At 54.0% G+C, this 57297-nt stretch carries 59 protein-coding genes, 2 tRNA genes and 2 riboswitches (2 of these 63 running past the window's edge); of the genes, 55 read left to right on the top strand and 6 right to left on the bottom strand.

Annotation, left to right across the window (positions count from 1 at the left end; translation table 11 throughout):
• From guaB to AC6ROY_RS15205, 8 genes are all read left to right on the top strand, one after another.
• Positions 1-1262 carry the 3' portion of an IMP dehydrogenase gene (guaB, locus tag AC6ROY_RS15240; RefSeq protein ID WP_500101426.1) on the top strand. Its footprint begins 196 nt before the window's first position, so the window shows 1262 of its 1458 coding nt (coding positions 197-1458); its start codon lies beyond the left edge, outside the window; it ends in the stop codon at positions 1260-1262.
• Positions 1263-1495: 233 nt separating this feature from the next.
• A complete protein-coding gene (locus AC6ROY_RS15235) occupies positions 1496-2836 on the top strand; it encodes a D-alanyl-D-alanine carboxypeptidase family protein (RefSeq protein ID WP_500101425.1) in 1341 nt (446 codons plus the stop codon).
• 127 nt (positions 2837-2963) lie between these two features.
• Entirely contained in the window at positions 2964-3845 is an 882-nt protein-coding gene (gene pdxS / locus AC6ROY_RS15230) for a pyridoxal 5'-phosphate synthase lyase subunit PdxS (protein ID WP_500101424.1), read from the top strand.
• Between the two features lie 39 nt (positions 3846-3884).
• Positions 3885-4457: a pyridoxal 5'-phosphate synthase glutaminase subunit PdxT gene (pdxT, locus tag AC6ROY_RS15225; RefSeq protein ID WP_500101423.1), complete on the top strand. Its 573-nt coding sequence runs from the start codon at positions 3885-3887 to the stop codon at positions 4455-4457.
• Positions 4458-4469: 12 nt separating this feature from the next.
• Entirely contained in the window at positions 4470-5750 is a 1281-nt protein-coding gene (serS, locus tag AC6ROY_RS15220; protein ID WP_500101422.1) for a serine--tRNA ligase, read from the top strand.
• Between the two features lie 47 nt (positions 5751-5797).
• Positions 5798-5887, top strand: a tRNA-Ser gene (locus AC6ROY_RS15215).
• A 163-nt stretch (positions 5888-6050) separates the two neighbouring features.
• Entirely contained in the window at positions 6051-6401 is a 351-nt protein-coding gene (locus AC6ROY_RS15210; protein WP_500101421.1) for a hypothetical protein, read from the top strand.
• A 16-nt stretch (positions 6402-6417) separates the two neighbouring features.
• Positions 6418-6564: a hypothetical protein gene (locus tag AC6ROY_RS15205; RefSeq protein ID WP_500101420.1), complete on the top strand. Its 147-nt coding sequence runs from the start codon at positions 6418-6420 to the stop codon at positions 6562-6564.
• Positions 6565-6876: 312 nt separating this feature from the next.
• On the opposite strand, the gene AC6ROY_RS15200 is transcribed toward AC6ROY_RS15205, so the two are convergent.
• Positions 6877-7065 carry a hypothetical protein gene (locus AC6ROY_RS15200; RefSeq protein WP_500101419.1) on the bottom strand — a complete coding sequence of 63 codons (189 nt, stop codon included), beginning with the start codon at positions 7063-7065 and terminating at the stop codon, positions 6877-6879.
• 217 nt (positions 7066-7282) lie between these two features.
• On the opposite strand from AC6ROY_RS15200, the gene map reads away from it, so the two are divergent.
• Both map and AC6ROY_RS15190 read left to right on the top strand, forming a co-directional pair.
• A complete protein-coding gene (gene map / locus AC6ROY_RS15195) occupies positions 7283-8032 on the top strand; it encodes a type I methionyl aminopeptidase (RefSeq protein ID WP_500101418.1) in 750 nt (249 codons plus the stop codon).
• Positions 8033-8061: 29 nt separating this feature from the next.
• The gene (locus tag AC6ROY_RS15190; RefSeq protein ID WP_500101417.1) at positions 8062-8214 is read left to right on the top strand and encodes a hypothetical protein; all 153 of its coding nucleotides are present in this window, start codon (positions 8062-8064) and stop codon (positions 8212-8214) included.
• 14 nt (positions 8215-8228) lie between these two features.
• Here AC6ROY_RS15190 and AC6ROY_RS15185 read toward each other — a convergent pair.
• A tRNA-Arg gene (locus tag AC6ROY_RS15185) sits at positions 8229-8301 on the bottom strand.
• A 153-nt stretch (positions 8302-8454) separates the two neighbouring features.
• On the opposite strand from AC6ROY_RS15185, the gene AC6ROY_RS15180 reads away from it, so the two are divergent.
• From AC6ROY_RS15180 to AC6ROY_RS15170, 3 genes are read left to right on the top strand one after another with little or no spacing between them, the layout of a single operon-like run.
• Positions 8455-8979, top strand: a complete 525-nt coding sequence (locus tag AC6ROY_RS15180) for an RNA polymerase sigma factor (protein ID WP_500101416.1) — start codon at positions 8455-8457, stop codon at positions 8977-8979.
• Positions 8976-9497 (top strand): hypothetical protein, encoded by a 522-nt coding sequence (locus tag AC6ROY_RS15175; RefSeq protein ID WP_500101415.1) that lies wholly within the window; start codon positions 8976-8978, stop codon positions 9495-9497. The genes AC6ROY_RS15180 and AC6ROY_RS15175 overlap by 4 nt, the downstream gene beginning before the upstream one ends.
• Complete coding sequence (locus AC6ROY_RS15170; RefSeq protein ID WP_500101414.1) at positions 9490-10620, top strand: hypothetical protein; 1131 nt, start codon at positions 9490-9492, stop codon at positions 10618-10620. The genes AC6ROY_RS15175 and AC6ROY_RS15170 overlap by 8 nt, the downstream gene beginning before the upstream one ends.
• Positions 10621-10777: 157 nt before the next feature.
• Here the strand turns inward: AC6ROY_RS15170 and tadA are convergent, their stop codons facing one another.
• Positions 10778-11245, bottom strand: a complete 468-nt coding sequence (tadA, locus tag AC6ROY_RS15165; protein ID WP_500101413.1) for a tRNA adenosine(34) deaminase TadA — start codon at positions 11243-11245, stop codon at positions 10778-10780.
• A gap of 309 nt (positions 11246-11554) precedes the next feature.
• Positions 11555-11648: riboswitch (cyclic di-GMP riboswitch) on the top strand.
• A 102-nt stretch (positions 11649-11750) separates the two neighbouring features.
• On the opposite strand from tadA, the gene AC6ROY_RS15160 reads away from it, so the two are divergent.
• The 23 genes from AC6ROY_RS15160 to AC6ROY_RS15050 all read left to right on the top strand — a co-directional run bounded on the left by AC6ROY_RS15160 (position 11751) and on the right by AC6ROY_RS15050 (position 32465).
• The gene (locus tag AC6ROY_RS15160) at positions 11751-12461 is read left to right on the top strand and encodes a PilZ domain-containing protein (protein ID WP_500101412.1); all 711 of its coding nucleotides are present in this window, start codon (positions 11751-11753) and stop codon (positions 12459-12461) included.
• Positions 12462-12711: 250 nt separating this feature from the next.
• Positions 12712-13812: a redox-regulated ATPase YchF gene (gene ychF, locus AC6ROY_RS15155; protein ID WP_500101411.1), complete on the top strand. Its 1101-nt coding sequence runs from the start codon at positions 12712-12714 to the stop codon at positions 13810-13812.
• 102 nt (positions 13813-13914) lie between these two features.
• A complete protein-coding gene (gene prfA, locus AC6ROY_RS15150) occupies positions 13915-14994 on the top strand; it encodes a peptide chain release factor 1 (protein WP_500101410.1) in 1080 nt (359 codons plus the stop codon).
• Entirely contained in the window at positions 14987-15985 is a 999-nt protein-coding gene (locus AC6ROY_RS15145; RefSeq protein WP_500101409.1) for a N5-glutamine methyltransferase family protein, read from the top strand. Before prfA ends, AC6ROY_RS15145 begins: the two co-directional genes overlap by 8 nt.
• 207 nt (positions 15986-16192) lie before the next feature.
• Positions 16193-17086, top strand: coding sequence for a stage II sporulation protein R (gene spoIIR / locus AC6ROY_RS15140; protein ID WP_500101408.1), 894 nt, complete (start codon positions 16193-16195; stop codon positions 17084-17086).
• Between the two features lie 30 nt (positions 17087-17116).
• A complete protein-coding gene (locus AC6ROY_RS15135) occupies positions 17117-18220 on the top strand; it encodes an L-threonylcarbamoyladenylate synthase (RefSeq protein ID WP_500101407.1) in 1104 nt (367 codons plus the stop codon).
• Positions 18221-18432: 212 nt separating this feature from the next.
• Positions 18433-19005, top strand: a complete 573-nt coding sequence (locus AC6ROY_RS15130) for a manganese efflux pump (protein ID WP_500101406.1) — start codon at positions 18433-18435, stop codon at positions 19003-19005.
• A 250-nt stretch (positions 19006-19255) separates the two neighbouring features.
• Entirely contained in the window at positions 19256-19840 is a 585-nt protein-coding gene (locus tag AC6ROY_RS15125) for a low molecular weight protein arginine phosphatase (RefSeq protein ID WP_500101405.1), read from the top strand.
• Positions 19841-20051: 211 nt separating this feature from the next.
• Positions 20052-20132, top strand: a riboswitch (ZMP/ZTP riboswitch).
• Between the two features lie 107 nt (positions 20133-20239).
• Positions 20240-20698 (top strand): ribose 5-phosphate isomerase B, encoded by a 459-nt coding sequence (gene rpiB / locus AC6ROY_RS15120; protein WP_500101404.1) that lies wholly within the window; start codon positions 20240-20242, stop codon positions 20696-20698.
• Positions 20699-20737: 39 nt separating this feature from the next.
• Positions 20738-21358, top strand: a complete 621-nt coding sequence (locus AC6ROY_RS15115; RefSeq protein WP_500101403.1) for a TIGR01440 family protein — start codon at positions 20738-20740, stop codon at positions 21356-21358.
• A 71-nt stretch (positions 21359-21429) separates the two neighbouring features.
• A complete protein-coding gene (glyA, locus tag AC6ROY_RS15110) occupies positions 21430-22677 on the top strand; it encodes a serine hydroxymethyltransferase (RefSeq protein WP_500101402.1) in 1248 nt (415 codons plus the stop codon).
• A gap of 359 nt (positions 22678-23036) precedes the next feature.
• A complete protein-coding gene (gene upp, locus AC6ROY_RS15105) occupies positions 23037-23666 on the top strand; it encodes a uracil phosphoribosyltransferase (protein WP_500101401.1) in 630 nt (209 codons plus the stop codon).
• A 31-nt stretch (positions 23667-23697) separates the two neighbouring features.
• Positions 23698-24840, top strand: coding sequence for a non-hydrolyzing UDP-N-acetylglucosamine 2-epimerase (gene wecB, locus AC6ROY_RS15100; RefSeq protein ID WP_500101400.1), 1143 nt, complete (start codon positions 23698-23700; stop codon positions 24838-24840).
• Positions 24841-25150: 310 nt separating this feature from the next.
• Positions 25151-25393 (top strand): AtpZ/AtpI family protein, encoded by a 243-nt coding sequence (locus AC6ROY_RS15095; protein WP_500101399.1) that lies wholly within the window; start codon positions 25151-25153, stop codon positions 25391-25393.
• A complete protein-coding gene (locus tag AC6ROY_RS15090) occupies positions 25386-25745 on the top strand; it encodes an ATP synthase subunit I (protein WP_500101398.1) in 360 nt (119 codons plus the stop codon). The genes AC6ROY_RS15095 and AC6ROY_RS15090 overlap by 8 nt, the downstream gene beginning before the upstream one ends.
• A gap of 34 nt (positions 25746-25779) precedes the next feature.
• Positions 25780-26556, top strand: a complete 777-nt coding sequence (atpB, locus tag AC6ROY_RS15085; protein WP_500101397.1) for a F0F1 ATP synthase subunit A — start codon at positions 25780-25782, stop codon at positions 26554-26556.
• A gap of 48 nt (positions 26557-26604) precedes the next feature.
• Positions 26605-26820, top strand: a complete 216-nt coding sequence (gene atpE / locus AC6ROY_RS15080; protein ID WP_025850351.1) for a F0F1 ATP synthase subunit C — start codon at positions 26605-26607, stop codon at positions 26818-26820.
• A gap of 83 nt (positions 26821-26903) precedes the next feature.
• The gene (gene atpF / locus AC6ROY_RS15075; RefSeq protein WP_500101396.1) at positions 26904-27389 is read left to right on the top strand and encodes a F0F1 ATP synthase subunit B; all 486 of its coding nucleotides are present in this window, start codon (positions 26904-26906) and stop codon (positions 27387-27389) included.
• Positions 27386-27937: a F0F1 ATP synthase subunit delta gene (locus AC6ROY_RS15070; protein WP_500101395.1), complete on the top strand. Its 552-nt coding sequence runs from the start codon at positions 27386-27388 to the stop codon at positions 27935-27937. Before atpF ends, AC6ROY_RS15070 begins: the two co-directional genes overlap by 4 nt.
• Before the next feature lie 15 nt (positions 27938-27952).
• Entirely contained in the window at positions 27953-29467 is a 1515-nt protein-coding gene (gene atpA, locus AC6ROY_RS15065; RefSeq protein WP_500101394.1) for a F0F1 ATP synthase subunit alpha, read from the top strand.
• A gap of 160 nt (positions 29468-29627) precedes the next feature.
• Complete coding sequence (atpG, locus tag AC6ROY_RS15060) at positions 29628-30485, top strand: ATP synthase F1 subunit gamma (RefSeq protein ID WP_500101393.1); 858 nt, start codon at positions 29628-29630, stop codon at positions 30483-30485.
• Positions 30486-30575: 90 nt separating this feature from the next.
• Entirely contained in the window at positions 30576-31979 is a 1404-nt protein-coding gene (atpD, locus tag AC6ROY_RS15055; protein ID WP_500101392.1) for a F0F1 ATP synthase subunit beta, read from the top strand.
• Positions 31980-32057: 78 nt separating this feature from the next.
• Entirely contained in the window at positions 32058-32465 is a 408-nt protein-coding gene (locus AC6ROY_RS15050; protein WP_500101391.1) for a F0F1 ATP synthase subunit epsilon, read from the top strand.
• A gap of 51 nt (positions 32466-32516) precedes the next feature.
• Here the strand turns inward: AC6ROY_RS15050 and AC6ROY_RS15045 are convergent, their stop codons facing one another.
• From AC6ROY_RS15045 to AC6ROY_RS15035, 3 genes are read right to left on the bottom strand one after another with little or no spacing between them, the layout of a single operon-like run.
• On the bottom strand, positions 32517-33656 hold the full coding sequence (locus AC6ROY_RS15045) for a toxic anion resistance protein (RefSeq protein ID WP_500101390.1): 1140 nt from the start codon (positions 33654-33656) through the stop codon (positions 32517-32519).
• Between the two features lie 26 nt (positions 33657-33682).
• The gene (locus AC6ROY_RS15040) at positions 33683-35371 is read right to left on the bottom strand and encodes a vWA domain-containing protein (RefSeq protein ID WP_500101389.1); all 1689 of its coding nucleotides are present in this window, start codon (positions 35369-35371) and stop codon (positions 33683-33685) included.
• Positions 35372-35384: 13 nt separating this feature from the next.
• Positions 35385-36128, bottom strand: a complete 744-nt coding sequence (locus tag AC6ROY_RS15035) for a hypothetical protein (RefSeq protein WP_500101388.1) — start codon at positions 36126-36128, stop codon at positions 35385-35387.
• A gap of 414 nt (positions 36129-36542) precedes the next feature.
• On the opposite strand from AC6ROY_RS15035, the gene AC6ROY_RS15030 reads away from it, so the two are divergent.
• From AC6ROY_RS15030 to AC6ROY_RS14940, 19 genes are all read left to right on the top strand, one after another.
• Positions 36543-36908 carry an NADH-quinone oxidoreductase subunit A gene (locus AC6ROY_RS15030; RefSeq protein WP_500101387.1) on the top strand — a complete coding sequence of 122 codons (366 nt, stop codon included), beginning with the start codon at positions 36543-36545 and terminating at the stop codon, positions 36906-36908.
• Positions 36893-37411 (top strand): NuoB/complex I 20 kDa subunit family protein, encoded by a 519-nt coding sequence (locus AC6ROY_RS15025; RefSeq protein WP_500101386.1) that lies wholly within the window; start codon positions 36893-36895, stop codon positions 37409-37411. Before AC6ROY_RS15030 ends, AC6ROY_RS15025 begins: the two co-directional genes overlap by 16 nt.
• Positions 37408-38181: an NADH-quinone oxidoreductase subunit C gene (locus tag AC6ROY_RS15020; protein ID WP_500101385.1), complete on the top strand. Its 774-nt coding sequence runs from the start codon at positions 37408-37410 to the stop codon at positions 38179-38181. Before AC6ROY_RS15025 ends, AC6ROY_RS15020 begins: the two co-directional genes overlap by 4 nt.
• A 3-nt stretch (positions 38182-38184) precedes the next feature.
• On the top strand, positions 38185-39288 hold the full coding sequence (locus AC6ROY_RS15015) for an NADH-quinone oxidoreductase subunit D (RefSeq protein WP_500101384.1): 1104 nt from the start codon (positions 38185-38187) through the stop codon (positions 39286-39288).
• A complete protein-coding gene (gene nuoH / locus AC6ROY_RS15010) occupies positions 39288-40295 on the top strand; it encodes an NADH-quinone oxidoreductase subunit NuoH (protein ID WP_500101383.1) in 1008 nt (335 codons plus the stop codon). The genes AC6ROY_RS15015 and nuoH overlap by 1 nt, the downstream gene beginning before the upstream one ends.
• Before the next feature lie 44 nt (positions 40296-40339).
• The gene (gene nuoI / locus AC6ROY_RS15005; RefSeq protein WP_500101382.1) at positions 40340-40783 is read left to right on the top strand and encodes an NADH-quinone oxidoreductase subunit NuoI; all 444 of its coding nucleotides are present in this window, start codon (positions 40340-40342) and stop codon (positions 40781-40783) included.
• Entirely contained in the window at positions 40783-41310 is a 528-nt protein-coding gene (locus tag AC6ROY_RS15000) for an NADH-quinone oxidoreductase subunit J (protein WP_500101381.1), read from the top strand. The genes nuoI and AC6ROY_RS15000 overlap by 1 nt, the downstream gene beginning before the upstream one ends.
• A 2-nt stretch (positions 41311-41312) precedes the next feature.
• Positions 41313-41633 carry an NADH-quinone oxidoreductase subunit NuoK gene (gene nuoK / locus AC6ROY_RS14995; protein ID WP_500101380.1) on the top strand — a complete coding sequence of 107 codons (321 nt, stop codon included), beginning with the start codon at positions 41313-41315 and terminating at the stop codon, positions 41631-41633.
• Between the two features lie 124 nt (positions 41634-41757).
• Positions 41758-43647, top strand: a complete 1890-nt coding sequence (gene nuoL, locus AC6ROY_RS14990; protein ID WP_500101379.1) for an NADH-quinone oxidoreductase subunit L — start codon at positions 41758-41760, stop codon at positions 43645-43647.
• Positions 43640-45265, top strand: a complete 1626-nt coding sequence (locus AC6ROY_RS14985) for a complex I subunit 4 family protein (protein WP_500101378.1) — start codon at positions 43640-43642, stop codon at positions 45263-45265. The genes nuoL and AC6ROY_RS14985 overlap by 8 nt, the downstream gene beginning before the upstream one ends.
• Positions 45266-45269: 4 nt before the next feature.
• On the top strand, positions 45270-46787 hold the full coding sequence (locus AC6ROY_RS14980; RefSeq protein ID WP_500101377.1) for an NADH-quinone oxidoreductase subunit N: 1518 nt from the start codon (positions 45270-45272) through the stop codon (positions 46785-46787).
• Positions 46788-47152: 365 nt separating this feature from the next.
• Positions 47153-48613: a spore germination protein gene (locus tag AC6ROY_RS14975; RefSeq protein WP_500101376.1), complete on the top strand. Its 1461-nt coding sequence runs from the start codon at positions 47153-47155 to the stop codon at positions 48611-48613.
• A 26-nt stretch (positions 48614-48639) separates the two neighbouring features.
• Positions 48640-49812 (top strand): Ger(x)C family spore germination protein, encoded by a 1173-nt coding sequence (locus AC6ROY_RS14970; RefSeq protein ID WP_500101375.1) that lies wholly within the window; start codon positions 48640-48642, stop codon positions 49810-49812.
• Positions 49805-50899: a GerAB/ArcD/ProY family transporter gene (locus AC6ROY_RS14965; RefSeq protein ID WP_500101374.1), complete on the top strand. Its 1095-nt coding sequence runs from the start codon at positions 49805-49807 to the stop codon at positions 50897-50899. The genes AC6ROY_RS14970 and AC6ROY_RS14965 overlap by 8 nt, the downstream gene beginning before the upstream one ends.
• 216 nt (positions 50900-51115) lie before the next feature.
• Complete coding sequence (locus tag AC6ROY_RS14960; RefSeq protein ID WP_500101373.1) at positions 51116-53638, top strand: S8 family peptidase; 2523 nt, start codon at positions 51116-51118, stop codon at positions 53636-53638.
• A gap of 142 nt (positions 53639-53780) precedes the next feature.
• A complete protein-coding gene (locus AC6ROY_RS14955; RefSeq protein ID WP_500101372.1) occupies positions 53781-54032 on the top strand; it encodes a DUF1146 family protein in 252 nt (83 codons plus the stop codon).
• Between the two features lie 175 nt (positions 54033-54207).
• Entirely contained in the window at positions 54208-55530 is a 1323-nt protein-coding gene (murA, locus tag AC6ROY_RS14950) for a UDP-N-acetylglucosamine 1-carboxyvinyltransferase (RefSeq protein ID WP_500101371.1), read from the top strand.
• A 217-nt stretch (positions 55531-55747) separates the two neighbouring features.
• Positions 55748-56809, top strand: coding sequence for a stage II sporulation protein D (gene spoIID, locus AC6ROY_RS14945; RefSeq protein ID WP_500101370.1), 1062 nt, complete (start codon positions 55748-55750; stop codon positions 56807-56809).
• A gap of 64 nt (positions 56810-56873) precedes the next feature.
• Positions 56874-57297, top strand: partial view of a peptidoglycan DD-metalloendopeptidase family protein gene (locus AC6ROY_RS14940; protein WP_500101369.1) — the 5' portion only. It continues 311 nt past the right edge of the window; 424 of the gene's 735 nt are visible here — the first part of the coding sequence; the start codon lies at positions 56874-56876; the stop codon falls past the right edge of the window.

The raw sequence follows: 57297 nt of genomic DNA, 5'->3' as shown, positions 1-57297 counted from the left end.
AAGGCGGCGTAGGCGTTATTCATAAGAATATGCCGATCGTCCAACAAGCGGAGGAAGTAGACCGTGTGAAGCGATCAGAGAGCGGCGTTATTACCAATCCTTTTTCACTGACTCCAGAACATCATGTGTATGATGCAGAGGAGCTGATGGCCAAGTACCGGATTTCCGGCGTTCCTGTTGTCGATGAAAACAAAAAGCTGGTCGGTATTTTGACTAACCGTGACTTGCGTTTTGTTCATGATTATTCGATTAAAATTAAGGAAGTAATGACGCGGGAGCAGCTGGTTACAGCTCCGGTCGGAACGACTTTACAGCAGGCTGAAGGTATTCTGCAGAAGCATAAAATCGAAAAGCTGCCTTTGGTGGATGAGCACAATATTCTCAGAGGTCTTATTACGATCAAGGACATCGAGAAGGCAATCCAGTTCCCGAATGCTGCTAAGGATGAGCATGGGCGTCTGCTCGTCGGCGCGGCGGTTGGTGTATCCAAAGACGTCATGGAACGTACGGCTGCTTTGGTGGAGGCCGGCGTTGATGTCATCGTGGTTGATTCGGCTCACGGACATCATATCAATATTTTGAATACGGTTAAGCAAATTCGCCAGCAGTACCCGGAGCTTCCGATTATCGCGGGTAACGTAGCAACTGGAGACGGTACGCGTGACTTGATTGAGGCGGGGGCAAGCATCGTTAAAGTCGGAATTGGCCCAGGCTCAATCTGTACGACACGTGTCATTGCCGGGATCGGTGTTCCGCAAATTACGGCGATTTACGACTGTGCTTCGGTTGCCCGTGAATATAATGTACCGATTATTGCAGACGGCGGTATTAAGTACTCCGGAGATATAACAAAAGCGATCGCGGCAGGTGCAAATCTCGTCATGATTGGCAGCTTGTTTGCCGGTACGGAAGAAAGTCCGGGAGAATCTGAAATTTATCAGGGACGCCGTTTCAAGGTATACCGGGGAATGGGCTCGCTTGGCGCGATGAAGGAAGGGAGCAAGGATCGTTACTTCCAGGAAAACGAAAGCAAGCTGGTTCCGGAAGGGATAGAAGGCCGAGTTGCTTACAAAGGACCGCTGGCGGATACGCTGTACCAATTGGTAGGCGGACTTCGTTCCGGTATGGGCTATTGTGGCGCGGCGACGATTGATTCTCTGATCAACGAAACAAGCTTTGTCCGGATTACGGGAGCTGGTTTGCGTGAGAGCCATCCGCATGACGTTCAGATTACAAAAGAAGCACCTAACTACTCTTTATAGTTCAAGGCCTGGCCAATAAGGTCTGACCTCATGTAAAACGGAAGCAGAAGCTTCCGTTTTATTTTTTTAACCATCGGTTGTCAGAATTCTCGGACCTGGACAAAGTGGCGAGAGCTTCTTTCGTGATAAGAAGGCGGACTTCCTCGTATGGAATTCCAGAGCATGGTTCACCCTGACCTATCGGATCTTGAGCATTTTTTTACGGGGCAAGGCAGGTTGTGGTACAATAACAAATGGTTTCTGTTCAATACCCAGGAATAGGAGTGAGATGTTTGTTTGTACATGTAAAACGTGTTTGTGCTCTCTTGGCTGTTGTTTTGTTGTTAAATACATCCCTTGCTGTCGTCCAACCTCCACTTGCGAGCGCTGCCGAGTCTTCTGAGCTTGAGCTGCAAGCATCCTCTGCCATCTTAATGGAAGCGTCTACCGGACAAATCCTCTACGAATACAATGCTGATAAAGCTCTTCCTCCCGCAAGTATGGCAAAGATGATGACGGAATATTTAGTTATGGAAGCGGTCAACAGCGGGAAGCTGCAAATGAACCAGTCGATTAATACGTCGCAAGCCGCGGCGGATGCGATTGGATCGGGGCAATTGCTCGCTTTGAATGAGCAGGCGACTGTCGATAATATGTTTGCGGCCATGTCGATTTATTCGGCTAATGATGCCACGATTGCGCTGGCGGAGGCTGTCGGCGGAACAGAAGAAAATTTCGCGAAAATGATGAATGAGAAAGCCAAGGAATTCGGGCTGTCGCCGGATGCGCATTTTATTAACGCTACGGGTCTCGGCCGGGCTGATATGGGCAAGCATGCGCCGACCGAGCTGCAAGGCGAGACACTGCTGACGGCGAAGGATGCCGCAATCATCGCTTATCATCTGATTAATGACCATAAGAGCGTACTGGATTATACGAAAATTCCTTCCCGAAAATTCCGTGAGAGGGACAAAGACCCGATGATCAATTGGAACTGGATGCTGGCGGCCAATAAAGGTACGCGCAACTTTGCCAAATATGCCTTCGATGGTCTGGACGGGCTAAAGACGGGGCATACCGCTGAAGCGGGCTATTGCTTCACGGGGACGGCTGAGCGCAATGGAATGCGGCTGATCAGCGTCGTGATGGGAACCGGCATGGGGCCGAAGGGCAAGGAAGAAGCACGGTTCATTGAGACGGCGAAGCTGCTTAATTACGGATTTAATAATTTTGAATCGAAAACAGTCTTAACGGCGAAAAGCGAAATAGATTCATTGAAAACGGTCAATATTAAAAAGGGCGTTGAGCTGGAAGTTCCTGTCGTTACGGAAACAGGCCTGACGCTGATTGCCAAAAAGGGTACGGCTGCTGATCAATTTCAGGTAACGGCCACAGCTGCCGAGGAAAGCAAGCGTATCGCTCCGATTGAGAAGGGACAAGTTGTAGGAACGGCCAAAGTGACCTTTCAGAACAAGGAATATACCGTAAACCTGATTACATCGGATGCCGTTGAAAAAGCCGGCTGGTTCCGCTTATTTTTCCGGGCCATCAAGGAATTTTTCGTCGATACGTTTACAGGAGCTAAGAAGTCCTAAGATCAGCTAAAATCCGAGCAAATGGGTTGTTTATTTAGATCGGTTCATGTAAAATATTGCTTTAGTTAGTTTGTCCGGCGCCAAGCGGCTATAAGGACATTACGCACAGTTTCGGGAGGAATCGAACATGGAAACAGGTACATCGCGCGTTAAAAAAGGTATGGCCGAAATGCAAAAAGGCGGCGTCATTATGGACGTCATGAATGCGGAGCAGGCAAAGATTGCCGAAGCGGCTGGAGCGGTTGCCGTTATGGCGCTTGAGCGTGTACCTTCCGACATTCGAGCTGCCGGCGGAGTGGCCCGGATGGCTGATCCTACAGTCGTTGAAGAGGTCGTGAATGTCGTTTCGATTCCCGTTATGGCGAAAGCACGGATTGGTCATTATGTAGAAGCTAAAATTTTGGAATCTATGGGCGTTGATTATATTGATGAAAGTGAAGTACTGACGCCTGCTGATGAAGTGTTTCATATCAACAAGCATGAGTTTACCGTACCGTTTGTTTGCGGAGCACGTGATTTGGGCGAGGCGCTGCGTCGGATTGGAGAAGGCGCTTCGATGCTGCGGACCAAGGGTGAGCCGGGAACCGGCAACATTGTTGAAGCGGTACGCCATATGCGGATGATCACGGGACAAATCCGTAAAGTACAAAGCTTGTCCAAGGATGAGCTGATGGCGGAAGCGAAAAACCTGGGTGCTCCATACGAGCTGCTGCTGCAAGTGCATGAGTCGGGACGTCTCCCGGTCGTTAACTTCGCTGCAGGCGGTGTTGCGACACCGGCTGATGCGGCACTGATGATGCATTTGGGTTCCGATGGTGTGTTCGTGGGCTCCGGTATTTTCAAGTCGGACAACCCTGAGAAGTTTGCCAAAGCGATCGTGGAAGCAACAACGCATTTCACCGATTATGAGCTGATTGCCCGTATTTCGAAAAACCTGGGTACGCCGATGAAAGGGATCGAAATTTCCAAGCTTCACAGTTCGGAGCGGATGCAGGAGCGCGGCTGGTAATCACCGGCGGCGTTTCTTCGAATGAAAGAGGATGAGGGCATGAAAATAGGGGTATTGGCGCTGCAGGGAGCTGTAGCGGAGCATATCTTGTTAATTCAGAAGGCTGGCGCGGAGGGCGTAGCGATCAAGCGCACCGAGCAGCTGGATGAGATTGATGGCATCATCATCCCAGGTGGAGAAAGTACGACGATCGGAAAGCTGATGAGAACGTATCAGTTTATCGACGCCCTGCGTGAATTTTCACGGCAGGGCAAGCCGATTTTCGGGACTTGTGCCGGTATGATCATTTTAGCTAAAGAAATTAATGGGCAAGACGAAGCGCATCTGGCCTTGATGGATATTCAGGTGGCGCGCAATGCGTTTGGCCGTCAGCGGGAAAGCTTCGAAACCGATCTGGATATCAAGGGGATCGACAAGGATGTTCGGGCCGTGTTTATCCGGGCTCCGCTTATCGAGCAGGTTGGCGAGGGCGTCGAAGTGCTCGCTACTTATCGCGATACGATCGTGGCGGCGAGACAGGGACATTTGCTCGCAGCCTCGTTTCACCCTGAACTAACGGATGACGAGCGGATGCATGCCTATTTTCTTAATATGGTACGTGAGACGAGGTAGGAGGGGTCTGGCTTGCTGGATGTGAAATTGCTGCGAAGCGATCTGGACATGGTGAAGCAGGCGCTGGCGAAGCGGGGGAAAACCTTAGATGAGCTGGATCGCTTCATGCTGCTGGATACAAAACGAAGAGAGCTGCTGCAGGAGACGGAGCAGTTGAAAAACCGCCGAAACGTCGTTTCGCAAGAGGTTGCACAGCTCAAGCGGGCGAAGGAAAACGCCGATCACCTTATTGAAGAAATGAAGGTTGTCGGCGACCGGATCAAGGAGCTGGATGACGAGATTCGCGAGCTGGAAGCACAGCTGGATGCGATTCTGCTGTCGCTGCCCAATCTGCCTCAAGCTGATGTGCCGGTGGGCAAAAGCGAAGACGACAATGTGGAAATTCGCCGGATCGGCGATGTTCTGGCATTCGACTATGAGCCTAAGCCGCATTGGGAGATAGCCCAGCAGCTTGGCATTCTTGACTTCGAAGCTGCAGCCAAGGTGACAGGATCGCGTTTCGTATTTTATAAAGGCCTGGGGGCACGTCTGGAGCGCGCGCTGTATAACTTCATGATGGATCTGCACGCCGATCAGCATGGATATGAAGAAATGCTGCCGCCGCTGATCGTGAACCGCGACAGCCTGACGGGAACCGGACAGCTTCCCAAGTTTGAGGAAGATGTGTTTAAGCTGACGGGAACGGATTATTTCCTCATCCCGACTGCTGAGGTACCGGTTACGAACTATTACCGAGACGATATTTTAACGGTGGAAGATTTGCCGAAAAATTTCGTAGCGCTGAGCGCTTGCTTCCGTTCTGAAGCAGGGTCGGCCGGGCGCGATACGCGCGGCTTGATTCGTCAGCATCAGTTCAACAAGGTTGAGCTCGTCAAGCTGACGGCGCCTGAAAGCTCGGATGAAGAGCTGGAGAAGCTGACGGCGAACGCGGAGAAGGTGTTGCAGCTGCTGCAGCTGCCGTATCGCGTGTTGTCGCTTTGCACGGGCGATCTGGGCTTCTCCTCGTCCAAGACGTACGACCTGGAGGTATGGCTGCCAAATAGCAGCACGTACCGCGAAATTTCGTCCTGCAGCAATTTTCAGGACTTCCAGGCGCGGCGGGCAAATATTCGTTTCCGTCGCGATGCGAAGGCCAAGCCTGAATTTGTGCATACCTTAAATGGTTCCGGGCTGGCCATTGGTCGTACTGTCGCCGCTATTCTGGAAAATTACCAGGAGGCGGACGGCAGCGTTCGGATTCCGGATGTATTGCAGCCTTATATGGGCGGGCTGGAACGAATCAGCAAAAATTAGCGCTTGAATATGAATCACCAACTATGATACAATGCATGTTGTCACCCGGAGAGGTGGTCGAGTGGTTTAAGGCAGCGGTCTTGAAAACCGCCGAGGTCGTGAGGTCTCCGTGGGTTCGAATCCCACCCTCTCCGCCAATTTCTACATTGAAATTGGACAAAACAGAATTTATCCTATAAACAGCCAAGAAGCGGACGTTGCTCCGCTTCTTTTTTGCATTCTCTTTTTGCGAAAATGTAAACAAGCCAGTATATGATGCAGCTCACGGATGCATGTTATAGACAGGGAGGTGGGATGAAGATGAGTAAATCCGATCAACTCCAGGTGGATCAGCAGGAGCTGGTTCATGCCTGGTCGCAAACATTGCCTCAAGTGCTGGATGCCTCCGATCAGGCGAGGATATGGGCTGATGAAGCCCAATCCAATGCGCTGCGCGTTCACATTACGACAGCCGGTCGCAGCAAGTACAGCTTTGACTTTAAGTGTACGTACGTCGATTCGCGTGAGGTGAAGGTCGATCTGGTCGACGTAGAGCGGGATGGTCATCATGTGGATGAACGGACAGACATCATTCAGACGCTGGTCGATGACCATGTCCGTCACTTGCATGAATGCGTGCAGCAGCTGCATACGTTGACGACGACGCACTAGAGAGGAGTGAAGGCGAATGACACGTAACAAGAGCAACGCAGATAAAAATGTGCAAAATGTCGCCAAGGATCTGAAGGCAGCCGACACAGATGGTCACCAGGCGCAGCAGCTGCAGCAGCAGACAAACGACCGGCGCCATCAGGATGCATTAAATCACCAATAAAGGAATAAAGCTATTCCAATCTCAGACAAAGGCAGGGAGCGAATCATGCCAAAGGATATTCCCCAACCGGTTAATCCTCCGAACGGCCAGCAAAATCAGGAGGAGTCTCGTCAGCGGACAGGTCCAAAGCCCGGCTCCAAGCGGGTTAAAAATGAGAATCATAGCCGCCACAACAACGGGGAAGGCTAGAGAGAACAGTTCAGCCTTTCTTGGAGGTTTTAGGGCTCCACGGACCTCACCAACGAACAAAAACAGCCTCTTACCTCAGGTAAGGGGCTGTTACCATTTTCCGACAGGCGCTCATCGGGTTTATTAGGGTTCAATCGAGTTTTTCTCTACAAGCTGAAAGCATTCCTTCATCATCAGGTAAGCCATGCCTTCGTTGTCCGCATATCCATACAAGCAAGCTCCGAGCGAAATTGCCTCACAAACATCATCAAGCGACGTGCAGATGGAGATTGAAAACTCATCATAGACGATGTAATAAGTGGTAGCTTGCATTCCTGATCCACCTCAGATTTGTATTTTGCGAATAACCCTTATTCTACCATGTACAATGAAAAATGAGAACGGATGTAGACATTTCTAATCATTTTTTTAGCAAACGCCCAACGTCTTAAAGCAAGCTTGATCCAGTGGGCATTTTCTTCAGAAACGCGTACAATAGGAGCAGGAACCCGATCAGAACCAGGAAATGGGGTTAAGGAGGAACAGACAGATGGTCATACTGAAAACCAAAGAAGAGATGCATAAAATGAAGGATGCCGGATTGATTTTAGCGAAGTGCCACAAGGAAATTGCCAAGATGATTCGGCCTGGCTTGACGACGATGCAAATTAATGATTTCGCCGAGGCATTTATTACGAGTCATGGCGCGGAGCAGGTCACGAAGGGCTTTCACGGATTTCCTGCCGCTACATGTGCGTCCGTCAATGATGTCATTGCACATGGCTTTCCTGACCACAAGCCGCTGCAGGAGGGCGATATCGTCAAAATAGATATTGTATGCCGTTATAAAGGCTGGTGTGCGGATACGTGCCAGACGTACCTGGTAGGTAAGGTGTCGCCAGAGGCCGAGCGGCTCGTACGTATTGCGCGCGAATGTTTGGAGCTGGCGATTCCGCAGGCGATTGTGGGCAATCGCATCGGCGATGTGGTTAGTGTAATCCAGCGGCATGCTGAGCAAGCGGGCTATTCGGTCGTTCGCGATTTGAATGCCCATGGAATCGGCCAGTCGATGCATGAGGAGCCCTCGTACATGCATGCAGGCAAAGCGGGCCGCGGCTTTCGGCTTCAGGAAGGCATGGTATTTACGATCGAGCCCATGATCAATGCGGGGAAGCTCGACATGTTTATTGACTTCGACGGTTGGACAGCACGTACGGTTGATGGCAGCCTGTCCGCTCAGTTTGAGCATACCGTTGCGGTTACGAAGGATGGACCCTGGGTGTTAACTGAGGACGTATGACCGGAAGAAGAGCGAAAGAGCCGTAAGGCATGAGCCAGACGGCGGAGAATAAACTTGAAGGCGTGAACGGAACGGCGAGTCAGGATGAGCCTATGGAAAATGGAGGGCCGTTTCAACCGGTGACATTCAAAAAGAGCCTGCCGCAAGAGCGATTCTCTTGTCGACGGGCTCTTCAAATTTAACCGGGCGTATAAAACGTCCCCGAGAGGACTCGAACCTCTATCTGTCCTTTAGGAGAGGACTGCTCTATCCTGTTGAGCTACGGAAACTTAAACCATCGTCATTATATCATAGGAGCCCGATGGAATAAAGCGGAAGCCGCAATTTCAAACGATAGCGCAGGGATTGGCAAGACCCCGTACGTCTATTCATGCAGAGAGGAGGGGGAGATCATTACGACGGAAGAAGCTTGGATTGCGCGCATGATTGCGGGTGACCGGGAAGCGTTCCAGGAGCTGGTTCAACGATACGGGCGCTACCTGTACCAAGCGGTATATGGCGTGCTTCATTCGGCCAAGGATGCGGAAGACGTTACGCAAGAAGCGCTGATCAGCATCTTCTCGTCTCTCCCCCACTACCGGCATCAGGGGTTTAAGTCGTGGATTACAAGAATCGCAATCAACAAAGCCATTGACCACAAGCGGTCGAGAGACCGCAAAAAAGAGCAGCTGACGGCGGAGTGGGGAGAGCTGGAGCTGGTTGCCGCTACCCGAGGTCAGCCTGTGGAGGACACGGTGCTTGCTCGCGAAAAGCGGAAGCTTGTACACGGTTATATGGACCAGCTGCCGGAGCATTACAGACAAGTTGTCTATGCCTTTTACATGGAAGAAAAGTCTTACCAGCAAATTGCGCAGGAGCAGAATATTGCGGTAAAGACCGTGGAATCCAAATTATATCGTGCCAAGCAATATTTACGGAAAATTTGGGAGGAGGATGATCGCGAATGAAGCATATTGCAGAGGAGGTATGGCAGTTATATACGGAAGACCGGCTTTCCCCGGAGGAAAGAATGGAATGTGACGATCACCTGCTCAGCTGCGACGTTTGTCTGGCTGTGTATCTCCAATGTGTGGAACAACAGGCTGATTCGTTGCCGGAGCCGGATCTGGAGCGGATAACGCAGGAATCGCTGAAGCGCTGGGTGGAGGTCGCTATTCCTGCGTCCGCATCCCCGGATTCGGCAGCAGCGAAACGCGGCGTGAGGCGTGAGGTTTGTCGCGGCTGGCTGCGTCATCCGGCGGTTCACTACACCTTGGCTGCCGCAGTTACGATGCTGCTGATGGGCTCGGGTGTATTCCAGGTATTCACTCAGCAAGCCAGAGCCTGGGATGCCGCACAGGGAAGCCCTAAGGCTGTTCGTCCGCCGTCCTTGTCGGAGCAAATGATGGATCGGACAGTTGAATGGATTGCGACGCTCCAACCGAAACCTAGACAAGATGAAAGAAGAGGGAAGCACGATGAATAGACCTAAAAACCCGGCGGTTGCCTTGATCCTGTCGATGATTCCCGGATTTGGCCAGCTGTATATGGGCCGCATTTTGAAGGGCTTGTTTTTCGGAGGTATGTTTGCAGGGCCGTCTCTGATTGCGTTGTTTCTGCTTATGATATCCCGGCATGAAGATGTTGCATTGGCCATGCTGCTCATGGCCGCCTTCGTCTGGCTGTTGAATCTGATAGATATGGTGAGGATTGTCAATCGGGCTTATGCTGCGCAAGCGGGATATGGCGGACCCAGCGTCGGAGGCGGGGAATATGGACCGGCCTACGCCCAGGGGAGCGAGTTTTCGTCCAGCTATGGGGATCAGGCGGGGAGAGACCGTTATTTTACGATGCTGCTGTCGCTGCTGCCGGGTTTGGGGCATTTCAATCTGGGGTTGATGCAGCGCGGGCTGGCGTTTCTCGGCTTGTTTTTTGGATTGGCGATGATCACGGTGTTTATTTCGGTCATGTCCGGACAAAGGAATTTTCTGGTGCTGCTTGGAGCACTGCCGATTATTTGGCTGTACGCGATGTTCGATTGCGTGCAGCAGCTGAATAAGCGTGACCGGGGAGAAGCGCTTGTAGACCGTACATTCTTCGAGGATTTTCAGGAGGGACGCGAGGCCGGCAAAAAAAATAAAACCTTGGCTGTTCTGCTTTCGATTTTTCCGGGCGCAGGCCATATGTATATCGGGCTGCAAAAGCGCGGCTTGCAGTTTATGGCCGCCTTTCTGTTCGGGATGTATTTTCTGGACGCGCTGCGGCTGTCGCTGTTCCTGTTTGTCATCCCGATTTTATGGTTCTACAGCTTTTTCGATTCGCTCCAGCACATCTCCAAATTGGGGCGTGAGCCGCTCGTGGATACGCCGCTGCTTGAATGGCTGGCCGAACGGCAGCGCTTGCTTGGCTTCGCATTGCTCGGCTTAGGCGTCTATTACTTGATTGACCAAGTTTTAGTGAACACGCTGGGGTTGTGGGTGCCTGATTATGTGCAGTCCAGAGTGATGCATTTTTACTACAGTTATTTTCAGACCTTTATCGTGTGCTTGCTGTTGATCGGCGGCGGGTTTCGCTTGCTTCGAGGCCGCGGCAAGCCGCCGCGCCCGTAGACAGCCTGCACAGGCGCAGAGCGGCGTGTATGGAGTGAGATCAGGCAGAATGGAGGCGGGAGCTGGACAGGCGGAAGGGGCAGCAGCAGCTGGCTGGCTACAGAGCAGAACTGACGATATGGGTCGGGGTCCATGGCAGGCGCTGCTGTCTGATTGGCTATGCCCTGCCGCGCAGACGGCGGAAAAATTGGGTGAGCAGGCTGGCGCATTCGACCTGCAGCACGTTAGGAATAAGCTCGACCCGATGATTAAAGCGTTCTTCCTGCAATAAATTCATCAACGTACCGGCACAGCCTGCTTTAGGGTCCGTTGTGCCGAACACCACGAGCGGAATCCGCGCTTGGACGATCGCCCCGGCACACATCGGGCATGGCTCCAGCGTGACGTATAACGTACAGCCGAGCAGCCGCCAGGCGTCCAGATGCTCGCTCGCTTGCTTGATGGCAATCAGCTCTGCATGGCCGAGCGGGTCTTTGGCTGTTTCGCGGACATTGTAGCCCCGTCCGATAATTTCCCCATCCTTGACGATGACTGCGCCAATCGGAACTTCATTCAGCCGTTCGGCCTTCCGGGCTTCCTCTATAGCTGCCTGCATAAATGACTGATGGATGTGTAGGTCATCCAATCGGCCCACCTCTTTTACAATAAATTCATGAAATCGAACAAGCATTCGTTACGCACAAGCTGTGGATAACGTTGTGGATAGCCAGTGAATTTCCCGTATCCATTGTAGATAAATCAAGCGGTACAAGCAAGCCTTCAGCTATAGGGAAAACTTATCCACAGACATGCGGCAATTGTGAATGATTTTTTTTCAAATTTTCGCCCAAATTAAAGTTGCCAGTTTGCAGGGAACCTCCTATAATAAGAATTATTAATAGGTATTTATACCCAATTTCTGGGGGATACCATAGTTATAACGTCTGGTTCGTTCGTTTGTTTCTGGCAAACCTGTTGAAAGGCAGGGACGCAAAGCTTAGGGTCTAAGGTCCTCTGGTGATAGAGGCTATGGCAGCCTGGCCGCCGAATGTACGCAACGTACCGGTGAGCAGGCTGAGTCTCGGCATTTGAGAATCGGCTTTTTTGTTGTCTGCAAACAGGGAACAGGGAGAAGGAGAGGGCGGTCAGCCATGTCCAAAGCGGCCAAAAACGGCAAGATTTCCTACGAGTACACGCAAGAAGCCTACAGAGCCACTAGCGGCATCCTGCTGAACAGCCGTACCGTTGTCGAGAAGAAAGAGTTTGTCTCGACAGGAGTTCTCACGTATGCCGAAGGGGATATCCTCGAAATTGAAATGTCGGAGTACAAAGCGTTTGATCTGGGCGATGCGGTGAAAATTACGGTGTATTCGCCAGGCGGAATTTACACGTTTCAATCGACGGTCGTAGCGAAGGACCATGAGGCGCTTATGCTGATCAATCCTCCTGCGAATCAGAAGCGTTTCGCCGAAAAACGCGAAAATCCGCGGATTGATGTGGAGCAGAGCGGTCATCTGCTGGCTGTCCGTCACGAGAATGGCGGCGGGCCGGAGCTTCAAGAGGAGCTGCCATTGGAGATTCGCAATGTAAGTGTCAGCGGAATCGGCTTTTTTTTGCAGGCCGATCTGAAGCTGGACGCCACGATGCGCGCCGAGGTCAAGCTGAACCTGGGGTTCGAAATTGCGTGCTTGCTGGAAATCGTCAGGTCGGAGCCTGGTGAATCCGGCGTCTATTACGGAGCGCGTTACGTCGATATTCCGACAGATAAGGTAAATGCATTGCGGGCCTTCGTACTGAAGAAGCAGGTAGAGCAGCATTTTACTTCCAAGGAATCGGCCAGAGTCAGACGTATTTTCAAGTAATTTGCAATTCGTAGCGGTCGTAGGTCACTTGTGACTGGAGCTTGCAAGCCGCAGGCGCAACGGATACCTTCTTTCCGGGGAAAGGGGGTATTTGTGTTTTCGGATGATACGGGATGACACAGACCGCAATTATAGGATATAATAGAATGTCAGGATTAGATTTTCGCTTTCGTTCATGGATAGGTTCAGATGAAGTGATTAAACTGAGGGCTTGTTGAACAAGCTCTATCTGTTAAGGAGTTGTCTATATATGGGTTTGTCTTGTGGAATCGTCGGGCTGCCGAATGTCGGCAAGTCAACGCTGTTTAATGCGATTACGCAGGCTGGTGCGGAATCAGCCAACTATCCGTTCTGTACGATTGATCCGAATGTCGGTGTCGTTGAGGTGCCGGATGAGCGTCTGGCCAAGCTGGCCGACATTGTGCAGCCGAAAAATATTGTGCCGACAGCCTTTGAATTTGTTGATATCGCCGGTCTCGTAAAAGGCGCGAGCCAAGGCGAAGGACTCGGCAACAAGTTTCTGGCGCATATCCGCGAGGTCGATGCCATTGTGCATGTCGTTCGCTGCTTCCAGGATGAGAACATTACGCATGTATCCGGCGGAGTTGATCCGATCAGCGATATCGAGACGATCAATCTGGAGCTGATTCTCGCCGACGTGGATTCCGTCGATAAGCGGATCGACCGCTCCCGTAAAAACATGAAGGGCGGCGACAAAAAGTACGCCCAGGAAGTCGAGTGCCTGGAGCGGATCAAGGAGGCTCTCTACAATGACAAGCCTGCGCGCAGCGTAGAGCTGAACGATGAGGAGAGGCTGCTGATTCGCGACCTGCATCTGCTGACGATGAAGCCGGTGCTGTATGCGGCCAATGTCAGCGAGGCGGAAGTTGCTGATACGGAAGGCAATCCGTTCGTACAGAAGGTGCGCGAGTACGCAGCGCTTGAAGGTGCGGAGGTCGTGCCGATCAGCGCCAAGGTTGAATCGGAAATTGCTGAGCTGGAAGGCGAGGACAAGCAAATGTTCCTTGACGAGCTTGGCTTGACGGAATCGGGACTGAACCGGCTGATTCGCGGGGCTTACAAGCTGCTCGGCTTGTATACGTATTTTACCGCGGGTGTGCAGGAGGTTCGTGCCTGGACGATTCGTAAAGGAATGAAGGCGCCGCAGGCGGCCGGCGTCATCCATACGGACTTCGAGCGCGGCTTTATCCGCGCTGAGGTCGTCGGCTACGAGGACTTGACGGGCTCCGGCTCGATGAATGCAGCCAAGGAAAAAGGCCTGATGCGGCTCGAAGGCAAGGAATATGTCGTTCAGGACGGCGACGTCATGCATTTCCGTTTCAACGTTTAGCGAGGCAAGCAGCCGCTTGTACAGCGCTGGGTAGCGGAGACGAAAAAGGCGGTCGCTTGGTTTCGAATAAACGTGAACTGAGAAATGAGAGGATGATGACAGATGCTGGACCGGTTACAGGCATTGGCCGATCGGTATGAGAAGCTGAGTGAGCTGCTGTGCGACCCGGATGTTGCGGGCGACTCCAAGAAGCTGCGGGAATATTCCAAGGAACAGTCTGATTTGCAGGAAACGTATGATACGTTTATGGAATACAAGAGCGTGGTGGAGCAGCACGATGCGGCGCGCGCGATGCAAAACGAGAAGCTCGACGATGAGATGAAGGAGCTCGTGAAGCTGGAGCTTGATGAGCTGTCGGAGCGCAAGACGGCACTGGAAGAGCAAATCAAGGTACTGATGATGCCCAAGGACCCGAATGACGATAAAAACGTCATCGTTGAAATTCGCGGTGCAGCCGGGGGCGACGAAGCGGCGTTATTTGCGGCTGACCTGTACCGGATGTACACGAAATTCGCCGATACGCAAGGCTGGCGGACCGAAGTGCTCGATGCGAGCATGAATGACCTCGGCGGCTTCAAGGAAATTATTTTCATGGTCAACGGCAAAGGCGCATACAGCAAGCTCAAATTCGAGAGCGGCGCGCACCGCGTACAGCGGATTCCGGCGACGGAGTCGGGAGGCCGGATTCATACCTCCACCTCCACAGTCGGGGTCATGCCGGAGATGGAAGAGTTCGATATTGAAATTCATGATAACGATATTCGCGTCGATACGTTCTGCTCCAGCGGCGCGGGCGGACAATCGGTTAATACGACAAAATCAGCCGTGCGCGTCACGCATGTGCCGACCGGCATCGTAGCGACCTGCCAGGACGGCAAATCCCAAAACTCCAACAAGGAAAAGGCGCTGCAGGTGCTGCGCGCCCGCATCTTCGACAAGATGCAGCAGGAGGAGATGGAGAAATACGGCGCTGAGCGGAAAAGCAAGGTAGGAACGGGCGACCGCTCTGAACGGATTCGTACGTACAACTATCCGCAAAGCCGGGTTACCGATCATCGGATCGGCCTGACGCTGCACCGGCTTGATGCGGTGCTGAACGGCGATATGAGCGAGATTGTATCGGCGCTCACGATTGCGGCGCAGACGGATCAGATGGAAAAGGGAGAATACGCAGGTGCTTGAGCGTGATGGACGGCGCTTGACGATAAGAGAAGCCTACGCAGAGGCTTCTTCTTTTTTGCGGCAGAGCGGTATCCTGGAGCCGGAGTCGAATGCGGAGCGGCTGCTGGAGTATGTGCTCGGGGAGACGCGGAGCAGGATGCTGCTGCGCTGGGCGGAGCCGTTCCCGGCGGAGCTGGACGCGGTGTGGGAGCAGCTGCTCGCGCGCAAGGCGGCAGGAGAGCCGGTGCAGTATATCATCGGCGAGCAGGAATTTTACGGACTGACGTTCCAGGTTGGTCCGGCTGTGCTGATTCCGCGCCCGGAGACGGAGCTGCTGGTCGAGGAGGTCGTCCGGCTGGGTAAGCGTTTATGGCCGGAGGCGGCCGGGGACAGCTTCCGGCCAGGTGAGCGAGAGCAAGCCGAGAGCCGGACCTTGAAGCTGAACGACGCGGCCCAGCGCGACGCCGGGCTTGGCGAAGCAGACGCGGGCCGCAGGCCGTCTGTCTGCGATATCGGCACCGGCAGCGGCGCGATTGCCGTAACGATTGCTGTTCAATGTCCGCATTGGCAGGTGCTGGCGTCGGACTTGTCGGCGGAGGCGCTGGAGGTAGCCCGCTCGAATGCGGAGCGGCTTGGGGCAGCGGACCGCATTACCTGGGCGCAGGGCGACCTGCTTCGTCCCTGGATCGTCAGCGGCCGATCTCTGGACATCCTTGTGTCTAACCCGCCGTACATTCCCGAGCAGGATGAGGCCGGGCTGCAGCCGGAGGTCAGGTTATTCGAGCCGCGAACGGCGTTGTATGGCGGCGCGGATGGATTGACGTTATACCGGAACATGACGGAGCAGCTGGCCGAGCTGCCGGAGCTGCCGCGGATCGTGGCCTTCGAGGTTGGCCTGGGACAGGCGGAGGAGGTTCGTCGACTGCTGGGACAGGCCGGGACATGGACGGATATTCGACTGATTCAGGACCTTGCGGGCATTGACCGCCATGTGGTCGCTTATCGGCTGTAGCGCGGCGGAGGTGGTCCACGGAAAAATGCCTTGGTCCAAAGCCTGATGTGAACCGGAGCCGAGAGCGGGAAGCAGAAGCGGATCATGCTGCAGCCGGTTGGCATGTATAAACTCTCTTAGCCTGGGACACACTGACAACTAGAGCCGCTAGATTGCGAGATTCGCGGGCGGCAATCGTGTTCGAGAGCGAGAGGGGCTGCGGTAACGATGGTGAAACGGTTCGGTTGGAAACGGTATGCGTATCTGGGGTTTGCTTTGCTCATGCTGCTGGTCTCCTGGGAGTCCAGCCGGGCTAATGCGATGCTGTTTACGGGAGCTTCCGGCACTTCGGAGCTGGCTTCCGCGACTGCGATCCCGGCAGAATCCATTCGGCTGCGCATCCTTGCCAATTCCGACACCGCCGCAGATCAATGGATCAAACGTGAAATTCGTGATGCGATCATCGCGCAAATGAACGGCTGGGTCGCTGAGCCTGACGGCATCGAGGCTGCGCGAGCGGTTGTACGCAGCCATCTCGGTGAGCTGGAAGCGACGGTGGGCGACACGCTGCGCCGTCACGGATTCGATTATACGTATACGGTTGAGCTGGGCAAGGTGCCGTTCCCTACGAAAATGTACGGCAATCAAGTGTACCCGGCAGGCGACTATGAGGCGCTGCGTGTTTCCATCGGCGCAGCCGAAGGGCAGAACTGGTGGTGTGTGTTATTTCCGCCGCTGTGCTTCGTGGATTCCGAGATGGTCGTGAAAAAAAATAACAAAGCACATGCTGCCTCGCTGGAGGCAGATACCGCTGACTCCGAGCAGAGCGGTCAGGTAAAGGGCGGGGCAGCTGTTGGCAAGCAAGCGGCTCAAGCCGCTGAAGCTGTCCAAAAACCTCAAGCTCCCGAAGGTAAAAAAACGGATAGTTCGAAAACGGCAAATGCGAAATCAGTGAATGAGAAATCGGAATCGAAAGCAGTCGTCCATGCGGGGAACGACAAAAGTCAGGCCGCAGTCAGCGAGCCGGTTGGCGCCGAGCCAGTGAAGGGCAGGGCAGAACAGCCGGAGGTACGATTTTTCCTCTTCGACCTGTTGAAGAAGGTCATATCCTGGTTCGCATGACCGATCGGCCGGACAGGAAGGAAGGCTACGATGAAGGAAATAAGCACCAAGTTATGGCAGACGGACGCCGAGCATCCGCAGCTGGCGGAATTGCAGGAAGCGGCGGCTGCGCTGCGTGAGGGCGGCACGGTCGCTTTCCCTACCGAGACGGTGTACGGCCTGGGCGCAGATGCGCGAAACAGCGAGGCGGTTGCTGCTGTATTTGCAGCGAAGGGCCGTCCGTCCGACAACCCGCTGATCGTCCATATCGCGGAGCGGTCTCAACTGACGGAGCTGACGGCTCCGCCGGAGGAGGCTGTTTTGCGTTTGATGGACGCGTTCTGGCCGGGACCGTTGACGGTCGTGCTGCCCGTACGTGCGGGCGTGCTGTCGCCTCTGGTCACGGCGGGTTTGTCGACGGTCGGCATACGTGTGCCCGACCACCCGGTTGCGCGCGCGCTGATCGCGGCGTCAGGCTGCCCGGTCGCGGCGCCGAGCGCGAACCGCTCCGGCCGGCCGAGCCCGACGGAGGCCGGCCATGTGCTGCACGATCTCGCCGGGCGGATCGTGGGCATCGTCGACGGCGGCGCTGCCGGCGTCGGGGTGGAATCAACGGTCGTCGAGCTGCGCGGCGACACGTTGTATGTGCTGCGCCCCGGCGGCGTGACCGGGGCCGAGCTGCGCCGCGCGCTGCCGCCGGGCGTGCGCGTGCAGGAAGCGGCGGCGGAGCTTGCCGCCGCTGAAGCCCCGCGGGCCCCGGGCATGAAATATGCCCATTATGCCCCGCGGGGCCAGCTTACGATCGTGCGCGGCGACGATCGGCAGGCTGTGCTCGCGCGGATGCGCCGCGAGCTGGAGCAAGCCCGTGCGCGCGGCGAGCGCACGGGGGCGCTGCTGCTCGGCGCGGCCGAGGCAGCAGCCAGCGCCGCGCCCGGCTGCGGCGCGGCGGACCCGATGCCCGCAGACCACGTTGTTGTCTGCGGCAGCGCCGGCGACCTGCGTGCGGTCGCGCGCGGTCTGTATGGGGCGCTCCGCTCGTTTGACGAGGCGGATGCGTCATTTATCGTCGCCGAGGGCTGCTCGGCAGACGGGCTTGGGGCAGCCGTGATGAATCGGCTGCATAAGGCGGCAGCCGGGCGGGTTATCACGGTGTAAAACGCCGAGGGGCGCAAGTCATCCATCCGGCTTCCACAAGGCGTTGGGGCCGATCACCATCTCTCTCGCATCAGCCTGTTAACCTGGCGCCGCATCTGCGCATCTGTGTTCCAGACGCTGGCGACGGCCTGGCCGCGGCTAGGCTGACAAGCCAGACATGTTTCCTCCTTGTCCCGCATAGGTTGGTTAAGAGTGGGACAGGGGGGAGACGCATGAGTGTGGCGGTGGCGGCGTCGATGGCGTGGGGGCAAATCATCTCGATCGGCCTGCTGGCCCTGGCCCTCGGCCTGGACGCCTTATCGCTTGGATTAGGCATCGGCATGCGGGGAATTCGCAAGCTTGATATGGTGAAGGTCAGTCTGATCATTGCTCTCTTTCATGTGATCATGCCACTGGCGGGAATGTGGATGGGCGGATATATCAGCTTGATGCTGGGCAAGGTAGCGACGGTTTGCGGGGGGTTGCTGCTGCTGCTGCTTGGCGGCCATATGGTCGTGAACACGCTGCGTAAAGAGGAGTCGTCGGGCAGCTACAGTCCGCATACGCTATGGGGAATGCTGCTGTTTGCGTTCAGCGTGAGTGTGGATTCCTTCTCCGTCGGGGTGTCGCTTGGCATGTTTGCCGGCGACGTATGGCTGACCGTCCTGATGTTCGGGGCGGCGGGCGGCTTGATGTCTGTGTTAGGCTTATCGCTGGGACGGCATGTCGGGAGCTGGATCGGCGATTATGGCGAGGCGCTTGGCGGCGTCATTTTGGTCGGCTTTGGGCTGCATTTTGTGCTGTAAAGTCCTGCGAGGCTTATTTCGACGCCACGGAGGTTAAGTTGCAGCGGTGATGGAAGCAGGGAGGGGAAGAAGCTGGAGCATGATTCGGAATTTCCCGCCAGCTTGATTCAGACCCCGAGCTTGTCTGGTTTGCCAAGGCGGCGACCGTAAGCCTATATCGCTTATGCCCCGGATTGAGGTACAATAAATTTCATACGATACTATGGGTAACGATAGGGCAAGGTGAATGTCCAGAAAGCGGGGAGAGAGTATGAAACGGATTTTGTTCGTATGTACAGGCAATACATGCCGCAGCCCTATGGCTGAAGGGCTGATGCGCCAAATTGCTGGCCGCCATGGGCTGCAGGATGTCGAGGTGCGCTCGGCCGGTGTCGCTGCATATGAGGGAGCACCGATCTCTGACCATGCTGCGACTGTCCTGAAAGCAAAGGGCGCAGACTGTACGTTCGGCTCGACGCCGTTGTCGCAGCTGCAGATCGAATGGGCAGACCTTGTGCTGACGATGACCTCCAGTCATAAACGCCATACGATTCAGCTGTATCCGGCTGCCGTGGACAAGGTGTTCACGTTGAAGGAATACGTCAACGCCGATCCGCAAGGCGCGCAGCGTCTGGCTGAGCTGGAAAGCTTGCTGAGCGAGCTGCAGCTCAAGCAGGCGCTGGGAACGCCGATTACCAGTGAGGAGCGCGGGCGGGTTTCGGCCCTGCAGCTGGAGCAAAGCTCGCCCGATATCGCTGACCCGTTCGGCGGCTCCATCAGGCAGTACCAAAGCTGCGCCGACGAGATCGAGCAGAGCCTTGAGCTGCTCGCAGCCAAGCTGCGGCGGGAAGGTTGAAGAAAAGCGAAGCTGCGGCGGCTAACCGTTCCGGCGAATGAGTCCGCTCAGCGAGTGCGATTGGCAGCGCTGGCCGCTGCAGACGGAGGCTTGACGCGGAGCCGGGATCGTCATTTTCTGCCTAGCCCTTGCCCCGAAATGCTCATCTTGGGGGGCTGGAAACTTGGGCTTTACACGTCTGTCGGAATCGGATATGATGAGCTTAATGAACAAGACCCGGTGTAACTGGCGACAAGTGGAACCAACCACAATGGAGCATCGGGACATACGGCCGGTCGCCTGGGCAAAGAGCAGCATTCGCAGTAACATTGAGCGAATGTCATGCTCTTTTTTCGTTTTTTGCCGTCGAGGTTTTAGGTTATAATGAAATCGACAAGCGCGAGGAGGCGAAAGAAATTTATGAAAATTGCAATGGGTGCAGATCATGCGGGATATCGGCTGAAGGACGAGCTTAAGCCGTTTATCGAATCGCTTGGTCATGAGGTTGTAGATTATGGCTGTAGCTGCGGCGACTCGGTGGACTATCCCGACTATGCCCTTCAGGTATGCGAGGAAGTTGTGTCCGGCGGAGCGGACAAAGGTATTTTGATCTGCGGAACGGGCATCGGCATGACGATTGCCGCCAACAAAGTGCCGGGCATTCGCTGTGCGCTCGTTCATGATTTATTTTCGGCCAAGGCAACACGCGAGCATAACGATTCGAATGTGCTGTCGCTGGGCGAACGTGTCGTTGGCCCTGGGGTTGCGCAGGAAATCGTGAAAATTTGGCTGGAAACGCCGTTTTCGAACGGAGAACGCCACCAGAACCGGGTAGGGAAAGTGAAGGCATTGGAACATAAATACGCGGTTCAGCCATAAAAGGACATTGAGCGGTCACGGTGAAAAGGAGAGCTTGCGATGGAATCAGTCCCCTTGACAGATTCGCCTGACCGTCCTGTGCGGACGGAGGAAGCGAAGAACATCCGTGAGCGGGCCGAGACGGCGCTGCGTGAGCTGGTCGCGGCTGGCCGGCTGCAGCCGGGCCAGCTGCTTGTGATCGGCACAAGCACAAGCGAAGTGCTGGGCCGCCACATCGGCACCTCCGGCAGCGAAACGGTGGCGCGCAGCTTGTATGCCGCCGTGGAAGCGGTGCGCCGCGAGGTTGACTTTTTTCCGGTATTTCAATGCTGCGAGCATTTGAACCGGGCGCTTGTGCTAGAGCGGGAAGCGATGCTGCGTTACGGGCTGGAGCAGGTCAGCGTTGTGCCGGTTCCCAAGGCGGGAGGCTCGATGGCTGCCTATGCGTTCCGGCAGCTGCCGGATGCGGTTGTTGTCGAGACGGTGCAGGCGCATGCCGGACTTGATATCGGAGGCACGCTGATCGGCATGCATCTGAAGCGCGTGGCCGTACCGTTTAAGACGTCGGTTCGCCAGATCGGCGAAGCTCATGTACAGGCCGCATTTACCCGGCCCAAGCTGATCGGCGGAGTCCGGGCGGTGTACGAGCTGGAGCAGCAGCCGTCAGGCCAGTGTGACTAATTAAGTAGCACGACAAGCGATCAACAGGCTTTTTACTTATAAATCAGTTAACTTACGGGAGGAATTTAACCATGGACTTTTTGCGTAACCAAGATCCGAAAATTGTAGAAGCGATGAATCTGGAGCTGGGCCGCCAGCGGAACAATATTGAGCTGATCGCTTCCGAAAACTTCGTAAGCCAGGCTGTACTGGAAGCGATGGGAACTGTACTGACGAACAAATACGCGGAAGGCTATCCGGGCCGCCGCTACTACGGTGGCTGTGAGCATGTCGATATCGTGGAAGACATCGCGCGCGACCGTGCGAAGGAGCTGTTCGGCGCTGAACATGCCAACGTGCAGCCGCACTCCGGCGCTCAGGCGAACATGGCCGTTTATTTGGCCGCGCTGAACCCTGGCGACACCGTGCTCGGGATGAACCTGGCTCACGGCGGACACTTGTCCCATGGTAGCCCGGTGAATGCGTCCGGTATTTTGTACAACTTCGTTGCTTATGGCGTCACGGAAAATGAAGGCGTCATTGATTACGAGGACCTGCGTAAAGCGGCATTCAAGCATAGACCTCGTCTGATCGTTGCCGGCGCGAGCGCTTATTCCCGGACGATTGACTTTGAAGCGATCGGCAAAATTGCCAACGACGTTGGCGCGCTGTTTATGGTCGATATGGCGCATATCGCCGGTCTGGTTGCGGCTGGCCTGCATCCGAACCCGGTTCCGCACGCGCACTTCGTAACAACGACAACCCATAAGACGCTGCGCGGTCCGCGCGGCGGGATGATTTTGTGCCGCAAGCCATGGGCCGCTGCGATCGACAAGGCGGTATTCCCGGGTACCCAAGGCGGACCGCTCATGCACATTATTGCGGCCAAGGCGGTTGCATTCGGCGAGGCGCTTCAGCCTGAATTTAAAATCTATGCGCAAAACGTCGTAAACAACGCAAAAGCGCTTGCTGAAGGCTTACGTGCGGAAGGCATCAACCTTGTATCCGGCGGCACGGACAACCATCTGATGCTGATCGACCTTCGCAGCCTGAACATTACGGGTAAAGAAGCTGAGCATCTGCTGGATGAAGTCGGCGTTACGGTCAACAAAAACGCAATTCCGTTTGACCCGGCCAAGCCGATGGTTACCAGTGGAATTCGCGTCGGCACACCGGCGGCGACCGCTCGCGGCATGAACGAGGAAGCGATGAAAACAATCGCGCAAATTATCGCGCTGACGCTGAAAAATCCGAAGGATGAAGCAGTGCTTGAAAAAGTACGCGGTATGGTGAAGGACCTGACTTCGCAATTCCCGCTTTACCCGGGTCTTGGTTACTAATCGCCGATTCGCTTAAAGGCAAAGCCAGACGCCTCCATTCCACTTTAAGTGGGGTGGGGGCGTTTTTTGTGTAGCTGTACTTTGTCAGGATGAGCTGCTCTGGGTCCGGGCGGTTATTTTTAGAGCGTATGGGATATGTCGAGTCAGTTGTGGTATAATAGAAAAGATTTGGCGTTATTCGCCTTTTGGTCTGCTGACGAGGCTGGCAGGACGTTTTCGGCCGCTTGCAGCTGTGCAGAAAATGCTGGATCAAGGCGCTATAGCAGGCTTGCGCGACTCAGGGGAACGCGGCTCTTAGCCGACGCTGGAAGCGCAAACAGGACATGCTATATTTTTACCGTACACAGGGGGAGCCGGTCATGGGAAAAGTGTTTGTTTGCGATCATCCGCTCATACAGCACAAATTAACGTACATAAGAGATGAACATACGAATACCAAAGATTTTCGCGAGCTGGTCGATGAGGTAGCTACACTGATGGCTTACGAAATTACCCGCGATATTCCGCTGCAGAAGGTCGAGGTGCGTACGCCGGTGACAACGGCGGAATGCCGGGTGATTTCCGGCCGGATGCTCGGCCTGATTCCGATTTTGCGCGCGGGGCTCGGTATGTTGGACGGGATGCTCAAGCTTGTTCCGGCCGCCAAGGTCGGCCACATCGGGCTGTATCGCGACCCGGAAACGCTGGAGCCGGTCGAATATTATGCAAAGCTGCCGACGGATGTGCAGGAGCGCGAGCTGATCGTGATCGACCCGATGCTGGCCACAGGCGGCTCGGCCAATGCGGCGATTGCTGCGCTCAAAAAACGCGGCTGTGCGCAGATGAAGCTGATGTGCCTGATCGCGGCGCCGGAAGGCGTAAAGGCGGTTCAGGAGGCGCATCCGGACGTCGATATTTACGTGGCGGCGATTGACGATTATCTGAACGATCACGGCTACATCGTGCCAGGGCTTGGCGACGCCGGGGACCGGTTATTCGGCACGAAATAACAGAGAGACTTTTAGGGAGAGAGGGACCATCATGGCAAAGACAAAAATTATGACGATATTCGGGACAAGACCCGAAGCAATTAAAATGGCCCCTTTGGTCAAGGAGCTGGAGAAGCATCCGGATGAGATCCAATCTCTCGTGTGTGTGACGGCCCAGCATAGACAAATGCTCGATCAAGTGCTCGATATTTTTAAAATCAAGCCTGATTATGATCTGGATGTGATGAAGGACCGCCAGACGCTCAACGAAATTACCATTCGTGTGCTGCAGGGGCTGGACCCGATTTTCCGCGAGGAGAAGCCGGATATGATTCTTGTCCACGGGGATACGCTGACGACGTTTCTGGCCAGCTACGCCGCTTTTATGCAGCAGATTCAGGTCGGCCACGTCGAGGCGGGGCTGCGCACTTGGAACAAGCTGTCGCCATTTCCGGAGGAAATGAACCGTCAGCTGACGGGCGTCCTTTCTGATCTTCATTTTGCGCCGACCGGCTGGTCTGCCGGCAACCTGCTGAAGGAAAGCAAGCCGGAGGAGCGCATTTTCATCACCGGAAATACGGTGACCGATGTGTTCGATTACACGGTGCGCAAGGAGTTTCGTCATCCGATGCTGGACTGGGCCGAAGGCAAGCGTCTCGTGCTGATGACCGCGCACCGCCGGGAGTCGCAGGGCGAGCCGCATCGTCAAGTATTCCGCGCTGTCCGCCGGCTTGCGGATGAGTTCGAGGATATCGCCATCGTGTATCCGGTGCATCCGAGTCCTGCGGTGAAGGAGCCGGCGTATGAGCTGCTGGGCGGACATGACCGGATCAAGCTGATTGACCCGCTTGACGTGTTTGAGTTCCACAACTTTTACCCGCATGCGCATCTGATTCTTACCGATTCCGGCGGCATGCAGGAGGAAGCGCCTTCGTTTGGCGTGCCGGTGCTGGTGCTGCGGGAGACAACCGAGCGTCCGGAAGGAATCGAGGCGGGTACGCTGGAGCTGGTCGGCACGGATGAGCAGCAGGTATATGAGCGGGCCAAAGCGCTGCTCAGCGACCATGAGCTGCATGAGCGGATGAGCCGCTCGGCCAATCCGTATGGCGACGGCAAGGCGTCGGAGCGCATCGTTCAAGCGATTCTGTACCATTTCGGGCACCGCTCGGAGCGTCCGCAAGCTTTCCAACCGTGACAATCTGATGACAAACGCTACAGCGTACAGTTGCACTGTTTGGTTTGAGAAGCGGAGAAGTGTTGATACGCCTAGGTTTTTGTGATTTTTGTCATAGAAAAAATGCCAGCTTATACAATTGACAAAGAACGCATAGCTTAGATAAAATATACTAGGATTGCGGTTTCAGTCGGATATGTAGGCCTGTACATCAACCATGACGAGACAGACCAACTACGGCATCCGGACGATTCTGCGCGCGGGGCAGACGTATGTCCGCATGAAGCGGCGCAGCTTTCATGATAACGGTTGCGGCAGATAAGGAAGGATTATGAAACGGCAAAATTCCAATGACAATCCCTGGCGCGCAGCGGCTTTGGTCAGTGCGCTCGGCGTAGACATCGTTTTGTGTACGGCGCTCGGATATTTCGCCGGAAGCTGGCTTGGATCGAAATCGCCTACTCCCCAGTTCTGGGTAATCGGAGGCGTGATGATCGGCTTCGCCGTCGGAATTGTAACGTGCATACTGGTTGTCAAGACGTTTCTGGAGGACAAACCATCGAGACATGAATAACCAGCTCAAGCTTCTTGTACGCATTACTCTGATCGGTATAGCTGCTCTGCTGCTTGTCGGGTCGTTTTTGCCTGTCTACCGTCCTTATGCTTCCGGGCTTGCGCTTGGCATGATTGTCAGTCTGATCAATGCCTGGCTGCTGATCATGAAGATCGAAGCGGTATCCAGTCAGACTGCCGCGGAGGAAAGAAAGCGCATCAACATCGGGACGCTCTCCCGAATGTGCATGGCGCTGATCGCGGTGATGATAGCCGTCAAGTTTCCGCAATTTCATCTGGTATCCACGATCATTGGATTATTTTTTATCCAATTGGCAACACTCCTGATGGGTTTACTTTTTATTAAAAAATAAATCATGCAATTCTTGGAAAGGAGGAGACTCATAGATGCATGCATTTCCGGTGTGGCAGGTTGGCGGCTTGCAAATCGACCTGTCTACATTTTTAACGATTATCATATCGTGTCTCATTGTGTTTATCTTGGCGCGCCTGTCGGTCCGCAACCTGTCCGTCACCAACCCGTCCAAAATGCAAAACTTTATGGAATGGGTTGTCGAGTTCGTTCAGGGTATTATTTCCAGTGCGATGCCTCTGAATCGCGTCAAGCCGTTTGTAGCGCTCGGCATGACGATCATCATGTTCATCTTCGTGTCCAACTTGTTAGGTTTGCCGTTCGGTCTTGTGTTTACTTTCACACAGCCAGTAGATCTGTTCGGTTATCCGCTTATTACGCAGGCGATGATTGATAGTGCCCATGGTGGCCACGGGGCGGAGGTTGCGTTCTGGAAATCGCCGACGGCCGATGTATCCGTTACGTTCGGTTTGGCAGTTATCGTGTTTGTGCTTACCCATTATTTGGGTTTGAAGGTAAACACGAAGCATTACCTGAAGCATTACTTTGAGCCGTTTTGGTTTTTCCTGCCGCTCAACATCATCAAGGAAATCTCGAAGCCGCTTACGCTTGGTTTGCGTTTGTACGCGAACATCTTTGCGGGCGAGGTGCTGATCGCGACGATTTTGATGGCGGGCATATTCGGCACGCCGCTGCTTATTGCTTGGCAAGGCTTCAGTATTTTCGTCGGCGCCATTCAAGCGTTCCTGTTCACCATTTTGACCATGGTTTATATCAAGCAGGCTTCTGTGCATGAAGAAGAAGGCCATTAGTCTAGAAAAACCTACAATAAAAACCATATTTTGAGGAGGATTTTAACAATGGAATTTTTGGCAGCAGCTTTGGCAATCGGTTTGGGCGCACTTGGCGCAGGTATTGGTAACGGTCTGATCGTAAGTAAAACAGTTGAAGGTATCGCGCGTCAGCCTGAGCTTCGCGGTACGTTGCAAACGACCATGTTTATCGGTGTCGGTATCGTCGAGGTTGTACCTATCATCGGCGTTGTACTCGGCTTCCTGATCTTCTTCGGTGCTTAATTCCATGACGACAGGTTTGGCGCGGACGGCCTGAGCCATCCACGCCTTCGTTTTGCCTACATTGACTGAAAGGAGTGGCATGGATGGGTTGGCATTGGGAATCGTTTGTATTTGCGATCTTGGCGTTTCTAGTTCTCTACTGGCTTCTCAATAAATATGCGTTCGGGCCGTTGTTCGGCATCATGGAAGAACGCAGACGTATCCTTGCTGAGCAAATTTCGAAAACCGAGCAAGACCGCCGCGATGCGGAGAAATTGCTCGCAGAACAGAAGCAAGCCATGCAGGATGTGCGCAAGGACGCTCAGGAAATTTTGGAGCAGGCCCGCACAATGAGCAACAAGCAAAGTCAGGATATCATCGGACAAGCGAAAGAGGAAGCGGTTCGTTTGAAAGACGAGGCTCTTCGCGATATCGAGAACGAAAAGAACAAGGCTGTCGCCAGCTTGAAATCTCAAGTAAGCGCGATGTCGGTTTTGATCGCCTCCAAAATTATTGAGAAGCAAGTCGATGAGAAGTCGCAAGAGCAGTTGGTTGAGCATTACCTGAAAGAAGTAGGGGGCAACCAATGAGCAAGGATACGGTAGTAGCCAAAAGATACGCTAAAGCCTTGTTTGAAATTGCGAAAGAGCAAAATCGGATTGCAGAGATTGAAGAAGAGCTTGGCGGCTTCCTGACGGCTCTGCGTCAGAACGCAGACTTCTACAAGCTGATCGTGCATCCGGGCCTTACTGTGTCTGCCAAGCATGAGCTGCTGGCTAATGTGTTCGGCGGGCAGTTGTCGGAGACTGTGCTTAGCACACTTCAGTTGCTTGTGGAGAACGGCCGGGAAGAACTGCTCGAAGCTCTGGTCGGCTATTATGCGGCGATTGCGGGCGAAGCGCTCGGACAAGCGAAGGCAATTGTGTATACGCCGATTGCGCTGTCCGCAGCGGATGAGCAGCAGATCGTCAGCACGTTTTCGACACTAACAAGCAAAAAAATCCGGGTTGAATCGGTTATTGATAAAAGCTTGCTCGGCGGTATCCAAATCCGGATCGGCGATCGTCTGTATGACGGAAGCTTGTCCGGCAAGCTGAAGCGGTTGGAAAAAGCCTTGAATCAATCACAAGCACTGTAGATAGGGGTGAGACGTTTGAGTATCAAGCCTGAAGAGATCAGCACATTGATTAAACAACAGATTGAAAATTATAAATCGGAAATTCAAGTGGTTGACGTTGGTACAGTTATTCAGGTCGGTGACGGTATTGCTCGTGCACACGGACTGGAAAACGTTATGGCTGGCGAGCTTCTTGAGTTCCCGAACGGCGTACTCGGTCACGCCTTCAACCTTGATGAAAGCAACGTCGGTATCGTTATCCTCGGTCCTTACACGGATATCCGTGAAGGCGACCAGGTTAAACGTACAGGCCGGATCATGGAGGTTCCTGTCGGCGAAGAATTGCTCGGCCGCGTCGTGAACGCACTCGGTCAGCCGGTCGACGGCAGAGGCCCGATCAACACGACGACGTTCCGTCCGATTGAATCCCCGGCGCCGGGCGTTATGGCCCGTAAATCGGTTCATGAGCCGATGCAAACCGGGATCAAGGCGATTGACGCGATGATTCCAGTCGGCCGCGGCCAACGGGAATTGATTATCGGCGACCGTCAAACGGGTAAAACGTCGATCGCGATTGATACGATCATTAACCAAAAAGGCAATGGCGTTAAGTGTATTTATGTCGCTATCGGTCAAAAACAATCGACTGTTGTCGGTGTTGTCGAGCAGCTGCGTAAAGCAGGCGCGCTGGATTACACGATCGTCGTAACCGCTTCGGCTTCCGAGCCGTCCCCGATGCTGTGGCTGGCGCCTTACGCCGGTTGCGCAATGGGCGAGTACTTCATGTACAAGGGCGAGCACGTTCTGATCGTCTATGATGACTTGTCGAAGCAAGCGGCTGCTTACCGTGAGATGTCCTTGCTGCTTCGCCGTCCTCCGGGTCGGGAAGCTTATCCGGGTGACGTTTTCTATCTGCACTCCCGTTTGCTGGAGCGCGCTGCGAAGCTGAGCGATGAGCTTGGCGGGGGTTCATTAACCGCGCTGCCGTTCATCGAAACACAAGCAGGCGACGTATCAGCTTACATCCCGACCAACGTTATCTCGATTACGGACGGTCAAATCTTCCTGGAAGCCGATCTGTTCTACTCCGGTCAGCGTCCGGCGGTTAACGTCGGGATCTCGGTATCCCGGGTAGGGGGCTCCGCTCAAACGAAAGCGATGAAGAAGGTAGCCGGTACGCTTCGCGTAGACTTGGCCCAATACCGCGAGCTCGCGGCGTTCGCCCAGTTCGGCTCCGACCTCGATCGCGCAACGCAAACCCGTCTGAACCGCGGTGTGCGTACGCTCGAAATTTTGAAGCAAGGCGTTAACCAGCCGTTGTCGCTGGAGCGTCAAGTCGCTTCGCTGTACACCGTTGTCAAAGGCCATCTGGACGATCTGCCTGTTCAAGATGTGCGCCGTTTCGAAGAAGAGTTCCTGGGCTTCCTCGATTCGAGCCGCGTCGAAATTTTGAACAGCATCCGCGATACGAAGGATTTGACTGCGGATAACGAGAAGGCATTGACGGATGCCATCCAACAGTTTAAAAAGGGCTTTGCCCGTTCTGAATAGAATCATCCGGCCGGGCTTCGCGCCACGTAAGGAACGTTGAAGCTCGGCTGCTCCACTTGAAGCTTGGGAACTGGCTTTTCCCTCCCGATGACGGACAGAGGCGACAGCGCCATGCGGTCGGCCGGGAAGGCGGGAGGCCTCGAAAGAGAGGTGAGCAAGTATGGCAAAAGGGATGCGCGAAATTAAGCGTCAAATCAAATCCACGCAAAACACGAAGCAAATTACGAAGGCGATGGAGATGGTTTCGGCAGCGAAGCTGCGCCGCTCTCAGGTAGCCGCAGAGGCTGCAAGGCCGTATGCGGATAAGCTGAAGGAAGTGGTGGCCAGCATCGCGGCAGGAACCAAGGGCGTGCAGCATCCGATGCTGCAAAGCCGTCAGGTGAAGAAGACCGGATACCTGGTGATCACATCGGACCGTGGCCTCGCCGGCGGTTACAATGCCAACGTACTGCGTAAAGTCGTCAGTGAGATCAATGACAAGCATAAATCGACGAGCGAATACACGATTTTTGTTATCGGGCGCAAGGGTCGCGACTTCTTCAGCAAGCGGAATATGCCGATCGCCGAGGAAGTGACAGGACTGCCGGATTCGGTCCAATTCTCGGATATCAAGACGATTGCAGCGAAGGCTGTGCAATACTTCGAGGATGGCGCGTATGATCAGTTGTTTCTGGTCTACAACCAGTTCAAAAATGCGATTACCCAAATCCCGACAGTCAAGCGTCTTCTGCCACTTGAAGATGTGACCGGAGCGACTGCCGCGGCTTACGAATATGAGCCGTCTCCGGAAGGCGTACTGGAAGTGTTGCTTCCGAAGTATGCGGAGACGTTGATTTACAGTGCTGTACTCGAAGGTAAGGCGAGTGAATTCGGCGCCAGAATGACGGCGATGAACAGTGCGACCAAAAATGCGACGAAGATGATCAGCTCGTACACGCTTGCCTACAACCGGGCGCGTCAAGCTTCGATCACACAAGAGATTTCCGAAATCGTCGCAGGTGCTAACGCAAGCAGCTAAGTTGCAGACAAGTTGAGTTTCGCCAGTGCGAAATGACAGTATAGGCTTACGATGTAGTTTCGCTTAGGCGAAACTTGGAGGAGGGAAAACATGAGCAAGGGGCGCGTTGTGAATATCACAGGGCCGGTCGTCGATATTGAGTTCGAGCGTGGACACCTCCCTGAGATTCTTAATGCAATCAAGATTGAAAGTAAAGGCCAAGCTGGCCGTGCGGACATCAGCCTGACGGTTGAGGCTGCAGTTCACCTTGGTGATAACATGGTTCGCTGCGTAGCGATGTCTTCGACGGACGGTTTGATCCGTGGCGTAGAGGCTGTCGATACCGGTGCTCCAATTTCCGTACCAGTAGGTCCGGCAACGCTCGGCCGTGTATTTAACGTACTCGGTGATCCCATTGATGGCATCGAAGAAGTGGATCGTACGATCACGAACCCGATCCACAGAGCGGCGCCTACTTTCGAGAACCTGTCCACGAAAGCGGAAATTCTCGAAACAGGCATCAAGGTTATCGACCTGATGGCTCCTTATGCCAAAGGCGGTAAAATCGGTCTCTTCGGCGGTGCGGGCGTAGGTAAAACCGTAACGATGCAAGAGCTGATCCACAACATCGCACAAGAGCACGGCGGTATTTCCGTATTCGCAGGCGTGGGCGAGCGTACTCGTGAAGGGAACGACTTGTACCATGAGATGAAGGATTCCGGCGTTATTTCGAAAACCGCGATGGTATTCGGCCAAATGAACGAGCCGCCAGGCGCGCGTCTTCGCGTAGCTCTGTCCGGTCTGACGATGGCGGAATATTTCCGTGACGAAGAAGGCCGCGACGTGCTTCTGTTTATCGACAACATCTTCCGTTTTACCCAAGCGGGTTCCGAGGTTTCGGCCTTGCTCGGCCGTATGCCGTCCGCGGTAGGTTACCAGCCGACGCTGGCAACCGAGATGGGTCAATTGCAAGAGCGGATTACATCCACGAAGAAAGGTTCCGTTACGTCTATCCAGGCGATCTATGTTCCTGCGGATGACTATACAGACCCGGCTCCGGCAACGGCGTTTGCCCACTTGGACGCAACGACGAACCTGGAGCGGAGCATCGCGGCTGCCGGTATTTTCCCGGCCGTTGACCCGCTGGCTTCCTCTTCGCGGATTTTGACGCCTGAAACGTTGGGCGAAGAGCATTACAAGGTTGCTCAAGGCGTTAAGCAAATTTTGCAGCGCTACAAAGAGCTTCTCGATATTATCGCGATCCTCGGTATGGACGAGCTGTCGGATGAAGACAAGCTGGTCGTACACCGTGCGCGTCGTCTGCGCTTGTTCCTGTCGCAGCCGCTGCACGTTGCTGAAGCGTTCAATGGTATTCCTGGACTGTATGTACCGGTTAAGGAAACGGTCCGCAGCTTCAAAGAAATTTTGGAAGGCAAGCATGACAGCCTTCCTGAGCCGGCGTTCCATAACGTCGGAACGATTGAAGACGCGATTGAGAAAGCGAAGACACTGTAATCGCAATCGAACCGTTATACTCATGCCCTCCCCCGTTCTGGGGGCGGGCATCACTAGGTACACAGGAGGGGAATCCAAGTGAGCACATTCCTGCTGGAAATCGTAACCCCTGAGCGCAAGGTGTACGCCGAGCCGGCGAATATGATTATTGTCGCTGGCGTCGAAGGGGAGCTTGGAATTCTGCCGAATCACATTCCACTTGTCACCCCGCTGAAAATCGCGCCTGTTACGGTGAAAAAGCAAGGTTCGAAGGACCATGTGATCGCCGTAAACGGCGGGTTTATGGAAGTGCGCAAGGATAAGGTGGTCATTTTGGCGGAAAGCGCCGAGCTGCCGGAGCAAATTGACGTAGATCGGGCGAAGGCTGCCAAAGACCGCGCCGAGCAGCGTCTGAAAAGCGCCAAGCAAGAGAAGATTGATTTTCATCGCGCTGAGCTGGCTTTGCAGCGTGCGATTAATCGGATTGGCGTTTCCGGTAAACATTAATAGACGAGCACGAAAAAAGCGGAAGACTTTGTCCTCCGCTTTTTTTCTCATTTATAACCCCAGCCGTTGGCCGCGTTCCATACGTTGAATATATTGCTCCCCGTTATCCGCCAGCTCCCGGAACTGCAAGATCGTTTCACGCATTTTCGGAAGCGCATCCTGCTTATAAGCGCTGATAGAGTCTAAAGCCGACAGTACATCAGTGAATGCCTGCTTCATCGTATCAACGGATATGCTCGTTTCGAGCGCCTGCTTGTGAATGGCTGCACCTTGATTTTTTAACATCCGGGATGTGCTGCTTATGATATTATTTGTCACCTGATCAAGCAGTTCAATTTTCTGCAGGACGATTTTCTGATTATAAAGTGCGCTCGCGACCGTAACCGATATTTTCAGCGCAGATACGGTAACCGTGCGGGCCCGGTCTACACCGCGGATCAGCTCTTTATTGTTGCGAATCACAACTTCCATCGCCATAATGCCCTGCTGATTTACCACCTGCATCTGCTGCAAATCCATCACCCGTTGGCGCAGCGGGAACAGAACCTCCTCTGTAATAAAGCGGATTTTTTCATCGGCCTCCTGATGGAAGGTCGCCACCTGCAGCTGCGATTCAATTTCTTCATCCATCAGCATACCGAGCTCAATTTCCTTCTGCAGCTTTTTTGTCAGCTCCCGCAGCGCGTGCTGTTCAAATTCCAGCGTTGTATTGTCGTTTCTCAGGATCGCTTTGCCTTTGTCGAGCGAAGTAATAATGTTGGCTATGATGGCATCGGCCTTCTGGTACTTGGCGAAGTAGCTGCGCAAAGGGTTGAAGAGCCTGCCTAGCAAGCCATCCCTTGTAAAATCTATGACGCTGGGGTCTAATTCCTTCAATTGGAGATGAAGCTCGGTCAGACCTTGAGCGACCTGACCTCCTTCATCGCCGATCTGGGACAATTTTTTGACCGTCACCTGCAGCAGCGAGTTTTTCTCCGAGGAAGAAGTCATCGTGCTTAATCCAAACCGGTCGATGGACTGTAAAATTTCCTTCCGCTTTTCCAGCGAGCCGACATCCAACTGCAGAATGGCTGAAACATTGGTGATGGCCATCTCTTTGAGCTGTGTAATTTCCTCGGCAACAGGCTTTACTTGCTCAGCAATTGCTGTTTTTAATTTCTCTGTATTAATAATTTCCATCGAAAATGACATCGTCATTCCTCCTCATAGGGGTGAGCTTACATTTGGACATTAAGCAAATTGCCGATTTTGTATACGACATCATCCGTATCGGCATTGATGCTTGCAGCTTCGTTGATGCTCGAAATATTTTGCAGCGCCTGAATGTTTGCATTGTAGCCAATCGTATAAATCGGGATTTTGTACGTTTCGATAATTCCCCTGACATCCTTGAGGGAATGGCCTTCATTGGTTTCCCCGTCGCTCAGCACGAAAATAAGCGGCTTCACATCCGGATTTGCGGTCAGCTCATCCTGCAGCATTTTCACGGCTGTAACAACTCCATCAAAGGTAGCCGTATTTCCGCCGGACTGGAGGCTATTGACTGCACCGACAAACAGAGATTGCTGGTTTGTGTCGTATTTGGCAACAGGCAGATGAATCGTCACCTTACTGGAATAAGAGACAAGTCCGATACTGTTGTTTTTCCCTAAATATTTCTGTCCCTGGATCAGCGACTCCTTCAGGCGGTTCAACGGCTGGCCTGCCATACTGCCGGAGACGTCGGCTACGAAAACTGCGGCAATATCCTTGCTGCCATTTTTCTTTTCCTTCCACACCTTCTGAGCCGAGGCCAGCAGGCTGCCATCCATCGCACCGATTTCCGGCTTGTATTCATTCAAATGATTGAAGCCTTTGTCCTGAGCCGACTTCTGGTAGCTCTCCTGCGTCACGAACTCGGCGAATTTCTTCATGATATCCAGCTTGGTCTGACTTGGGCTGCCAATGGCATATAACGGGCTATCGTGCCGCAAGCCAAATGGCGTAAACACATAGCCGGTTTTCAGGTCTTGAGCGTTAGTAAAGGTCTGATATTCCAATACAAAGCTGTCGAGCATCCCGGATTTCGCCGCGTCGCGCATTTGCAGGGTGGTGGACGCGAGGAAGGGGACATTGGCCTGGAAGCCTTCAAATCCTTGGACGGCTTTATCGCTGAGCGGATTGGCCCGGTCAAAGGTACCAAGCGCCGTTACAAGGAAATTTAACCCGGTGGAGCTGGCGAAAGGATCGGTATAGCCCATCGCGAGCTCATTCGCGGCAATGGCGTCGGTGACCGTTTTGACGCTTAGCGAGCCGTATTTGCTGACGAGTTCATCGTATTTCTTTTTGCTGGTCACAATGCCTGCAACGTTGCCGACAAGCCGCTTGGACACAAGCTGTACAGGAATGCCTTGCGCCTTCACCATCTCGCCCCATAATTCGTTAGACGGCGTGAAGGCATCGGGCATATATTTGCCGGACTTGATGTAATCAGCGGCCGTTCCGGAAGCGATATTACGGATTTTAACAGAAACGGGCTTCCCGTTAACCTGAATGCCTGCACTGTTGAACGCTTGCGCCACCTCGTTCAGCCAGCCGTCAGCACCTGTTCCCGATTTCTCGGTGGAGGAAAAAACCTCAATAAAGGTTTCCGTCGTATTCGCTACAGATATCGGAAATTTGGCGATATCGGGCAACGAGTCGCCCAGTGCGACAGGATCGAGGTCGATTTGCCCTTTGATCGGCTTCGCGGTCGTTACCGAAATTTCGCTGTATAAGCGATCAAGCTGCTCGGCCGCCTCCTCCTCGCTTACCTGGGTCTGGCTTTTGCCCAGATTGGAGGTCAGGCTGATCCCTGCGTAAACGAGAATGAATACCATTATGGCAATACCAACGAGAACGAAAAACGGTTTACTTTTACCCGCCATACTCATCTCCCCTTTAAGGCTTATAATATTTGGTTTGCTGGATCAGCCGATCCATTTCCTTCAGGCCCGCCAGCTCATTCACATCCGTTAGCGTCACGCTGTCCAGCAGGGACATTTCCAGCAGCAGCTGGTCCAGCTTCAGCAAAATTTCTTCGTTGACATTCAAGTAACCGCTGATATAACGGACAAATTCCTGATACAGCTCTGTTTTTTCCTGATTAATTTTGCTGGAAAGGGAAGCTCGGGTTTGCCGGCTGGAAGGCGCGGACATCCCTGAAGCGTCAAATACCGTCAGCTTGTTCAGGACACTCCGGATGTTCAAATAAAAAAGCTGCTCCACCTCATGGATGACCGAGCTGAATTTCTTATAGCTCAATTCCGTTTGCTCAAAGCGCTGATCAAGCACCCCGTATAGGGCTGTTTTTTTTCTCGCCAGCTGCTGTAATTGTTCGAGCGAGCTTTGCGCCTGTTGCATGAATACGCCAGCGCTTCGAAAATGCTGCAAGGCAAGTATGTAATCTTCATGTGTTTTGAGCTGCTTGACAGGGACCGCCGCCGGGCGCTTAAACAGTAAAACAAAGCTGCCATACATCAGAATCAGCAGACTCATGACCAATAAGGTGATCCCTGAAGCCGTCTCTAATGCGCTTGAGCCTCCAATCGTTAACCCGATGAGACCTGGCGACAGCACCCAAATATTAATTCCGACAATACCGGCGACAAGTCCCGCAAGCTTGATCCATCGCAGACTATTCAACCTACCACCTCCTCTGCGAGCGGTTGGCTGCAAATGAAGCCCCAACCGTTTTTACCTTATTCCCAGTGTAACAGAATACAATGAAACAGGCTCCTTAAACTTCCTGGACATCCACTTTTTAAAATGTGAGCAACATCACACCGGGCAGATGAAAATAAATGATAACTATGCGATAGTTTACGGCAAAATGAACGGCTGGTTGCATGGGCGTCTTCATCCGGATTTATCGGAGGAAAACGATGCCGGAAAGCGCTTCGGCGCCGGAAAATGTTAGACACCCCATGGGCCTTTTGTTATAATTGGAAAGGTACATATTAACAGTTTTTGTGTAAATACTAAAAGGAAAGTTAGCAGTTCAGTACGTCAAAGCTCAAGCAAGACAATCAGTTACATAAGGGAGGCGGTTCGTTCGCGATGAACATGAACAATTACGTGATCGTAACGATTTTTCTCTTCTTGGGGGTGTTGCTTCCTATTGCAGCGCTTACAATTGGTCGCTGGCTGCGCCCGCACAAGCCGGTGGAGGAGAAGTACACAACTTATGAAAGCGGTAACGTACCAGTGGGGGAGGGGCAGGTTCGTTTCAACATCCGGTATTACCTGTTTGCATTAATGTTTGTCATTTTTGATGTCGAGACTGTGTTTCTATACCCATGGGCCGTTGCATACAAGCAACTTGGCTTGTTTGCGCTTGTGGAAATGTGCATATTTGTCGCACTGCTGATCATAGGGTTACTTTACGCCTGGAAGAAGAAGGTGCTCAAATGGACCTCAATCTAGAAAAAATCTCACCCGAAGAACGCCAGGAAATGGAACGGACCGTATTTATGACGACGCTGGAGCAAATCAAGGCGTGGGCGCGCAGCAACTCGTTGTGGCCGCTTACGTTCGGTCTCGCCTGTTGCGCGATCGAGATGATGGGCACTGGCGGCTCCCACTACGATCTGGACCGGTTCGGCGTTATTTTCCGTACATCCCCGCGTCAATCGGACGTGATGATCGTTGCGGGTACCGTGACCAAAAAGATGGCGCCGCTGCTGCGCCGGTTGTACGAGCAGATGCCCGAGCCAAAATGGGTAATCGCAATGGGCTCCTGTGCGACCGCCGGCGGGCCCTACGTGAAATCGTATGCCGTCGTCAAGGGCGTCGATCAGATCGTTCCGGTGGATGTATACATCCCCGGCTGTCCTCCGAATCCTGCGGCGCTGATCTATGGCATCAATAAGCTGCAGGAGAAAATCCGCTACGAAGCGAAAACCGGTAAGCAGGTGACCAACCGATGAGCGACGATCCAAAGCAAGACAAGGCGCCCGGCGCTGAGCCGGAGCGTTCGGACAGTCCGTCCGGCGCAGCCGAGTCGCAGTCCGCACCATCCGCGCCAGCGTCAGCCGATGCCTCGCCTGTAAGCGCGGCGTCCGGGGAAACCCCGGCTGCTGCGCCGAAGGCGGCCCCGTCGGACGAGGAGAAGGAAGCGAAGGCCAAGGCGGCCGCAGAGGCTCGGGCAGCCCGCGCCAAGGAACGGGCGGCCAAGGCGGAAGCCGAGGCGGCAGCTGCGCCGGAGGCTCCGAAGGAGCCTTCCCCGAGCCAGCCGCTGCTGGATCGCCTGTTGGCGCTGCTGCAGGAGCTGCCGGGCGGCGTCATTCAGGAAGCCTTTATTAATGAGAAAGGCGGACATGTTCCGTACCTGATCGTCCGTGGAGAGTCATGGCCTACAGTGGCCGAGCTGCTGAAAAGCCATCCGGAGCTGCGGCTGAACTATTTGCGCAATGTCTCCGGCATCGACATGGAGACCCATATGGAGGTCGCGTATCATCTGATTTCTCTGGATAGCCGGCATGAATACTGCATCAAGGTGAAAACGGATCGGGAAGCGCCGTCGATCCCGTCTGTCTCTTCCATCTGGCCGACGGCAAACTGGAATGAGCGAGAAATTTACGATTTATTCGGCATTGACTTTCCGGGACATCCCGACTTGCGCCGGATTATGATGGCTGACGATTGGATAGGCCATCCGCTGCGCAAAGATTATGAGCCGTTTGACCCGGAGGTGTAGATCGTGGCGATTAGAACCGAAGAACTGCTTTTGAATGTAGGCCCGCAGCATCCGAGTACGCACGGAGTTTTCCGTATTATCGTCAAGCTGGACGGGGAAGTGATCAAGGAAGCGATCCCCGTCATGGGTTATTTGCATCGGGGGACGGAGAAGCTGGCCGAGAACCTGATGTATACGCAAATTATCCCCTACACGGACCGGATGGATTACGTGTCCGCGATGACGAATAACTACGTGCTGGTGCATGCGGTCGAGAAGCTGATGCAGCTGGAAATTCCCGAGCGGGCCGAATTTTTGCGGCTGATTGTGATGGAGCTGCAGCGGGTGGCGAGCCATCTCGTCTGGTGGGGCACGTACTTGCTTGATATCGGGGCGATGAGTCCGTTTCTGTATGCGTTCCGGGATCGGGAAATCATCATCGACCTGTTTACGGAGCTGTGCGGCGCTCGTCTAACTTACAACTATATGCGGGTCGGCGGCGTGAAGTGGGATGCACCTGAAGGCTGGATTCAGAAGGTCCGCGAGTTTGTACCGTACATGAGGGAGAAGCTGGAGGAGTATGACCGTCTGGTCAGCGGCAATGAAATTTTTCTGGCGCGGATCAAGGGCGTCGGCAAATACGATGCCGAGACGGCCATCGCCTACGGCTTGAGCGGAGCCAACTTGCGCTGTACCGGGGTTAATTGGGATTTGCGGAAGGCTCAGCCTTACAGTCTTTATGATCGGTTTGAGTTCGATGTTCCGGTGTCACATGTCGGCGATTGCCACGATCGGTATTTGCTGCGCATGGAGGAAATCCGCCAGTCGCTCCGCATTCTGGAGCAAGCGGTGGAGCAGTTCCCCGGCGATGGCGAAATTATGGGCAAGGTGCCCCGGGTGCTTCGCCCTGCCGAGGGTGAGGTGTATGCGGCCATCGAATCGCCGCGTGGCGAAATCGGCTGCTACATCGTATCGAAAGGGAAAGATAAGCCATACCGGCTGAAGTTCCGCAGGCCGTCGTTTGTCAATCTGCAGATTTTGCCGAAGCTGTTGGTCGGGGAAACGATGACGAACCTGATCACCATCCTCGGAGGCATTGATATTGTCGTCGGGGAGGTTGACTGCTGATGTTCGGGTTGCTCGATCAACCGTTGACATGGATGAGCGCAGCCGTTTTTTTCGCTTGGGCGGTTGCGCTGCTGCTGATCATTCTCGGATTTGTGACGTATGCGATTTATTTTGAGCGAAAAATATTGGGCTGGATGCAGCTGCGGATCGGACCGAACCGGACAGGGCCGCTTGGCCTGCTGCAGACGGTCGCGGACGTGTTCAAGCTGCTGATCAAGGAGGATACGATTCCGCGCAAGGCGGATCGCGGGCTGTTTATTCTCGCGCCGATCATTACATTTATTCCTGCCTTTGTTGTGACGGCGGTTATTCCTTATTCCAGCGGGCTGATCACCAGCGATTTGAATATCGGGGTGCTGTATTACGTGGCGTTATCCGGTATTTCCACGATCGGTATCGTACTCGGAGGCTGGGCCTCCAACAACAAGTACGCGCTGCTCGGAGGGATGCGTTCCGCTGCCCAGATGATCAGCTATGAGATTCCGCTTGTCATCTCGGTTGTCGGCGTGGTCATGATGACGGGCAGCATGAACCTGAACCGGATCGTTGAAGCGCAAGGCGGCGGCTTCTGGCACTGGAACTTCCTGCCGCAAATCGTCGGCTTCGCCGTCTTTACCATTGCAGCGGTGTCGGAGCTGAACCGGACGCCGTTTGACTTGCCGGAGGCGGAGTCTGAGCTGGTTGCCGGCTACCACGTCGAATACAGCGGGTTCCGGTTTGCCTTCTTCATGCTGGCCGAATACGTCTATGTATTTGCCATCGCCGGGCTGACGACAACGTTGTTTCTGGGGGGCTGGCACGCGCCGTTTTCGTTCCTCAGCTTCATTCCGGGCATTCTGTGGTTTTTGCTAAAATTTTCACTGATCGTGTTTGTGCTCATCTGGCTGCGGGGGACGCTGCCGCGGGTCCGTGTGGATCAGCTGATGGGACTTGGCTGGAGGGTGCTGCTGCCGCTGGCGCTCGTTAATATTTTCATAACGGCCATCTACATGGCGATTGTCATGTAGGAAGCAGCTGCTGCCGGCAGGCCTACGACGAAAGGGTGAATGAAATGAAAGGTATCGTGAAGGGGCTTGGCGTCACACTGAAAAGCTTGACGGCCAAGAAAATCACGTATGCATATCCCGATGTGCCGCTGTCGCTGCCCGATCGGTTCCGCGGCATTCAGCACTTCGATCCGGAGAAATGCATCGTGTGCAACCAGTGCGCCCGGATTTGTCCGACGGAATGCATTACATTGGTCGGCAAGCCGAATCCGGACCCGGAGAAGAAGGGCAAAGTGATCGACACGTATGACATCAACTTTGAGATTTGCATTCTCTGCGATCTGTGTACCGAGGTATGTCCGACCGAAGCGATTGTTATGACGAACAACTTCGAGCTAAGCTCGTACAGCCGGGATGACTTATTTAAAAACCTCGAATGGCTGAACAACAACAATGTCAATGTGCGCCAAGAGAATAACTCGGCTATGCCGAAGGGCGGTGCCAAGTAATGGCGGGCAATATCGTGACCTTCCTGTCGAGCGGCGAAAACGTGGTCTTTTTCGTCTGCGCTCTGCTGGCGATCGGCGGCGCGATCTTTATGATCAACTATACGCAGGTTGTCCATATGGTGCTGGCGCTGGCGTTGACCTTTGTCAGCCTGGCCGGGCTGTATGTGATTTTGCAGGCGGAGTTTGTAGCGATCGTACAGATTTTGATTTATGCAGGAGCGATCTCCATCCTGATGATTTTCGGCATTATGATGACCAAGCACCACAAGCACGATGAAGAGGAGCCGCGCCGTCCATGGCATAACGGGCTGCTCTTTGTCGGCGCGGCCGGCTTGTTCGGCATCATCTTCTACGTCATCCAGCAGACACCGCTCCAGGCCGGGGAGTTTCCTCAGGTCGAGGACAACACGATGGAAATCGGCAAGCTGCTGTTTGGCCAATATGTCATTCCGTTTGAGCTGATGTCGGTGCTGCTGACCGTAGCGTTCATCGGGGCTATTATTATCGCGAAGCGGGAGGAGGATTAGGCATGGGAGCAGCAGCAGGCCCGGCAACCCCTTATTTGACGCTCGCCGCGATTTTGTTCTGCATTGGCTTGTACGGAGCATTGTCCAAGAAAAACGCGGTTATCGTTCTGTTGTCCATTGAGCTGATGCTGAACGCCGTGAATCTCAATCTGGTGGCGTTCTCCAGATTTGGCGCGCAGCCCGGCTTAACAGGGCAAATTTTTTCTCTGTTTAATATTACGGTGGCGGCAGCGGAGGTGGCGGTGGGCATCGCCATTCTGATCGCTTTCTATCGTAACAGGGGAACGACGGATGTCGGAGACATGGATTCGATGAAGCGATAGCGAAGGGCTGCGGCAGCGCGCTCGGCAGATCGCCCCGACCAGTGGTGAAGACCCGGTCCGGGCAGGCAATGGCCGGGTCCTGAGCGCATACGGCCGGCAGCCGCATAGAGGAGGATTTAGGCTCATGGTATCGGCTTTCTCGCAATATGCCTGGCTCGTTCCGTTGTTTCCGCTGTTGTCGTTTTTGATCTTAACGGCAGCGGGACGCTCGTTACGGGATACGGGCACTTATATTAGTATAGCGGCCGTCTTTGTTTCGTTTGTGCTGGCGGTTCTGATTTTTTGGGAGCGCGTCGGAGGCGCGGCGGACTACACGTGGAACCAGATGCAGTGGCTCAAGCTTGGCGATTTCACGCTGAAAATGGGCTTTGAGGTCACGAACCTGAACGCATTGATGCTGGTCGTGGTGACGCTTGTCAGCTTGCTCGTCAATGTGTATGCGAAAGGGTATATGCATGGAGACGAGCGTATCCATGTGTTTTTCGCGTACATTGCCTTATTTACGTTTTCGATGCTCGGGCTTGTTATTTCTGAAAATCTCGTGCAGCTGTACATATTTTGGGAGCTGGTGGGCGTCTGCTCGTTCCTGCTCGTCGGGTTCTGGTACTACAAGCCCGAGGCGCGCGCCGCGGCCAAAAAAGCGTTCATCGTCACCCGGATCGGGGACGTCGGTCTGTTTATCGGCATATTGCTGCTGTTCTGGGTGATGCCGAATCATGCGCTTGATTTTACGTCCATCAGCAATGCATTCGAGGGCGGGAAAATTTCCGGGGAAATGGCGACCTGGATCGCGATTCTGATTTTTATCGGCGCGATGGGCAAGTCCGGCCAGTTTCCGCTGCATACGTGGCTGCCTGATGCGATGGAAGGCCCGACGCCAATCAGTGCGCTTATTCACGCGGCGACGATGGTTGCGGCCGGCGTGTATCTGGTAGCCCGTACGTTTGATATTTTTACAGCCGCGCCTGCGGCGCTGACGGTCGTAGCTATAGTCGGCGGCTTCACGGCGATTTTCGCAGCGACAATCGGCACAGCGCAAAACGATATCAAGCGGATTTTGGCGTATTCGACGGTCAGCCAGCTCGGGTATATGATGATGGCGCTTGGAATCGGAACGACAGCTGCTTATACCGCAGGTATTTTCCACCTGTTCACGCATGCCTTCTTCAAAGCGCTGCTGTTTCTCGGGGCGGGAAGCGTCATTCATGCCGTACACACGCAGAACATTCATGAGATGGGCGGTGTCGGCAGCAAGATGAAAGTGACAGCCTGGACCTTCGCGATCGGCGCGCTGGCGCTTAGCGGAATTGTGCCGTTGTCCGGCTTCTGGTCCAAGGATGCGATCTTGACGGAAGCGTACAATACGGGCCGTTACGGATTGCTCGCGGTAGGGCTGATCGCGGCTTACTTTACCGCCTTCTATATGTCCAGGCTGTATTTCCTCGTATTTTTCGGCAAGCCGCGCGGCGGGCAGCATGCGCATGTGCATGAGTCGCCGGCTACGATGACGATGCCGCTGATCGTGCTGGCCGTGCTGGCCGTTATCGCCGGCTTTGTATTTACACCGTTTAACCCTTGGCTCGGCACCTGGTTAACCGGTCATGCGGAGGCGGAGCATGCTTCCGTGCTGATTATGGTGTTGTCCACGCTCGTCGGGGTACTGGGGATCGGAACGGGGTATCTGGTCTATATGAAGCGGACGATTTCGGCGGAGCGTTTCGTCGCTTCGGCTCCTTGGCTTTACACGCTGCTGAACCGCAAGTATTTTGTAGATGAGCTGTATCAGGTCGTGTGGGTGCGCTCCTTGCATGCGCTCGGTCAGGTGCTTCATTTGTTTGATGTGTATGTCGTCGATGGCGTGGTGCGGTTATCTTCTTATGCCGTATTAGGCGTCGGCCGGCTCGGCTCCCGCTTGCAGAATGGACAGGTGCAGACCTACGGTCTGGCTACGCTGATCGGGCTGCTCATTCTGATGCTGGCAATCGCGGGAAGGAGGTTCATCAACCTTGGATAAAATTCCGATTCTTTCACTCATCACGTTTTCACCGCTGCTTGGCGTGCTTGTGCTGATGTTTCTGCCGAAGTCGCAGGGACAGTGGATCAAGACGACGGCGATCGTAACGACGCTTATTCCGCTGGGGTTGTCTATCTGGCTGTATGCCCAATTTAATGTCAACGTCGCGGGTATGCAGTTCAAGGAGGCTGTGCCGTGGATTACGATCCCGCTTGATCGGGAGACACAAGGCTTGAACCAGATGACCTCCTTCTTCATGGAGTTTAAGTATTCGCTTGCGGTGGACGGTCTGTCGCTGCCGCTGGTCGTGCTGACGGCGCTTGTCGCCACGATGGCCGCACTTGCGTCGGTTTATATCAAGAAGCGCTGGAAGGCTTATTTTATCTGGTTCCTCCTGCTGGAGGTCGGCATGTTCGGCGTGTTTATGGCGCAGGATTTGTTTCTGTTTTTTGTATTCTTTGAGGTTACGCTTGTACCGGTGTTTTTCCTGATCGGCATTTGGGGATACATGGATCGCGAGCGTGCGGCGAATAAATTCCTCATTTATAACGGACTCGGGTCGGCGATTATGCTCATTGCTTTTCTGATCCTGGTCAGTACGGCCGGATTTACACAGACGGTTGTCGGCAACGCGGTGTCCATTCATTATTCCGGCGACCTCAATGTCATTACGGAAAATTTGTTCCAGAGCGCGGAAGCTTACGTTAATCAGAGTGATCTGGAGGGCAATGTATTTTACTTGAGCGCTATGATGAAATGGGTGCTGTTCGTGCTGCTGCTTGTCGCCTTCGGCATCAAGCTGCCGCTGTTCCCGTTCCATACGTGGATGCTCAAGGTGCATACGGAAGCGCCGCCGTCCATCGTTATGATTCACTCCGGTATTCTGCTCAAGATGGGCGCTTACGGCTTGATTCGCTTCGGCATCCTGCTATTTCCGCAGCAGGCGGTCGCTTGGGCCTCTGTGCTGGCGGTGCTGGGCGTCATCAATATTTTGTATGGCGCGATTCTGGCCTTTGTGCAAAAGGAGTTCAAGCTTGTCCTGGCCTACTCCAGTATCAGCCATATGGGCATCGTATTGCTTGGTATTGCTGCGTTCAATACAATCGGCCTGCAGGGTGCGGTATTTCAGCTCGTATCGCACGGCTTGATTTCGGCGCTGATGTTCCTTATCGTCGGCAGCATCTACGAGCGAACGCGTACGACCCAGTTGGATGAGCTGGGCGGGTTGGCCAAGTCGATGCCGTTTATTTCCGGCATTTTGCTGCTGGGCGGCATGGCCTCGCTGGGCTTGCCGGGCTTATCCGGCTTCGTCAGCGAGTTTCTGGCCTTCGTCGGACTGTTCGAAACACAGCGAGTCGTCACTGCTGTCGGTGCGCTGGGCATTATATTGACCGCTGTCTACGTGCTGCGCGGGGTGCTCGGCATTACATACGGCCCACAGCGCAGCGGGATGCCGGATATGCGGGATGCCCGGTTTATCGAAGCGCTGCCGATGATTACGCTGGCCGCCTTCATTATTGTGCTTGGCGTATATCCGGGCATTCTCAGCGAGCCGCTGCATCAGACGGTGAGCGGATTCGATCAATTTATTCGCAGCGTTACGAAGATGGGGGGTTAGACCGGTGGAACCATTACGTCTGCAACTTCATGAGCTCGGACTGCTGGCGCCGGAGCTGACATTGGTCGCTGCTGCCGTCATCTTATCGCTGCTGGACCTGCTGCTGCCGCGCCAGAGCAGCCGCGTATGGCTGGGTTGGCTGTCCTTGATCAGTCTGGCGCTGTCGGCCGTGTTTGTGATCGTGTATCAGCTGAATCAGGTCGAGCCCCGGGAGCTGCTGCTCTTCAGCTATCGGATCGACGACTTCGCCAGTGTGCTCAAGCTTGTGCTGCTGGCCGGCGCAGGTCTCATTACCTTCATGAGCCTTGGCTCGGTGAATGAAGAGGAGATTCCGCATGTCGGTGAATTTTATTATTTGCTGCTGCCTGCCACACTAGGCGGGATGATCATGGCGTCCTCGGGCGACCTGATCACCTTGTTCGTCGGGCTGGAGCTGCTCAGCATTACCTCGTACATTTTAGTGGCGATGCGGAAGAAGCTGGTACAGTCCAATGAAGGGGCCTTCAAATATTTGGTGTTAGGCGGTATTTCGTCGGCGTTGATTTTGTACGGGATGTCGTTCCTGTACGGAATGACGGGCACAACGGTCATTCCGCAAATTTCGGCCACGCTGGAGCAGAACGGAGCAGCTCTGCAGCCGATGATTTACTTGAGCTTTTTCCTGATTCTCGCAGGCTTCGGCTTCAAAGTAGCGGCATCGCCTTTCCACACTTGGGCGCCGGATGTGTACCAAGGCGCTCCGACCCAGGTAACGGCGTTTCTGGCCGTTGTGTCCAAGGCAGCGGCATTCGCCATTTTATTCCGTGTCATGTATACGGTATTTGCCTCGCCGGGCATTATGGATACGCCGATCCACGATGATTTTCTGACTGCCTTAATGGTGATAGCAGCGGCTGCGATGGTCGTCGGTAACTTCACAGCCTTGCGGCAGACGAACATGAAGCGGCTGCTCGCGTACTCCGGGATCGCTAACACCGGGTATTTACTAGTGCCGATTGCCGTTCAGTTTACGATCGTGCATTTTTCGAATTTTGCCGAGTTTACGTTTTATTTAATCGCCTATTTGTTTATGAACGTCGGAATTTTCGCCATGCTGATGATTGTGGAGCGCTCGACAGGCGGACAAGAGCTGAAAAGCTTCGCCGGGCTTTACTACCGGTCGCCGGGTCTTGCAATTGCGACCGTGCTGCTGGTGCTGTCGCTGGCGGGACTGCCCGTGTCAGGCGGCTTCTTCGGGAAGCTCTACATCATGCTTGGCGCCATGCAGACCCAGTATTACTGGCTGGGCGCGGTCATGATTATTACGAGCGTCGTATCGTTTTACTATTACTTCGGCCTGATCCGGCAAATGTTCATGCGCAGTGATGACGAAGCCGGACCGCTGCGTCCGACGATGCCGCTCCGGATCACCGTCTGGCTGTGCGCCGGTGTCGGTGTCTTGCTGGGGTTATATCCGCAAGGGGTGCTGAGCTACCTGGAACGTATTTTTTCGATCAGCCAAGATTTGTTTATGTTTAGTTAGGATTACAAGAGACACCCTGATTTGCCTGGCCTGTTGGCTGGCAGCGGGGTGTTTTTTGTTGAATAACAGCTTTTCGCGATTATTTTTTTGCAATCCCAGATAAAACACCTCTGAGTTTCTCCGTATCGTGCAAAACCCGGCGTAAGCTCCGTTTGTTGATCCTAACGAATGCTTCTTTATGCTGCCTGCACAGCAGAACGTCTCCGGCAATTTACGGAATAATAAATGAAATTTCAACCATACTAAGCAGCATCTAGCTATATAAGCTGCAAAAAAATTAAGTTAAGCGTATAACAGGAAGCTGGAGAAGCGGTTCGAAGAATCATTTGTTTCATTTTGTATAGCTTGAAAGATGGGGATTGCATATGCAGGAGATCAGTAAAAAACATTCCATACAAGATCGACTGACGGCCGTGCTGGATGAGCTGGGGCATACGTCTGATTTATCGTTCCGGGAATGCAGACTCGGGGAGCAGCAAATTCCGGTGCTTGTACTGTGGATTGACGGGATGATCAATAACCAAACATTGAATGAAAATGTGATCACGCCATTAATTACGGGATACCCTTCATTGCTGGCGGGCGACCGTCATCAAGAAGAGCTGTCGATCCCCTTTATTTGCCGCTCGATTCTGACGGCTACCGAGGTGACGATTCTCGACAATCTGGAGCAAGCGATTCAGCTGCTCATCTGCGGTTCGGCTATTGTGGCGGTTGACGGGTGCAAGGACCTGATCGCGGCAAATACCCAGGGCTATGAGGTAAGAAATATTGAGGAGCCTGCTTCCTCGACGGTCATTCGTGGTCCGCGGGACGGGTTTGTCGAATCGCTCGGCGTGAACATTTCATTGATCCGCCGCCGGGTGCGGAGCAAGTGGGTTCGGGTGGAGTATCTGACTGTCGGCAAGCTGTCTCATACGAAAGTGGCGATGGTCTATGTACAGGATCAAGCGTCTCCAGAGGTCGTGGAGGAAGTGCGTAAGCGACTTCAAGACATCCAGATCGACGCTGTGCTGGAATCGCAGTACATTGAAGAAAGCATTAAGGATCATCGGGGCTCCTTTTTTCCGACGGTGTACAGCACGGAACGCCCCGACGACATTGCCGGAATTATTATGGAGGGACGCGTTGCCGTATTGGTGGATGGCACACCGTTTGCGCTTGTGCTGCCGTGTACGTTGTTTCACCTGCTCCGCACGACTGAGGACCTGTATTTAGCTTATCCGATCGCCACCTTTGTGCGCTGGATTCGTTATCTCGGTTTTTGGTTTACTCTGCTGCTGCCTTCTGTCTATGTGGCCGTGCTGACCTTTCATCCGGAAATGATTCCTTCGCAGCTGCTCAGCAGTATTTTATCGGCCCGTGACGGCGTGCCTTTCCCGGTGCTGATGGAGGCGCTCTTGATGGAGCTGACCTTTGAGGGGCTGCGAGAGGCGAGCATTCGGATGCCCCGTTCCATCGGTTCGGCGATTAGTATCGTGGGCGCGCTGGTTATCGGGGAGTCGGCGGTCAAGGCGGGTCTTATCTCATCGCCTGCAGTTATTGTAGTGGCAGGAACGGCCATTGCTTCCTTTACAATTCCGTCGATATCGCTGTCCGGCACGATCCGGAGCTTGCGCTTCGGCATGCTGATTTTTGCTTCAGTAATTGGCTTGTACGGGATATTTATTGCCTTGTTTATGCTAGGCATTCATCTGACGTCGATGAAATCCGTCGGTGTGCCGTATATGGCTCCGCTCGCTCCGTTTAAGAAGGCAGGGGCCGCTGAGGCACTGATGCGCCTGCCCTGGTGGATTTGGAGGCATCGGCGGACCGGGAGACGGTAACCTTGTAGCGAGGGAGGCGAGCTTGGGTGGCACGAAGCGTGCAACAACTGAAGAGGATCGCCTGCTTGCTCCCGTTACTTTTCCTGTGCGGCTGCTGGAGCCAGTTGAACTTTGACCAGCTGACGGTTGTTTCCGCCATCGGGCTGGATTTGACCAAGGACAAGCAACTGGAGGTGACCTTGCAGCTAATCAACCCTACATTGCCCATTGCGGCTGGGGGAGGGAACCAGAACCGAAAGCCGTTTGCCGTCTATTCGGCATCAGGAGCTACGATCGAGGAAGCGGTAGCTACGATCCGGCATCAGGCGAAGAAAAATTTGTTTTTTCCGCAAACGAAAATCGTGTTAATCGGGGAAACGCTCGCCAGAAGCGGGTTGGATGGATTTATGGACTTTTTCTGGAGGGAAGCGAATCAAAACTTCAACAGCCATATTCTCGTTTCCAAAACACCGGCCAAGGAAGCGCTCCAGCAGGCCTACGAGCTTGAGTCTGTATCTGCCGATCAGTGGAAGGCGTTTCTGAATGACAAGGAGCGCAGCGCGTCAAGCGGCTCTGTGAAAATGTATCAATTTTTGCCCCGCCTGAGCACGGCGGGTTTTCATGCGACGGCACCCGGTTTATCGGCTGTTCCGGCAGTCGGAATTAAGCAGACGCAAATTAGCGAGGCAGCTGTTTTTCGTAATTATAAAATGGTTGGCTGGCTAACGGAGGATGAAAGCCAAGCCGTCAATTGGCTAACAGGCGGTACAAAATTTGGCACCTTGCGGGTGAGGCGCGGGGGGAAGGAGGTTATTGACTTTGAACTGGAAGATATAAAGGTAGAGATGGGCTCTGTGTTTCAGGGAGAGCTGCCGCAGCTGAGCATCCGGGTCGAGGGCATCGCTATTTTGAAAACGTCATTAACGAAGCTCAATTTGTCCCGGTTGGAGGCGTTTGCCGAACTTAGGCATGAGGTCAACAGTGAGATTCAGGCGAAGATTCAAAAATCAGTCGCCAAGGTTTACAAAACGTATCAAAGTGATGTCATTGGTTTCGGGGAAGTGATTCACCGGCAAAATCCCAAGCGTTGGAAGGCGCTCAAGACTGACTGGAGCGGAATTCTGCCTGATGTCAAAGCGGAAGTAACGTCTTCTCTCCAGATCGTCAAGTCAGGTCTGCTGCAGGAAGCGGTAAGGGAAAGGATGATAACGAATGAATAGGAGCCGGAGTGAAGTATCGCCATACCAATTCTTCTTTATTATCTTTGTTTCGATTACATCGCTTACGTTCTTCTCCGTCCCGAACCAGCTTGTATCGAAGGTAAAGCAGGATTTGTGGCTGTCGATGGGCGTAGGCACCTTGATTGATATTTATGTAGCATTCCTGCTCTACTGGCTGGGGCGTAAATATCCGGGCCAGTCGCTTATTCAGTATACGAACACGGTGCTGGGCAAGCTCGGACGGGTCGTGAATGTCGTGTTTCTTTGTTTTTTTCTCGGTGTGATGATGACAGCCATGTGGATTTACAGCGATTTTCTAAATCGTACGTTGATGGCTGATACGCCGCGCTGGGTGTTTTCAGTGACGATGACCGTCTGTGCGGCCATCGCAGCTGTGAAAGGAATTGAAACCATTGCGAGATTGAGTCAAATGATCGGCGTGTTTATTGTCGTAGCGAGCATCATTTTATTTTCCAGCGCAACGCCGTATTTGCATCTGAACTATTTGCTGCCGGTTTTCGAGGATGGGATGCTGCCTGCGTTGAAGGGCTCGATTTACCCTGGGAGCTGGTTTGGCATTTGTATTATGATGGGGATGATTATGCCTCATTTGTCTAAGCCGGAGAAGACGTTCACCATGAAAGTTCAGGCCGTTGTGCTGGGTTCTTTCATCATGACCTTGTATTTGCTGTATTGCGTCATGGTGATGGGGATTGAAATGGCTGTACAGTTTCAGCATCCGGTCTATGTATTTACACGGATTATCGAATTTATTATTTTTGAACGGATTGAGGTGCTGCTGTTCCTGAGCTTTATCTCCGGTTCGTTTATTACAATCTCCACGATTTATTACGCCGCTGCCGAAGGCGCAGCCCAGCTCTTTAACACGCGCTCGCACAAGAATTGGGTGTATGCATTCGGGGCAATGCTTGTGTTCAGCCCGCTGCTGCCATTCACCTACAACAGCTCGATGGTCGGCTATTATTTGGGCTACTGGTTTCCGCTTGTTGCGCTCAGTATCGAAGGCGGCCTGACGACCATGTTGTTTCTGACCGCACTGATTCGTACCCGTATGAAGCGAAATTGACGCATCTTTACGAAGAGCCGCGGCTTGGCAAAGCCGGGGCTTTTTCCAGTGTGGCGGGGAGCAGGCAGCTTCTCAGGTATAAAGTTCGAATTGTTTGCAATGTAATAGAAAGTAACCGCTATCATTAAAATATTCCAGTTGCACCCACCTGCCAGAAGGCTTAGAATGGTATAATGAAGTTTAAGCAGAAATTCAGGATAAAGGATTTTGATGACGATGAATACTTATAGGCTAAAACCGTACATGCTTGCATCGTTCACAGGTCTGGCGCTTTTCCTGATTGGCTGCGGAACGGTTTATGCGATGGATGCAGACGATCCGTTCTACACCAAACAAACAAACTTACAACGTATTCATATGAGTGAAGCCTGGGAGATTTCCCGAGGCAATACCGGCATGGTGATCGCGATCGTGGATACCGGCGTACAGCTTTCGCATCCCGATCTGAAGGCGAACATCGTGAGGGGGGCGAATCTGCTGGACCCTGCGATGCCGCCCGAGGATGATAACGGGCATGGCACCAATGTAGCGGGTATTATCGGCGCTGTCGGCAACAATGACCGCGGAGTCGCCGGAATGCTGTGGAATGCCAAGATGATGCCGATTAAAGCGTTAAAAGCCGATGGCTCCGGAGACGAACAAATGCTAGGCGAAGCAATTCGCTATGCGGTCGATCACGGGGCTCGTATCGTTGTGCTTTCGCTCGGCCTGAATAAATATTCCGCTTATTTGAGCGATATTGTCAAGTATGCGGAGGAGCGCGACGTGCTGCTGGTCGCTGCGACCGGCAACGAGGGCAATCGGGTGAAATACCCTGCCGCGTATCCGACGGTGCTTGCTGTCGGCGGTGTGGGGCTGGACGGCCGCGTAGACAGTCGGTCCAATACCGGTCTGGAAATTGACGTTGTCGCTCCATGGAACGTATTTACAACCGGACTGTGGGATTCCTATGAGGACAAGGACGGTACGTCGATGGCTGCCCCTCAGGTAGCTGCCGCCGCGGCGCTCGCCTGGGGCCAGCGTCCGGATCTCAAGGCGTATCAAATTCGCCAATGGATTCGCCAGACGGCTGAGGATCTCGGCACGAAAGGCTGGGACCCGTCCACGGGCTACGGATTGCTCCGGGCGGATCGGCTGCTGACGGAGCCTTATATGGCCGATTCGTACGAGCCAAACCAGCGCAAGGATCAGGCGAAACCGATTTCGATCAGTAAAAAGATAGCGGCTTCGTTCGAAGGCGGCTCGGATGCCGACTGGTTTGTGCTGGATGCTCCTTATGACGGTACAGTTAACTTGACCTTTGAGATTGATCCGAAGCAAACCGTTACGGTCCAGCATACAGATGCCTCAGGCTTGCTCACCAGCAAGTCGGTGCAGCATGGGCAGACTGTCCCCTTTAAGGTGACGAAGGGCAAAAGCTACGTGCAGCTGCAGCTCAAGGACCGCAACCAGCAGGAGGCCGTTCCGTACCAGCTGGCAACCTCCTTCGAAATTTATCGCGATCCGTTTGAGGATAATGATAAGCAATATAAGGCGCATGTGCTGCCTTCCCGCAGTCAGACCATCAAGGGGACCTTTCACCAATATCATGACAGCGACTGGTTCGAGTTCCCCGTGGAACAATCCGGCTCGCTCCAGCTGTCGCTCTCGGTGGACACGGCTCGAATCGACCCGGTGCTGCTTGTGCAGCGTCAGGGCGAGAAGTCGGTGACGATTGACCTTGGCGATGATGGGGCTACCGAAACCTATGAAATTCCCGAGGTATTTCCGGGGACGTATTACTTTCGGGTGACGAATGTAAAAGAATACGAAAATCCGATAGTCGGTGAATATACGTTAAAGATTGATTACAATACCAAGCTGATTGATCCCAACGAGCCTAATGACCGTTCGTATCAAGCGACCTTTATGTCGTTAAATACGCCGTATGCCGGTTTGCTGGATCGGGCGCGCGATATTGACTGGTTCCAGTTCCGCGTTGAGGAAGAAAGCTATGTGCAAATCGGCATCAAGGATATACCTTCACCGGTTTCCATGTACATGACGTTATATGACGGCACGCTTAAATCAATGGCCAGCTCCATGAATGGCGCTTATGAGGACCGGCAGCAGCTGTCCGGCCGCTTTGCACCGGGAACGTATTATGTGAAGCTGACGGCCAATCAGGCGTTCGATAACCGGATGTACCAGCTGCAGGTCGATGCGAAGCCGCTGACCGGCGGGTATACCGACATACGCAATCATTGGGCGGCTTCGTCGATTCTCGCTTTGACCGGCAGAAGGGTTATTGACGGCTACGATGATTTTACGTTCCAGCCGGATCGTCCGATTACGCGCGCCGAGGCTACGGCGGTTTTGTCGCGTGCATTTAATTTAAGCAAGGAGCGTGCGATCGCTTATTCGGATTTGGCTGCGAATCATTGGGCTTTTCCGTACATTGCAAAGGCGGCGCAGGCGGGCATCATCGACGGTTACCCTGACAAAACCTTTGCACCGGACCAGCCGGTTACCCGGATGGAAATGACGGCGATGCTGGCACGCAGCATGAATAAGACAGGGAAGCTGCGAGGTCTGCAGCCATTTGTAGATATTGATGAAGATTATTGGGGCGCAGGGCTAATCAAGCAGATGAAAGCCGAAGGATTAATCGGCGGGTATGAGGACGGGTCGTTCCGTCCCGATCAGCAGGCGACGCGGGCTGAATTTGTGCGGCTGTTGGCCGAAGCGCTCTCGGGATAGGGGACCGGCTTCCGTAAGCCGGGTGCGCGCAAGCGATTAACGGAACAATCCGCAGGGTAAAGATGTCTAATAAGACCGCTAAGACCACAGCCGCGATGGTCGTCCGGCATTTGCGCGCAGCGGCCATGAAGGGGGAAAACAGATGGAGATGCTTGATCAAGTCAATAACTCGCTAGGAATGAAGGGCGTGTTCAACATCGCACTTGTGCTGGTGTTCATCGGTCTGTCCTGGTGGGCGCTGCAGGAACTGAAATGGGAAAGCTTATTCCGGCGTGCGAAAAGTCCGCAGGCGAAGCTGCTGCAAATTTTCCTTTCGATTGCGCTCGGCTATCAGGTGGCCCGGTTTGTTATTGATTATCTGGCTTGGTCGACATGGTTCTCCGGAATCTTCTGAAATGCGCGCGGAGCCGAATAACGGAGTGGAATGTTGTCTACAATGGATAGTACGACGGCTTGAAAGCAAGCGTGCTTGACGAATGCTTTGAAATGCGGTCGTTCATCCTTGAATGGCCTCAATAGAGGGTTTTCTTAATACACGTATAACGAATTCGCGGAAGGGGATCATCCAGGTGAGCAAAATTATCGTCCGCGGCGGCAAAAAGTTATCGGGCAGGGTTCGAATCCACGGAGCGAAAAATGCCGTGCTGCCGATTATCGCAGCCTCACTGCTTGGCATGGAGGGCGAAAGCGTGATTCATGACGCACCGCCTTTGGATGACGTGCTGGTCATTAACAAGGTGCTGCAAAGCCTTGGCGTTGAGGTAGAATACAAGCAGGAGTCAATTCGGGTCAATGCGGTCCGGATTCAAACCTGCGAAGCGTCCTACGAGCTGGTGCGCAAGATGCGTGCCTCCTTCCTCGTGATGGGACCGCTGCTTGCCCGTATGGGCCAGGCGCGAATTTCATTGCCGGGCGGCTGTGCGATTGGCACAAGGCCCATTGATCAGCATCTCAAAGGGTTTGAAGCGATGGGTGCGGAAATCGAGCTGGGCCAGGGCTATATTGAAGCAAGGATTCAGGGCCGGCTGAAGGGCGCTAAAATTTATCTTGATGTCGCCAGTGTCGGCGCTACGGAAAATATTATGATGGCCGCCACCTTGGCCGAAGGTACGACGCTGCTGGAGAACGCGGCCAAGGAGCCGGAAATCGTTGATTTGGCTAATTACTTAAACGCGATGGGCGCGCGCATCCGCGGAGCCGGTACAGGCACGATTCGCATTGACGGCGTGGAACGGCTGAGCGGGGCAGTACATACGGTCATTCCTGACCGGATCGAAGCAGGTACATACATGATGGCGGCCGCGATTACGAACAGCGATCTGTATATTGAAGGCGCGATTGGCGATCACTTGCGGCCGGTTATTTCCAAGATGCAGGAGATGGGCGTGCAAATTGACGAGGATGAAAACGGGCTGCGCGTATTCGCAAGCCGCCCTTTGCGTGCGGTTGATGTGAAAACTTTGCCGTATCCGGGTTTCCCGACCGATATGCAATCCCAGATGATGGCGCTGCTGCTCACGGCTGACGGCACAAGCATCGTGACGGAAACAGTGTTCGAAAACCGTTTCATGCATGTGGAGCAGATGGCCAACATGAGCGCCCAGATCAAGGTGGAAGGCCGTACTGCCGTCGTCAGCGGCGGCGGCAGGCTGCAGGGCGCCAAAGTATGCGCCACCGATTTGCGCGCAGGGGCTGCGTTGATTCTTGCTGCGCTTGTAGCCGAAGGCGATACCGAGATCACCGGTGTTCATCACATTGATCGGGGTTATGTGGAGATCGCCGAGAAGCTGGCGCGTCTCGGGGCTGATGTCCGGCGGCTGTCGGTAGACACCGAGCCGGAGCGTCAGGCAGAGCCGCTGCCGATGTTTGTGGTGCAGCCTACGCTGGCTTAGTGTCATACCCGGTCCGGAACTTTTACGCTGCAGGTCCTTTCTAGCGAAAGGGCCTTTTTGCGTTCACTCCCCGGCCGTGCGCTCAGGTACTATTCTATCTTTCGGGTACATAAGCTAATGTTACCCAAGCTCGCATCAATAGATGCTAGGCCCGCTGGGCTGCGAGGAATGGCAGATCGAGTGGCAGATCGAATGGGAGAGGGAGAGGAAGGGCCGCATGAGGAAGTACAAGCTATCCCGCAAGCAGGCCGCCTGGGTTCGCTGGTTTTTGCTGGGGCTCAGCAGTTGTCTGACCGTTATGTTAGTGGTGCCCTGGCTGCTTGTGCGCGTCTCGGAAGGTCGAAACGTCGTAGGCAGACCGCCTGCCGCGGAGTCGGGTCAATCGCTTGGGCCGGACCGCGAGAACGTTATGGTCAAGGTGCATCTTAGCGGCAAGCAGACGACGGAGCAGATCGAGCTGGAAGCGTATGTAACCGGCGTGGTGGCCGCCGAAATGCCGATTGAATTCGAGCCGGAAGCCTTGAAGGCGCAGGCGCTGGCAGCGCGGACGTATATCGTGCGGCGGCTTCTTGAAGGGGAGACGGCCGGGGCAGCAGGCTCCGCCGCTACGGTCACAGATACGACACTGCACCAGGCGTACAGCAGCAATGAAGACTTGCGGCGCCGCTGGGGCGCCGGGCAATTCGAGCGCAACTGGAGCAAGCTGAGTAAGGCCGTTGAGGACACCAAGGGAACCGTTATCACCTACGGCGGCCAACCGATTGAAGCCAGCTATTTTTCGACGAGTAACGGCTATACGGAAAATTCGGAGGATTACTGGAGCTTCAAGCTGCCGTACCTGCGCAGTGTGCCGAGTCCTTGGGATGCAGACCTGTCGCCGCGTTACCGCTCCAGTATGACGTTGACCTCCGAGGAGCTTCAGCAGAAGCTCAAGCTCCCGGCCGCCGTGCCTGTTTTGGCTGGCGGCAAGACGGGCATCCAGGTGCAGGAGCGAAGCGCCGGTCAGCGGATCAAGCGCTTGACAATAGGCGGACAAAGCTTCAGCGGCCGGGAGGTCCGGGAGAAGCTTGGCTTGCCGTCTAGCCAGTTTCTATGGAGTTATGCGAACGGCAGGTGGACCTTTACGACGACGGGCTACGGGCATGGCGTCGGCATGAGTCAGTGGGGAGCAAACGGCATGGCCAAGGCGGGACGCAGCGCTGAGGAAATTGTGAAATACTATTATACTGGCGTTGAGCTTGCTCCGGCGGCAAATCTATGGAAAGGTAAAAAAATGTAATTCGTGGACAGCTAGCGTATAAATCTCGCAATTCCGGTAACAATGGTTAGCGAGGTGATGATAGATGAGTGAACAACAAAAAGATGTCCAAGTCCAAAAAGAAGCTCCTAAAACTGTCGAGGGAGCGCAACATGGCAGTACCTCATTCTGGAAGAGATTGCTCGGTAAAAAATGGGTATTCCCGGCGACGTACATGGCAGCAGCGGCAATCATCTTAACGTTAATGTGGATGTACCAGGGAGCGGGCACGTTCGATGCGAACAAAACCGCGATTCCGGACTCCACTGGCACCAGAACGGTTACGGACAATGTAACCGGACCTGATGCCGTCGCGACGACTGCCAAGCAAGAAACGATGCAGTGGCCGGTTGCAGACCGTGCCGAGCTGGAGGTCATCCTGCCGTTTTTCGACAACAAGGCGCCTAGCGATGTCCGCCAGGCGGCGATGGTTGAATACGGCGATACGTTCACGCCGCACATCGGAATGG

Source organism: Paenibacillus sp. sg306046 (assembly GCF_059821225.1).
The sequence above is the reverse complement of the archived record's forward strand: the minus strand, read 5'-3'. Positions and strand labels throughout refer to the sequence as shown.

Bases quoted from the DNA above. Each gene is read 5' to 3' on its own strand.
- AC6ROY_RS15205 (WP_500101420.1), top strand. From the start codon at position 6,418: ATGACACGTAACAAGAGCAACGCAGATAAAAATGTGCAAAATGTCGCC.
- AC6ROY_RS15020 (WP_500101385.1), top strand. From the start codon at position 37,408: ATGAGCGACGATCCAAAGCAAGACAAGGCGCCCGGCGCTGAGCCGGAG.
- AC6ROY_RS15190 (WP_500101417.1), top strand. From the start codon at position 8,062: ATGAGCCAGACGGCGGAGAATAAACTTGAAGGCGTGAACGGAACGGCG.
- spoIID (WP_500101370.1), top strand. From the start codon at position 55,748: ATGAGGAAGTACAAGCTATCCCGCAAGCAGGCCGCCTGGGTTCGCTGG.
- atpG (WP_500101393.1), top strand. From the start codon at position 29,628: ATGGCAAAAGGGATGCGCGAAATTAAGCGTCAAATCAAATCCACGCAA.
- AC6ROY_RS14965 (WP_500101374.1), top strand. From the start codon at position 49,805: ATGAATAGGAGCCGGAGTGAAGTATCGCCATACCAATTCTTCTTTATT.
- AC6ROY_RS14955 (WP_500101372.1), top strand. From the start codon at position 53,781: ATGGAGATGCTTGATCAAGTCAATAACTCGCTAGGAATGAAGGGCGTG.
- nuoH (WP_500101383.1), top strand. From the start codon at position 39,288: ATGTTCGGGTTGCTCGATCAACCGTTGACATGGATGAGCGCAGCCGTT.
- AC6ROY_RS15000 (WP_500101381.1), top strand. From the start codon at position 40,783: ATGGCGGGCAATATCGTGACCTTCCTGTCGAGCGGCGAAAACGTGGTC.
- rpiB (WP_500101404.1), top strand. From the start codon at position 20,240: ATGAAAATTGCAATGGGTGCAGATCATGCGGGATATCGGCTGAAGGAC.
- map (WP_500101418.1), top strand. From the start codon at position 7,283: ATGGTCATACTGAAAACCAAAGAAGAGATGCATAAAATGAAGGATGCC.
- pdxT (WP_500101423.1), top strand. From the start codon at position 3,885: ATGAAAATAGGGGTATTGGCGCTGCAGGGAGCTGTAGCGGAGCATATC.
- AC6ROY_RS15210 (WP_500101421.1), top strand. From the start codon at position 6,051: ATGAGTAAATCCGATCAACTCCAGGTGGATCAGCAGGAGCTGGTTCAT.
- atpB (WP_500101397.1), top strand. From the start codon at position 25,780: ATGCATGCATTTCCGGTGTGGCAGGTTGGCGGCTTGCAAATCGACCTG.
- AC6ROY_RS15115 (WP_500101403.1), top strand. From the start codon at position 20,738: ATGGAATCAGTCCCCTTGACAGATTCGCCTGACCGTCCTGTGCGGACG.
- AC6ROY_RS15070 (WP_500101395.1), top strand. From the start codon at position 27,386: ATGAGCAAGGATACGGTAGTAGCCAAAAGATACGCTAAAGCCTTGTTT.
- AC6ROY_RS15125 (WP_500101405.1), top strand. From the start codon at position 19,256: ATGAAACGGATTTTGTTCGTATGTACAGGCAATACATGCCGCAGCCCT.
- wecB (WP_500101400.1), top strand. From the start codon at position 23,698: ATGGCAAAGACAAAAATTATGACGATATTCGGGACAAGACCCGAAGCA.
- upp (WP_500101401.1), top strand. From the start codon at position 23,037: ATGGGAAAAGTGTTTGTTTGCGATCATCCGCTCATACAGCACAAATTA.
- AC6ROY_RS15130 (WP_500101406.1), top strand. From the start codon at position 18,433: ATGAGTGTGGCGGTGGCGGCGTCGATGGCGTGGGGGCAAATCATCTCG.
- AC6ROY_RS15200 (WP_500101419.1), bottom strand. From the start codon at position 7,065: ATGCAAGCTACCACTTATTACATCGTCTATGATGAGTTTTCAATCTCC.
- atpF (WP_500101396.1), top strand. From the start codon at position 26,904: ATGGGTTGGCATTGGGAATCGTTTGTATTTGCGATCTTGGCGTTTCTA.
- ychF (WP_500101411.1), top strand. From the start codon at position 12,712: ATGGGTTTGTCTTGTGGAATCGTCGGGCTGCCGAATGTCGGCAAGTCA.
- nuoK (WP_500101380.1), top strand. From the start codon at position 41,313: ATGGGAGCAGCAGCAGGCCCGGCAACCCCTTATTTGACGCTCGCCGCG.
- atpE (WP_025850351.1), top strand. From the start codon at position 26,605: ATGGAATTTTTGGCAGCAGCTTTGGCAATCGGTTTGGGCGCACTTGGC.
- glyA (WP_500101402.1), top strand. From the start codon at position 21,430: ATGGACTTTTTGCGTAACCAAGATCCGAAAATTGTAGAAGCGATGAAT.
- AC6ROY_RS15040 (WP_500101389.1), bottom strand. From the start codon at position 35,371: ATGGCGGGTAAAAGTAAACCGTTTTTCGTTCTCGTTGGTATTGCCATA.
- AC6ROY_RS15095 (WP_500101399.1), top strand. From the start codon at position 25,151: ATGAAACGGCAAAATTCCAATGACAATCCCTGGCGCGCAGCGGCTTTG.
- AC6ROY_RS15180 (WP_500101416.1), top strand. From the start codon at position 8,455: ATGATTGCGGGTGACCGGGAAGCGTTCCAGGAGCTGGTTCAACGATAC.
- AC6ROY_RS15030 (WP_500101387.1), top strand. From the start codon at position 36,543: ATGAACATGAACAATTACGTGATCGTAACGATTTTTCTCTTCTTGGGG.
- AC6ROY_RS15135 (WP_500101407.1), top strand. From the start codon at position 17,117: ATGAAGGAAATAAGCACCAAGTTATGGCAGACGGACGCCGAGCATCCG.
- nuoI (WP_500101382.1), top strand. From the start codon at position 40,340: ATGAAAGGTATCGTGAAGGGGCTTGGCGTCACACTGAAAAGCTTGACG.
- atpD (WP_500101392.1), top strand. From the start codon at position 30,576: ATGAGCAAGGGGCGCGTTGTGAATATCACAGGGCCGGTCGTCGATATT.
- AC6ROY_RS15235 (WP_500101425.1), top strand. From the start codon at position 1,496: ATGGTTTCTGTTCAATACCCAGGAATAGGAGTGAGATGTTTGTTTGTA.
- AC6ROY_RS15090 (WP_500101398.1), top strand. From the start codon at position 25,386: ATGAATAACCAGCTCAAGCTTCTTGTACGCATTACTCTGATCGGTATA.
- AC6ROY_RS15170 (WP_500101414.1), top strand. From the start codon at position 9,490: ATGAATAGACCTAAAAACCCGGCGGTTGCCTTGATCCTGTCGATGATT.
- AC6ROY_RS14960 (WP_500101373.1), top strand. From the start codon at position 51,116: ATGAATACTTATAGGCTAAAACCGTACATGCTTGCATCGTTCACAGGT.
- AC6ROY_RS15025 (WP_500101386.1), top strand. From the start codon at position 36,893: ATGGACCTCAATCTAGAAAAAATCTCACCCGAAGAACGCCAGGAAATG.
- AC6ROY_RS14975 (WP_500101376.1), top strand. From the start codon at position 47,153: ATGCAGGAGATCAGTAAAAAACATTCCATACAAGATCGACTGACGGCC.
- nuoL (WP_500101379.1), top strand. From the start codon at position 41,758: ATGGTATCGGCTTTCTCGCAATATGCCTGGCTCGTTCCGTTGTTTCCG.
- AC6ROY_RS15160 (WP_500101412.1), top strand. From the start codon at position 11,751: ATGTCCAAAGCGGCCAAAAACGGCAAGATTTCCTACGAGTACACGCAA.
- AC6ROY_RS15045 (WP_500101390.1), bottom strand. From the start codon at position 33,656: ATGTCATTTTCGATGGAAATTATTAATACAGAGAAATTAAAAACAGCA.
- prfA (WP_500101410.1), top strand. From the start codon at position 13,915: ATGCTGGACCGGTTACAGGCATTGGCCGATCGGTATGAGAAGCTGAGT.
- spoIIR (WP_500101408.1), top strand. From the start codon at position 16,193: ATGGTGAAACGGTTCGGTTGGAAACGGTATGCGTATCTGGGGTTTGCT.
- AC6ROY_RS15175 (WP_500101415.1), top strand. From the start codon at position 8,976: ATGAAGCATATTGCAGAGGAGGTATGGCAGTTATATACGGAAGACCGG.
- pdxS (WP_500101424.1), top strand. From the start codon at position 2,964: ATGGAAACAGGTACATCGCGCGTTAAAAAAGGTATGGCCGAAATGCAA.